The sequence below is a fragment of the uncultured Olsenella sp. genome, assembly GCF_959602185.1.
Taxonomy (GTDB): Bacteria; Actinomycetota; Coriobacteriia; order Coriobacteriales; family Atopobiaceae; genus Olsenella_I; species Olsenella_I phocaeensis.
Map to the genome: position 1 here is coordinate 112,126 of NZ_CAUGRZ010000003.1, position 55,968 is coordinate 168,093.

At 66.5% G+C, this 55,968-nt stretch carries 52 protein-coding genes, 7 tRNA genes and 1 pseudogene (2 of these 60 cut by a window edge); 12 read left to right on the forward strand and 48 right to left on the reverse strand.

Features of this window, described 5'->3' with window-relative positions:
• Window positions 1-495, forward strand: partial view of a DUF559 domain-containing protein gene (locus tag Q5923_RS03385; RefSeq protein WP_303132156.1) — the end only. The gene continues 582 nt to the left of window position 1, outside the view; 495 of the gene's 1,077 nt are visible here — the last part of the coding sequence; its start codon lies off the left edge, out of view; the stop codon is at window positions 493-495.
• A 412-nt stretch (window positions 496-907) separates the two neighbouring features.
• On the opposite strand, the gene rpsJ is transcribed toward Q5923_RS03385, so the two are convergent.
• The 26 genes from rpsJ to disA all read right to left on the reverse strand — a co-directional run bounded on the left by rpsJ (window position 908) and on the right by disA (window position 25,607).
• Entirely contained in the window at window positions 908-1,216 is a 309-nt protein-coding gene (gene rpsJ, locus Q5923_RS03390; RefSeq protein WP_009278409.1) for a 30S ribosomal protein S10, read from the reverse strand.
• 60 nt (window positions 1,217-1,276) lie between these two features.
• Window positions 1,277-3,373, reverse strand: a complete 2,097-nt coding sequence (gene fusA / locus Q5923_RS03395) for an elongation factor G (protein WP_303132159.1) — start codon at window positions 3,371-3,373, stop codon at window positions 1,277-1,279.
• Window positions 3,374-3,397: 24 nt separating this feature from the next.
• A complete protein-coding gene (gene rpsG / locus Q5923_RS03400; protein WP_062531617.1) occupies window positions 3,398-3,868 on the reverse strand; it encodes a 30S ribosomal protein S7 in 471 nt (156 codons plus the stop codon).
• Window positions 3,869-3,913: 45 nt separating this feature from the next.
• Window positions 3,914-4,288 (reverse strand): 30S ribosomal protein S12, encoded by a 375-nt coding sequence (gene rpsL / locus Q5923_RS03405; protein WP_009278406.1) that lies wholly within the window; start codon window positions 4,286-4,288, stop codon window positions 3,914-3,916.
• Between the two features lie 416 nt (window positions 4,289-4,704).
• A complete protein-coding gene (locus Q5923_RS03410) occupies window positions 4,705-5,031 on the reverse strand; it encodes a helix-turn-helix transcriptional regulator (RefSeq protein WP_009278405.1) in 327 nt (108 codons plus the stop codon).
• 118 nt (window positions 5,032-5,149) lie between these two features.
• Window positions 5,150-9,580: a DNA-directed RNA polymerase subunit beta' gene (locus Q5923_RS03415; RefSeq protein ID WP_303132164.1), complete on the reverse strand. Its 4,431-nt coding sequence runs from the start codon at window positions 9,578-9,580 to the stop codon at window positions 5,150-5,152.
• A 5-nt stretch (window positions 9,581-9,585) separates the two neighbouring features.
• Window positions 9,586-13,050 carry a DNA-directed RNA polymerase subunit beta gene (locus tag Q5923_RS03420; RefSeq protein ID WP_232202823.1) on the reverse strand — a complete coding sequence of 1,155 codons (3,465 nt, stop codon included), beginning with the start codon at window positions 13,048-13,050 and terminating at the stop codon, window positions 9,586-9,588.
• A gap of 723 nt (window positions 13,051-13,773) precedes the next feature.
• Window positions 13,774-14,148 carry a 50S ribosomal protein L7/L12 gene (gene rplL / locus Q5923_RS03425; protein ID WP_009278402.1) on the reverse strand — a complete coding sequence of 125 codons (375 nt, stop codon included), beginning with the start codon at window positions 14,146-14,148 and terminating at the stop codon, window positions 13,774-13,776.
• Window positions 14,149-14,211: 63 nt separating this feature from the next.
• On the reverse strand, window positions 14,212-14,733 hold the full coding sequence (rplJ, locus tag Q5923_RS03430) for a 50S ribosomal protein L10 (protein ID WP_009278401.1): 522 nt from the start codon (window positions 14,731-14,733) through the stop codon (window positions 14,212-14,214).
• A gap of 328 nt (window positions 14,734-15,061) precedes the next feature.
• The gene (gene rplA / locus Q5923_RS03435) at window positions 15,062-15,766 is read right to left on the reverse strand and encodes a 50S ribosomal protein L1 (protein ID WP_009278400.1); all 705 of its coding nucleotides are present in this window, start codon (window positions 15,764-15,766) and stop codon (window positions 15,062-15,064) included.
• A gap of 65 nt (window positions 15,767-15,831) precedes the next feature.
• Window positions 15,832-16,260 carry a 50S ribosomal protein L11 gene (gene rplK / locus Q5923_RS03440; RefSeq protein WP_009278399.1) on the reverse strand — a complete coding sequence of 143 codons (429 nt, stop codon included), beginning with the start codon at window positions 16,258-16,260 and terminating at the stop codon, window positions 15,832-15,834.
• A 90-nt stretch (window positions 16,261-16,350) separates the two neighbouring features.
• Complete coding sequence (gene nusG / locus Q5923_RS03445) at window positions 16,351-16,896, reverse strand: transcription termination/antitermination protein NusG (RefSeq protein WP_009278398.1); 546 nt, start codon at window positions 16,894-16,896, stop codon at window positions 16,351-16,353.
• 3 nt (window positions 16,897-16,899) lie between these two features.
• Window positions 16,900-17,271: a preprotein translocase subunit SecE gene (gene secE / locus Q5923_RS03450; protein ID WP_009278397.1), complete on the reverse strand. Its 372-nt coding sequence runs from the start codon at window positions 17,269-17,271 to the stop codon at window positions 16,900-16,902.
• 78 nt (window positions 17,272-17,349) lie between these two features.
• Window positions 17,350-17,425: transfer RNA gene (locus tag Q5923_RS03455), tRNA-Trp, on the reverse strand.
• A gap of 14 nt (window positions 17,426-17,439) precedes the next feature.
• Window positions 17,440-17,589, reverse strand: a complete 150-nt coding sequence (gene rpmG, locus Q5923_RS03460; protein ID WP_009278396.1) for a 50S ribosomal protein L33 — start codon at window positions 17,587-17,589, stop codon at window positions 17,440-17,442.
• A 230-nt stretch (window positions 17,590-17,819) separates the two neighbouring features.
• Window positions 17,820-19,025 carry an elongation factor Tu gene (gene tuf, locus Q5923_RS03465; protein ID WP_009278395.1) on the reverse strand — a complete coding sequence of 402 codons (1,206 nt, stop codon included), beginning with the start codon at window positions 19,023-19,025 and terminating at the stop codon, window positions 17,820-17,822.
• An 80-nt stretch (window positions 19,026-19,105) separates the two neighbouring features.
• Window positions 19,106-19,182: transfer RNA gene (locus Q5923_RS03470), tRNA-Met, on the reverse strand.
• Between the two features lie 16 nt (window positions 19,183-19,198).
• A tRNA-Thr gene (locus tag Q5923_RS03475) sits at window positions 19,199-19,274 on the reverse strand.
• Window positions 19,275-19,280: 6 nt separating this feature from the next.
• Window positions 19,281-19,364, reverse strand: a tRNA-Tyr gene (locus Q5923_RS03480).
• Between the two features lie 279 nt (window positions 19,365-19,643).
• Window positions 19,644-19,719, reverse strand: a tRNA-Thr gene (locus tag Q5923_RS03485).
• Between the two features lie 109 nt (window positions 19,720-19,828).
• Complete coding sequence (locus tag Q5923_RS03490; protein WP_303132170.1) at window positions 19,829-20,365, reverse strand: NYN domain-containing protein; 537 nt, start codon at window positions 20,363-20,365, stop codon at window positions 19,829-19,831.
• A complete protein-coding gene (gene rlmB / locus Q5923_RS03495) occupies window positions 20,358-21,347 on the reverse strand; it encodes a 23S rRNA (guanosine(2251)-2'-O)-methyltransferase RlmB (RefSeq protein ID WP_303132172.1) in 990 nt (329 codons plus the stop codon). The genes Q5923_RS03490 and rlmB overlap by 8 nt, the downstream gene beginning before the upstream one ends.
• A gap of 8 nt (window positions 21,348-21,355) precedes the next feature.
• Window positions 21,356-22,837 (reverse strand): cysteine--tRNA ligase, encoded by a 1,482-nt coding sequence (gene cysS / locus Q5923_RS03500; RefSeq protein WP_303132174.1) that lies wholly within the window; start codon window positions 22,835-22,837, stop codon window positions 21,356-21,358.
• Window positions 22,838-23,153: 316 nt separating this feature from the next.
• Window positions 23,154-23,630 (reverse strand): 2-C-methyl-D-erythritol 2,4-cyclodiphosphate synthase, encoded by a 477-nt coding sequence (gene ispF, locus Q5923_RS03505; RefSeq protein ID WP_009278390.1) that lies wholly within the window; start codon window positions 23,628-23,630, stop codon window positions 23,154-23,156.
• 109 nt (window positions 23,631-23,739) lie between these two features.
• Window positions 23,740-24,534, reverse strand: coding sequence for a 2-C-methyl-D-erythritol 4-phosphate cytidylyltransferase (gene ispD / locus Q5923_RS03510; RefSeq protein WP_303132176.1), 795 nt, complete (start codon window positions 24,532-24,534; stop codon window positions 23,740-23,742).
• Entirely contained in the window at window positions 24,531-25,607 is a 1,077-nt protein-coding gene (gene disA / locus Q5923_RS03515; RefSeq protein WP_062531608.1) for a DNA integrity scanning diadenylate cyclase DisA, read from the reverse strand. The genes ispD and disA overlap by 4 nt, the downstream gene beginning before the upstream one ends.
• A gap of 691 nt (window positions 25,608-26,298) precedes the next feature.
• On the opposite strand from disA, the gene Q5923_RS03520 reads away from it, so the two are divergent.
• From Q5923_RS03520 to Q5923_RS03535, 4 genes are all read left to right on the forward strand, one after another.
• Window positions 26,299-26,574 carry an AbrB/MazE/SpoVT family DNA-binding domain-containing protein gene (locus Q5923_RS03520; protein WP_009278387.1) on the forward strand — a complete coding sequence of 92 codons (276 nt, stop codon included), beginning with the start codon at window positions 26,299-26,301 and terminating at the stop codon, window positions 26,572-26,574.
• Window positions 26,564-26,899: a type II toxin-antitoxin system RelE/ParE family toxin gene (locus Q5923_RS03525; protein WP_009278386.1), complete on the forward strand. Its 336-nt coding sequence runs from the start codon at window positions 26,564-26,566 to the stop codon at window positions 26,897-26,899. The genes Q5923_RS03520 and Q5923_RS03525 overlap by 11 nt, the downstream gene beginning before the upstream one ends.
• A gap of 520 nt (window positions 26,900-27,419) precedes the next feature.
• Complete coding sequence (locus tag Q5923_RS03530; RefSeq protein ID WP_009278387.1) at window positions 27,420-27,695, forward strand: AbrB/MazE/SpoVT family DNA-binding domain-containing protein; 276 nt, start codon at window positions 27,420-27,422, stop codon at window positions 27,693-27,695.
• On the forward strand, window positions 27,685-28,020 hold the full coding sequence (locus Q5923_RS03535) for a type II toxin-antitoxin system RelE/ParE family toxin (RefSeq protein WP_009278386.1): 336 nt from the start codon (window positions 27,685-27,687) through the stop codon (window positions 28,018-28,020). Before Q5923_RS03530 ends, Q5923_RS03535 begins: the two co-directional genes overlap by 11 nt.
• Window positions 28,021-28,380: 360 nt before the next feature.
• Here Q5923_RS03535 and Q5923_RS03540 read toward each other — a convergent pair whose 3' ends face one another.
• The 5 genes and pseudogenes from Q5923_RS03540 to tatA all read right to left on the reverse strand — a co-directional run.
• Entirely contained in the window at window positions 28,381-30,972 is a 2,592-nt protein-coding gene (locus Q5923_RS03540; RefSeq protein WP_303132179.1) for an ATP-dependent Clp protease ATP-binding subunit, read from the reverse strand.
• Window positions 30,973-31,242: 270 nt separating this feature from the next.
• A complete protein-coding gene (gene lysS / locus Q5923_RS03545) occupies window positions 31,243-33,501 on the reverse strand; it encodes a lysine--tRNA ligase (RefSeq protein WP_303132181.1) in 2,259 nt (752 codons plus the stop codon).
• 158 nt (window positions 33,502-33,659) lie between these two features.
• A complete protein-coding gene (gene greA / locus Q5923_RS03550; RefSeq protein ID WP_062531604.1) occupies window positions 33,660-34,136 on the reverse strand; it encodes a transcription elongation factor GreA in 477 nt (158 codons plus the stop codon).
• Window positions 34,137-34,168: 32 nt separating this feature from the next.
• The gene (locus tag Q5923_RS09550; protein WP_368501943.1) at window positions 34,169-34,387 is read right to left on the reverse strand and encodes a zinc-ribbon domain-containing protein; all 219 of its coding nucleotides are present in this window, start codon (window positions 34,385-34,387) and stop codon (window positions 34,169-34,171) included.
• A pseudogene (gene tatA / locus Q5923_RS03555) lies at window positions 34,367-34,516 on the reverse strand (twin-arginine translocase TatA/TatE family subunit); the annotation flags it as partial. The pseudogene tatA and the gene Q5923_RS09550, both read right to left, overlap by 21 nt.
• A 141-nt stretch (window positions 34,517-34,657) precedes the next feature.
• On the opposite strand from tatA, the gene Q5923_RS03560 reads away from it, so the two are divergent.
• A complete protein-coding gene (locus Q5923_RS03560; protein ID WP_009278381.1) occupies window positions 34,658-35,476 on the forward strand; it encodes a spermidine synthase in 819 nt (272 codons plus the stop codon).
• A gap of 235 nt (window positions 35,477-35,711) precedes the next feature.
• Here the strand turns inward: Q5923_RS03560 and yihA are convergent, their stop codons facing one another.
• The 8 genes from yihA to Q5923_RS03600 form a co-directional block, all read right to left on the reverse strand.
• Window positions 35,712-36,344: a ribosome biogenesis GTP-binding protein YihA/YsxC gene (gene yihA, locus Q5923_RS03565; RefSeq protein WP_303132184.1), complete on the reverse strand. Its 633-nt coding sequence runs from the start codon at window positions 36,342-36,344 to the stop codon at window positions 35,712-35,714.
• Between the two features lie 3 nt (window positions 36,345-36,347).
• Window positions 36,348-37,403 (reverse strand): GNAT family N-acetyltransferase, encoded by a 1,056-nt coding sequence (locus Q5923_RS03570; protein ID WP_303132185.1) that lies wholly within the window; start codon window positions 37,401-37,403, stop codon window positions 36,348-36,350.
• Between the two features lie 417 nt (window positions 37,404-37,820).
• A complete protein-coding gene (locus tag Q5923_RS03575; protein WP_303132186.1) occupies window positions 37,821-38,369 on the reverse strand; it encodes an NADPH-dependent FMN reductase in 549 nt (182 codons plus the stop codon).
• Window positions 38,370-38,512: 143 nt separating this feature from the next.
• Complete coding sequence (locus Q5923_RS03580) at window positions 38,513-38,704, reverse strand: hypothetical protein (RefSeq protein WP_303132187.1); 192 nt, start codon at window positions 38,702-38,704, stop codon at window positions 38,513-38,515.
• A 175-nt stretch (window positions 38,705-38,879) separates the two neighbouring features.
• Entirely contained in the window at window positions 38,880-39,875 is a 996-nt protein-coding gene (locus Q5923_RS03585; RefSeq protein WP_303132189.1) for a DMT family transporter, read from the reverse strand.
• Window positions 39,876-39,959: 84 nt separating this feature from the next.
• Window positions 39,960-40,036: transfer RNA gene (locus tag Q5923_RS03590), tRNA-Pro, on the reverse strand.
• Between the two features lie 100 nt (window positions 40,037-40,136).
• Window positions 40,137-41,030: a 4-(cytidine 5'-diphospho)-2-C-methyl-D-erythritol kinase gene (locus Q5923_RS03595; RefSeq protein WP_009278374.1), complete on the reverse strand. Its 894-nt coding sequence runs from the start codon at window positions 41,028-41,030 to the stop codon at window positions 40,137-40,139.
• 72 nt (window positions 41,031-41,102) lie between these two features.
• On the reverse strand, window positions 41,103-41,396 hold the full coding sequence (locus Q5923_RS03600) for a Veg family protein (RefSeq protein WP_009278373.1): 294 nt from the start codon (window positions 41,394-41,396) through the stop codon (window positions 41,103-41,105).
• Window positions 41,397-41,583: 187 nt separating this feature from the next.
• Here Q5923_RS03600 and Q5923_RS03605 point away from each other — a divergent pair, with 187 nt between their 5' ends.
• Window positions 41,584-42,660 (forward strand): Xaa-Pro peptidase family protein, encoded by a 1,077-nt coding sequence (locus tag Q5923_RS03605; protein ID WP_303132193.1) that lies wholly within the window; start codon window positions 41,584-41,586, stop codon window positions 42,658-42,660.
• 144 nt (window positions 42,661-42,804) lie between these two features.
• On the opposite strand, the gene nagB is transcribed toward Q5923_RS03605, so the two are convergent.
• From nagB to Q5923_RS03630, 5 genes are all read right to left on the reverse strand, one after another.
• Entirely contained in the window at window positions 42,805-43,539 is a 735-nt protein-coding gene (gene nagB, locus Q5923_RS03610; protein WP_009278371.1) for a glucosamine-6-phosphate deaminase, read from the reverse strand.
• Window positions 43,540-43,711: 172 nt separating this feature from the next.
• The gene (rdgB, locus tag Q5923_RS03615) at window positions 43,712-44,350 is read right to left on the reverse strand and encodes an RdgB/HAM1 family non-canonical purine NTP pyrophosphatase (RefSeq protein WP_303132195.1); all 639 of its coding nucleotides are present in this window, start codon (window positions 44,348-44,350) and stop codon (window positions 43,712-43,714) included.
• Window positions 44,351-44,422: 72 nt separating this feature from the next.
• Window positions 44,423-45,655 carry an ATP-binding protein gene (locus Q5923_RS03620; RefSeq protein WP_303132197.1) on the reverse strand — a complete coding sequence of 411 codons (1,233 nt, stop codon included), beginning with the start codon at window positions 45,653-45,655 and terminating at the stop codon, window positions 44,423-44,425.
• Between the two features lie 168 nt (window positions 45,656-45,823).
• Window positions 45,824-46,567, reverse strand: coding sequence for a ribonuclease PH (gene rph / locus Q5923_RS03625; protein WP_303132200.1), 744 nt, complete (start codon window positions 46,565-46,567; stop codon window positions 45,824-45,826).
• 50 nt (window positions 46,568-46,617) lie between these two features.
• Window positions 46,618-46,693, reverse strand: a tRNA-Val gene (locus tag Q5923_RS03630).
• A 140-nt stretch (window positions 46,694-46,833) separates the two neighbouring features.
• Here Q5923_RS03630 and Q5923_RS03635 point away from each other — a divergent pair.
• Both Q5923_RS03635 and Q5923_RS03640 read left to right on the forward strand, forming a co-directional pair.
• Complete coding sequence (locus Q5923_RS03635) at window positions 46,834-48,375, forward strand: Mur ligase family protein (protein ID WP_303132202.1); 1,542 nt, start codon at window positions 46,834-46,836, stop codon at window positions 48,373-48,375.
• A 44-nt stretch (window positions 48,376-48,419) separates the two neighbouring features.
• Window positions 48,420-49,361 (forward strand): HAD family hydrolase, encoded by a 942-nt coding sequence (locus Q5923_RS03640; RefSeq protein ID WP_009278366.1) that lies wholly within the window; start codon window positions 48,420-48,422, stop codon window positions 49,359-49,361.
• 164 nt (window positions 49,362-49,525) lie between these two features.
• Here Q5923_RS03640 and Q5923_RS03645 read toward each other — a convergent pair whose 3' ends face one another.
• The 3 genes from Q5923_RS03645 to deoC form a co-directional block, all read right to left on the reverse strand.
• Window positions 49,526-50,347 carry an ElyC/SanA/YdcF family protein gene (locus Q5923_RS03645; RefSeq protein WP_303132205.1) on the reverse strand — a complete coding sequence of 274 codons (822 nt, stop codon included), beginning with the start codon at window positions 50,345-50,347 and terminating at the stop codon, window positions 49,526-49,528.
• Window positions 50,348-50,384: 37 nt separating this feature from the next.
• Window positions 50,385-50,825, reverse strand: coding sequence for a kinase/pyrophosphorylase (locus tag Q5923_RS03650; protein WP_197414982.1), 441 nt, complete (start codon window positions 50,823-50,825; stop codon window positions 50,385-50,387).
• A 96-nt stretch (window positions 50,826-50,921) separates the two neighbouring features.
• Entirely contained in the window at window positions 50,922-51,653 is a 732-nt protein-coding gene (deoC, locus tag Q5923_RS03655; RefSeq protein WP_062531590.1) for a deoxyribose-phosphate aldolase, read from the reverse strand.
• Window positions 51,654-51,799: 146 nt separating this feature from the next.
• Here deoC and Q5923_RS03660 point away from each other — a divergent pair, with 146 nt between their 5' ends.
• Entirely contained in the window at window positions 51,800-52,582 is a 783-nt protein-coding gene (locus Q5923_RS03660; protein WP_062531589.1) for a GntR family transcriptional regulator, read from the forward strand.
• Between the two features lie 141 nt (window positions 52,583-52,723).
• Here Q5923_RS03660 and Q5923_RS03665 read toward each other — a convergent pair whose 3' ends face one another.
• Window positions 52,724-53,938, reverse strand: coding sequence for an iron-containing alcohol dehydrogenase (locus Q5923_RS03665; protein WP_303132210.1), 1,215 nt, complete (start codon window positions 53,936-53,938; stop codon window positions 52,724-52,726).
• A gap of 403 nt (window positions 53,939-54,341) precedes the next feature.
• Here Q5923_RS03665 and Q5923_RS03670 point away from each other — a divergent pair, with 403 nt between their 5' ends.
• Together Q5923_RS03670 and Q5923_RS03675 are read left to right on the forward strand one after the other, a co-directional pair.
• Window positions 54,342-55,406 (forward strand): response regulator receiver protein, encoded by a 1,065-nt coding sequence (locus Q5923_RS03670; RefSeq protein ID WP_303132212.1) that lies wholly within the window; start codon window positions 54,342-54,344, stop codon window positions 55,404-55,406.
• Window positions 55,407-55,968: the 5' portion of a hypothetical protein gene (locus Q5923_RS03675; protein ID WP_303132214.1), read on the forward strand. 404 nt of this gene lie beyond the right edge of the window; the window shows 562 of its 966 coding nt (coding positions 1-562); it begins with the start codon at window positions 55,407-55,409; its stop codon lies beyond the right edge, outside the window. It begins immediately after the preceding gene.

Here is a 55,968-nt window from a genome sequence, read left to right on the forward strand (position 1 = left end):
CACCATGGGAGGCCACGGGCGACGAAGGCGCTGGCCCTCTGCGGAGAAAACGCAGCATCTCCCCGGGAGGTCGAGATGCTCTTTCTGGCAACGCTACCCAAACGTCTAGGTGGCTTCGGCGTGGGTGGGGCGGTAATGAACGCGCGCGTCACGCCAAGCTCACGCGATGCAGCCCTACTCGACCGTAGTGACAGGCAATATGCAGACATCGACCTCTACTGGCCTGCAGCAAAGGTGGGAATCGAGTATCAGGGCCGATATCACGAGGACACTCTATCCGAGGACCGAAGGAGGCTCAACATGCTTACGAGCATGGGGCTGAGGGTCTTGCAGGTGGACAACCAGCAGCTTCTGAATGTGTCGACGTTCATGGGCACGATGGCACAGGTTCGCCGGATGTGCGGGAAGGCTGACCTGAACACCAGCACGAGCTGGCTTGTGCGGCATGACGAGCTGAGAAGGAGGCTGCTGGGCGCAGGCAAGATGCGCCTATAAGCCGAAGTCGGTGGCGATGGTTCGCACCGGGCTTGGTTGAGGGCTGTTCTCAACTGCCATAGCCCTCGCCCTTCATCGCCGTCGTGCGTTGTAAAGAACATCCATGGGCGAGGATGGGAAATCGGCTGTTCTTTACGGCGCTCGTTTTGCCGCAGCGTAAGACTGAACTACGAGAAAAGAACATCCAGGCTGCCAGAGAGTCGAAAAACGTTCCTTACCAGGGGGGCTGCGGCGACGAAGAGGTGTTCCAAGCGAGAAAAGAACGCACCCAGAAGGTGGCGGGCACCTCGCCCCCCGAGTAGCTGCGGCCACGCGATAACGTCACCGCGGCCACGCGACGGGCGAGAGACGCAAGAAGGGACCCGGCCGAAGCCGAGCCCCCTTGCAAGTCATCTTGCGACCGAGCTAAGCCCTAGAGCTTGATCTCGATGTCCACGCCAGCGGGAAGGTCGAGGCGCATGAGCGAGTCGACGGTCGAGGAGCTGGGGTCGAGGATGTCGATGAGGCGCTTGTGGGTGCGCATCTCGAACTCCTCACGGGAGTCCTTGTCCTTGTGGGGCGAGCGGATGACCGTGTAAAGGTTGCGCTCGGTGGGCAGGGGGATGGGGCCGGACACGCGGGCGCCGGTCTTCTGGGCGGTGTCCACGATGAGCTTGGCGGACTGGTCCACTACCTCGTGATCGTAGCCCTTGAGGCGAATCCTGATCTTCTGGCTTGACACTTCAAATACCTCCATCGAATAGCGGCTGCGAGTTGCTCGCGCTGCCATTGGCTACTTTGCTTACGAGGCGCTTCCGCCGTTCTTGCTGACGATCTCCTCGCGGACGTTCTTGGGAACGGGCTCGTAGGAGTCGAACTGCATGGTGTAGGAAGCGCGGCCCTGGGTCTGGGAGCGCAGGTCGGTGGCGTAGCCGAACATCTCGCCCAGGGGCACCTTGGCCCTGATGAGCTTGGTGTTGGCACGGTCCTCCATGCCCTCGATCTTGCCGCGGCGACCGCTCAGGTTGCCCATGACGTCGCCCATGTACTGCTCGGGCGTCTCGACCACGACGGACTCGACGGGCTCGAGGAGCACGGGGTCGGACTTGGCGAGGGCGTTCTTAATCGCCATGGAGCCGGCGATCTTGAAGGCGGCCTCGGAGGAGTCGACCTCGTGGTAGGAGCCGTCGACCAGGGTGACCTTCACGTCCTGGACGGGGTAGCCGGCGATGACGCCGGTCTCCAGAGCCTCCTGGATGCCCTTGTCCACAGAGGGGATGTACTCCTTGGGGATGGAGCCGCCGACGGTGGCGTCGACGAACTCGTAGCCGAAGCCGGCCTCCATGGGCTCCAGGTCGATGATAGCGTCGCCGTACTGGCCGCGGCCGCCGGACTGGCGGACGAACTTGCCCTGCACGTGCTGCACGGCCTTGCCGGCGGTCTCGCGGTAGGCGACCTGGGGCTTGCCCACGTTGCACTCGACGTGGAACTCGCGGCGCAGGCGGTCGACGATGATCTCGAGGTGCAGCTCGCCCATGCCGGCGATGATGGTCTGGCCGGTCTCGTGGTCGGTGTGCACCTGGAAGGTCGGGTCCTCCTCGGCGAGCTTGGCCAGGCCCACGGACATCTTGTCCTGCTCGGCCTTGGACTTGGGCTCGACCGCGACGTCGATGACGGGCGCGGCGAACTCGATGGACTCGAGCACGATGGCGTGCTTCTCGTCGCAGAGGGTGTCGCCGGTGGAGGTGTTCTTCAGGCCGACGCAGGCAACGATGTCTCCGGCGGAGCACTCCTCGCGGTCGACGCGGTCGTTGGCGTTCATCTCGAGGATGCGGCCCAGGCGCTCGCGGTTGTCCTTGACCGAGTTGTAGACGTAGCTACCGGACTCGGCCTGGCCGGAGTACACGCGAATGTAGGTGAGCTTGCCGACGAAGGGGTCGGTCATGATCTTGAAGGCGAGGGCGGAGAAGGGCTCCTTGGGGTCCGCGTGACGGACCTCGTCCTCGCCCTTCAGGTTCTTGCCGTCGATCTCGGTGACGTCGAGGGGGCTGGGCAGGTAGTCCACGACGGCGTCGAGGAGCTCCTGGATGCCCTTGTTCTTGTAGGCGGAGCCCACGAAGACGGGGTTCATCTCGCCGGCGAGGACGCCCTTGCGGATGGCGCCCTTGAGCTGGTCGACGGAGATCTCCTCCTCCATGAGGATGGCCTCCATGAGCGCGTCGTCGAAGTTGGCGGCGGCGTCGAGGAGCTCCTCGCGCTTCTCGGCCGCGAGCTCGGCGAACTCGTCGGGGATGGAGTCCATGACCTCGGGATAGATCATTCCCTTGGCGTCCTCCTTGAAGTCCCAGGCTTCCATGGTGACGAGGTCGATGAGGCCCCAGAAGTTGGACTCGGCCCCCATGGGAATCTGGGCGGCCACGGCGGCGGCGCCCAGGCGGTCCTTCATGGTCTCGATGGCGTGGAAGAAGTCGGCGCCAACGCGGTCGTACTTGTTGATGAAGGCGATGCGGGGCACGCCGTAGTTGGCGGCCTGGCGCCACACGGTCTCGGACTGGGGCTGGACGCCTGCGACGGCGTCGAAGACGGCGACGGCACCGTCGAGGACGCGCAGGCAGCGCTCGACCTCGGCCGTGAAGTCGACGTGGCCCGGGGTGTCGATGATCTGGATGACGTGGTCCTTCCAGAAGCAGGTGGTGGCGGCGGAGGTGATGGTCACGCCGCGCTCCTGCTCCTGAACCATCCAGTCCATGGTGGCCGCACCGTCGTGGACCTCGCCGATCTTGTGGGTCTTGCCGGTGTAGTAGAGGATGCGCTCGGTAGTGGTGGTCTTGCCCGCGTCGATGTGGGCCATGATGCCGATGTTGCGCAGGTCTTCGAGCTTGTACTTAACTTTCGCCATTTCGCTACTTCCTCGAGCCTTCGATTAGAAACGGTAGTGCGAGAAGGCGCGGTTGGCCTCTGCCATCTTGAAGAGGTCCTCGCGACGCTTGACGGAGGCGCCGACGCCGTTGGCGGCGTCCATGATCTCGTTGGCGAGGCGCTCGGCCATGGTCTTCTCCTTGCGGGCGCGGGAGAAGTTCACGATCCAGCGGATGGCCAGGGTGGTGGCACGACGGGAGTTGACCTCCATGGGCACCTGGTAGGTGGCGCCGCCGACGCGCTTGGGCTTGACCTCGAGGGTCGGGCGCACGTTGTCCATGGCCTTCTTGAAGACGGAGAGGGCGTCCTGCTCGGTCTTGGCGGCGACCATGTCGAAGGCACCGTAGACGATGCGCTCGGCGGTGGCCTTCTTGCCATCGAGGAGGACCTTGTTGATGAGCTGGGTCACGAGACGGTTGTTGTAGACGGCGTCGGGGATGACCTCACGACGAACTGCTGCTGCACGACGCGGCATGTGTATCTCCTAAGAACTGGAAAGGCTGATTCAGGATTTGGGGTCTTACTCCTTGGGGCGCTTCGCGCCATAGCGGGAGCGGGCCTTCTTGCGGTCCTGAACGGCAGCGCAGTCATAGGCGCCGCGGACGATCTTGTAGCGCACGCCGGGGAGGTCGCGGACGCGGCCGCCACGGATGAGGACGATGGAGTGCTCCTGCAGGTTGTGGCCCTCGCCGGGGATGTAGGCCGTGACCTCGATGCCGTTGACGAGGCGCACGCGGGCGACCTTGCGCAGCGCCGAGTTGGGCTTCTTGGGCGTGGTGGTGAAGACGCGGGTGCAGACGCCGCGCTTCTGGGGGTTGTGCTGCAGGGCTGCGTTCTTGGACTTGGCCTTGTGGGACACGCGGCCCTGGCGGACGAGCTGGTTGATGGTAGGCAAAGCTTTCTCCTTCGTAGAGCGTGCGAGTAGGCGGTGCGCGAGCACCTATGTATCAAGGACGGCGCAGCACCGTCGTCCCGGATTGTCATGCGCATGACAGTCGCGACGGGAAACATTACGCCCAATAAGGGCAGATGTCAAAATACCACGGGTCCGGGCGTATCCTTGATTCACCCATATTACACAGGCGAGAGACGGGCCGGGACGCCGGCGGAGAAGCCGTGTGCAACGAGGCGGGCGGCGCCCGTCGCAGGCACGCACGCCGCTGATGCCACCCGCCCCCCCACGCGCGACCGTCGTTCTCTATGCCAATCTATGAAACCGAGGATACAAAACCCCAGTTGACGAACCTCTCGATTCAGGAGAAGGCATAGAGAACGCATGTGGGCGGGGGCGGAGGCGGGTTACGCGGAGGCCTACACAGACTCCTCCGCGGCGTGCCTGAGTCCCGTGGCGATGAGGGCGCTCACGTGGTCGTCTGCCAACGAGTAGATGACGCGTTGGCCGTCTCGCCTGGAGCTCACCAGGCCTCGGTCCCTAAGCAGCCTAAGCTGGTGCGATATGGCGGATTGCGTCACATTGCACGCCTCGGTCAGCTCACCCACGCTCCTCTCGCCCATGACCAGGACGCCAAGGATCTGGAAGCGCGTCGAGTCGCTGAGCGCGTCGAAGATCTGCGTGGCACGGTACACGATGTCGTCGCTGGCAAGGCATTCCTCGAGCGTGCACGCCGTCTCTTCCATGGGACTCCCCTCTTCAGGCGCCCGTCCTCCCCCATCGATTCTAGGCAAGAGGGACCTCTCGTACGAGAGGGACCCGCCACTCTCGTGACGGGCCCCGCGCCAAGCATCCGGGCGAGAGCTACTCCTCGTCGCCGTCCTCGCTCTGCTCCACCTGCGAGAGCAGGTCGTGCAGGGAGCCAAGGTCCTCGTTGATGACCTGGTCGCCCTCGTCGTCAGAGGTCTCGCTGCTGCCACCGATGAGCTCGTCGTCGAAGCTGTGCTTCGCGGGAGCCGCAGTGCCCAGCATGATGTCGTTGTCGGCATCAGGCGAGAACACCATGTTGAGCAGTTGCGAGAGGTCCTCGCTGTCCGCCTCGTCCTCGTCGGGCTCGAGGATGTAGAGGAGGTTGCGCGCCTCGAGGCCGTCACGGAGCTCCTCGATCGCCTTGGCGCCGATGCCGTCGATGCGCAGGAGGTCGTCCTCGGTCTTCCCGATGAGGTCACCCACGGTCTCGATGCCGACCTCGCTGAACTTGTTGGTCCAGCGCTGCGACACCCCGAGGTCGTCGAAGAGGTAGAGCTTCGCGTCCTCGCTGGAGAGGGTGCGGCCGTTCTTGGAGTAGACGCCGCTGAAGCCGTAGTCGTCGCCGATCCAGTCGAGCTGCTTGGGCAGCTGGTCCTCGATGCCCTTGAGCTTCTCGGGAGCCCAGTCGGGCAGGCTCTTCGCCATGGGCGAGGTGGGGCCGTCGATGACCTGGCCGTGGTAGGTGAGCTTGACGTCGCCGTACGCCTTGAGGCCGGTGCCTGCGGGAATCTTCTTGCCCACGATGACATTGGACTTGAGGTCCAGCAGGTGGTCGACCTCGCCCTTGATGGCGCTCTCGGTGAGGACGCCGGCGGTGCGGATGAACGACGCGCTCGACAGCCAGGAGTCGATGGAGCTGGCCACCTTGAGGGTGCCCAGGATGACCGGCTCGGCCTCGGGGGGCGTGCCGCCCGCGAGGGCGATGTTGCGCACCGTGTTGGCGAAGACGTAGCGGTCGACGTACTGGCCCAGCAGGTAGGTCGAGTCGCCGGGGTTGGTGACCTGGACGCGACGCAGCATCTGGCGCGCGATGACCTCGATGTGCTTGTCGTTCAGGTCGACGCCCTGGGAGGTGTAGACGTCCTTGACCGACTTGACGAAGGTGTGCATCGTCGACTCGATGTCGGTGAGCTTGCGCAGCTTGCGGAAGTTGACGAAGCCGCGGGTCACCTGGTCGCCGGCGCGGACCTCGGCACCGTCCTCGACGCCCGGCATGAAGCGGACGGACGCGGGGACCCTCCACTCGGCCAGGATGCGGCTGGGGTCCTCGGTGTCGAGGATGCGCAGCTGGTACTCGGTCTGCTCGGGAGTGATCTGGAGCGTGCCGGTGTAGGGCGCCAGGTCGGCCTCGCGGCCCAGAATCTTCTCGTTGACGTTGCCGACGACGTCGAACATGCGAGCGACGGTGGGCAGGCCCTGCGTGATGTCGTCCGCGCCGGCGACGCCGCCGGAGTGGATCGTACGCATGGTCAGCTGCGTGCCGGGCTCACCGATGGACTGCGCGGCGATGATGCCCACGGAGGTGCCGATGTTGACGGGCCTGCGGGTCGAGAGGTCCCAGCCATAGCACTTCTGGCAGACGCCATACTTGGACTTGCAGGTCAGAAGGGCGCGGAGCTGGACCTTCTTCAGACCGGCCTCGACCATGGCCTCCAGGTCGGCCTTGGACTCAACGTAGCCGTCCCTCGCGACGATGACCTCGCCGGTCTGGGGGTTGACGATGTCCTCGAGCGCGCAGCGGCCGATCAGGTCGGTGTCGACGTCCGTCTCGCCCGGCTTGACGAGGTCGTAGGTGACGGCCTCGTCGGTGCCGCAGTCTTCCTCGCGCACGATGACGTCCTGCGCGACGTCGACCAGACGACGGGTCAGGTAGCCGGAGTCGGAGGTGTGGGACGCCGTGTCGACCAGGCCCTTGCGGGCGCCGTAGGTCGAGATGAAGTACTCGAGCGGCTCCAGGCCCTCGCGGAAGTTGGCCTTGATGGGCAGGTCGATGGTGTCACCGGACATGTCGGCCATGAGACCTCGCATGCCCGCGAGCTGCCTGAGCTGCGTCTTGGAGCCTCGGGCGCCGGAGTCGGCCATCATGTAGATGGGGTTGTCCTCGGCGAAGCCCTCGAGCATCTTGGTGCCCAGGGTCTCGGTGCACTCGGTCCAGGCGTTGATGACCTCGGCGTGGCGCTCGCGCTCGGAGAGGAAGCCGTCCTCGTAGTACTCGTTGATCTGGTCGACCTTGGCCTGCGCGTCCTCGAGCAGCTCGGGCTTGTCGTCGGGAATCGCGGCGTCCCAGACCGAGATGGTCAGGCCGGCGCGGGTCGCGTAGTGGAAGCCGCTGTGCTTGATGGCGTCCAGGATGGGCTCGACCTCGGCGGTGCTGTAGCGGTCGCAGCAGTCGTTGACGAGCGCCGAGATGTCACTCTTGGACATCTTGAAGTTGATGAAGGGGTAGTCCGCGGGCAGGCACTGCCGGTTGAAGATCACGCGGCCGACGGAGGTCTCGATGCGCACGGGACGCTCGGTGACGTCGTAGTCCCGGAACTGGCCACGGCCCTCCATGACGCGGAAGACCCTCCTGTCGCCCTCGACCACGTTGGCGTCCTCCGAGGAGACGCGCACCGTGACCTTGGCCTGGATGTCCACCCTGTCGCGGCAGTCGTAGGCGTTCATGGCGTCGTCGAAGTCGGCGAAGACGCGCCCCTCTCCCTCGACGCCATCCTTCTGGGTGGTGAGGAAGTACACGCCGAAGACCATGTCCTGCGAGGGGACGGTGAGGACCTTGCCCGACGCGGGCGAGCGCAGGTTGTTGCTCGAGAGCATGAGCACGCGGGCCTCGGTCTGCGCCTCGGTGGAGAGGGGCACGTGGACCGACATCTGGTCGCCGTCGAAGTCCGCGTTGAAGGGAGCGCAGACGAGCGGGTGCAGGTGGATGGCCTTACCCTCGACCAGCACGGGCTCGAAGGCCTGGATGGAGAGGCGGTGCAGGGTCGGCGCGCGGTTGAGCAGCACCAGGCGACCCTTGATGACCTCGTCCAGGACGTCCCAGACGGCCGGGGCGCTGCGGTCGATGGCGCGCTTGGCGCCCTTGATGTTCTCGACCTTGCCCAGCTCGACCAAACGACGCATCACGAAGGGCTTGAAGAGCTCGAGAGCCATGGTGGAGGGCAGGCCGCACTGATGCAGCTTGAGGTGCGGGTCGACGACGATGACCGAGCGGCCGGAGTAGTCGACGCGCTTGCCCAGCAGGTTCTGGCGGAAGCGGCCCTGCTTGCCCTTGAGCGCCTCGGCGAGCGACTTCAGCGGACGCCCGCCACGGCCGGTGACGGGACGGCCGCGGCGGCCGTTGTCGAAGAGCGCGTCCACGGACTCCTGGAGCATGCGCTTCTCGTTGTTTACGATGATCGCCGGGGCGTCGAGGTCGAGCAGGCGCTTGAGGCGGTTGTTGCGGTTGATGACGCGACGGTAGAGGTCGTTGAGGTCGGACGCGGCAAAGCGGCCACCGTCGAGCTGCACCATGGGGCGCAGGTCGGGCGGAATCACGGGCACGACGTCCAGGATCATGTTGGCGGGGTCGTTGTTGCCCTTGAGGAAGGCGTCGACCACCTCCAGGCGCTTGACGGCCTTCTCCTTCTTCTGCTTCTGGGAGTCGGAAGAGGCGACGATGGCGCGCAGCTCCTCGGCCTCCTTGGGCAGGTCGATGGAGCGCAGGAGCTCACGCACGGCCTCGGCGCCCATGCCGCCCTTGAAGTAGATGGAGTAGTAGCGCTTCATCTCGGTGAAGAGACCCTCGTCGGAGATGAGCTCGCGCTCCTGGAGCTGCATGAAGCGCTCGTAGGCGTCGCGACGGAGCTGCTTCTCCTCCTCGTACTCCTCCTCGAGGTCGGCGATGCCCGCGCGGACCTCGTCGGCCGAGAGCGGCTCGATGTCGCTGAACTCGTCCTCAGAGGGCTCGCCCTGGGCCTTCAGGCGCTCTATCTCGTCGTCGCGCTCGGCGTCGAGCTCCTCGAGGTCCGCTGCCAGCTCCTCCTTCAGCTCGTCGGCGTCGGCCTCGCGGGCCTCGGCGTCAATGGAGGTGATGACGTAGCTCGCGAAGTACAGGATCTTCTCCAGGTCCTTGCTCTTGATGTCGAGCAGGCGGGCCAGGGGGAAGCTCGTGGGACTCTTGAAGTACCAGATGTGGCTCACGGGAGCGGCGAGCTCGATGTGGCCCATGCGCTCGCGTCGCACCTTGGCGCTGGTGACCTCGACGCCGCAGCGCTCGCAGACGATGCCCTTGAAGCGGATGCCCTTGTACTTGCCGCAGGCGCACTCCCAGTCCTTGGTGGGACCGAAGATCTTCTCGCAGAAGAGGCCGTCCTTCTCGGGCTTGAGGGTGCGGTAGTTGATGGTCTCGGGCTTCTTGACCTCGCCGTGCGACCAGCTGCGAATCTCGTCGGCGGAGGCGAGCGAGATCTTTATAGCGTCGAAATCGGTGGTATCGAAATCTGCCACGTTCGCTACTCCTTATCGTTGGTGATATCGCCGACAAGCGCGTCCTCGCCCTTGTCGAGGTCGGCGGAGAGGCCGCCGATCAGGTCGTCGGCGCTCTCGGCGCCCGCGAAGACGTCCACGGGGCTGACGGTCGCTTCGTCCTGCGCGCCGGCCTCGTCCTCGCCGACCTTCTTGTAGGTGATCGGCTCGATGTCCAGGGCCAAGGAGCGGATCTCCTTGACGAGGACCTTGAAGGACTCGGGGATGTCCGGATTGGGGACGTTCTCGCCCTTGACGATGGACTCGTAGGTCTTGACGCGGCCGTTGGTGTCGTCGGACTTCACGGTCATGAGCTCGTGCAGCACGTTGGAGGCGCCGTAGGCATAGAGCGCCCACACCTCCATCTCGCCGAAGCGCTGGCCGCCGAACTGGGCCTTGCCGCCCAGCGGCTGCTGGGTGACCAGGGAGTACGGGCCGGTCGAGCGCGCGTGGATCTTGTCGTCGACCATGTGGCCCAGCTTGAGGATGTAGGAGGTGCCCACGGTGATGGGGCTCTTGAAGGCCTCGCCGGTACGACCGTCGTAGAGCGTCGTCTTGCCCTTCTCGTTGAGCTGGGGGACGAAGTCTATGTCCATGTGCTTGCCGTACTCGCGCATGGCCTTGTTGACCAGGTTGATGTTGGTGCGGCGCAGGGCCTCGGCGACCTCGACGTCGGTCGCGCCGTCGAATACGGGCGTGGCGACGCGCATGTTGCCCTCGACGACCCTCTTCGAGTCGGGGTCCTCGGTGTCCCAGCCGTGGGCGGCGGCCCAGCCGAGGTGGCACTCGAGCAGCTGGCCGACGTTCATACGAGAGGGGACGCCCAGGGGGTCGAGGAGCACGTCGACGGGGGTGCCGTCAGTCATGTAGGGCATGTCCTCCACGGGCAGGACGTTGCAGACGACGCCCTTGTTGCCGTGGCGGCCGGCGATCTTGTCACCCTGCTGGATCTTGCGGCGCTGGGCGACGAAGACGCGGACGAGCTCGTTGACTCCTGGCGGGAGGTCGTCGCCCGCCTCGCGGCTGAAGCGCACCACGTCGACGACGCGGCCATAGGCGCCGTGGGGCATCTTGAGGGAGGTGTCGCGGACGTCGTGTGCCTTGGCGCCGAAGATGGCGCGGAGCAGCCTCTCCTCGGCGGTGAGGGCCGTCTCGCCCTTGGGGGTGACCTTGCCCACCAGGATGTCGCCGGGGCCGACCTCGGCGCCAATGCGGATGATGCCGTCATCGTCTAGGTTGGCGAGCATCTCCTCGGACTGGTTGGGGACCTCGCGGGTGATCTCCTCGGGGCCGAGCTTGGTGTCGCGAGCGTCGATCTCGTGGCGCGAGATGTTGACGGAGGTCAGCAGGTCGTCGCGGACGACGCGCTCGGAGACGATGATGCCATCTTCGTAGTTGTAGCCCTCCCACGGCATGTAGGCCACGGTGAGGTTGGCACCGAGGGCAAGCTCGCCGTGGTCGACGGAGGGACCGTCGGTCAGGGGCTCGCCCTGGGCGACGTGCTGGCCCACCTTGACCACCGGGCGGTGGTTGCTGCAGGTGCTCTGGTTGGAGCGCTGGTACTTGGGGAGGTCGTAGCGCTCGGGGCCCCTCTCGGTGTTGACCACCACGTGGGCGGCGTCGACCTCGGTGACGACGCCCTCGTGGGAGGCACTGATGAGCTCGCCGGAGTCGAGCGCGGCGCGGGCCTCGAGGCCGGTGCCGACGAGGGGGGCGTTGCAGGTGATCAGGGGCACGGCCTGGCGCTGCATGTTGGCACCCATCAGGGTTCGCTTGGCGTCGTCATGCTCGAGGAAGGGGATGAGGTTGGCAGCGACGGAGAGCATCTGGCGAGGCGACACGTCCATGTAGTCGACGGCCGAGACCTCGATCTGGGCGGGCGCGCCGAAGGAGCCGTCGAAGTTGCGGGTGCGCGCGACGACGGTCTCGGGCGCGTAGATGTTGCCCTTGGAGTCGACGGCCACGAACTTGCCTGTCTTGGGGTCCACGGGCACGTCGGCGGGGGCGATGTTGTGGAGCTCCTCCTCGTCGGCGGTCATCCAGTCGACCTCGTCGGTCACCTTTCCGTCAACGACGCGGCGGTAGGGCGACTCGATGAAGCCGTACTCATTGACGTGGGCGAAGAGGGCCAGCGAGCCGATGAGGCCGATGTTGGGGCCCTCGGGGGTCTCGATGGGGCACATGCGCGCGTAGTGAGAGTTGTGGACGTCGCGGACGGCCGTGGGCACGTTGGTGCGGCGGCTGGAGCCGGACTTGTGGCCGGCGAGGCCGCCGGGGCCGAGGGCCGAGAGGCGCCTCTTGTGGGTGAGCCCGGCCAGGGGGTTAGACTGGTCCATGAACTGCGACAGCTGGGAGGAGCCGTAGAACTCCTTGATGGCCGCGACGATGGGGCGGATGTTGATCAGCGACTGGGGCGTGATGTCGTCAGCGTCCTGGGAGGCCATGCGCTCGCGGATGACGCGCTCCATGCGGCTCATGCCGATGCGGAACTGGTTCTGTACCAGCTCGCCCACGGTGCGGACGCGACGGTTGCCGAAGTGGTCGATGTCGTCCAGCTTCTTGGTGGGGTCACCCTCGTGCAGCGCGAGGAGGTAGCGCAGGGCGCTGACGATGTCCTCGCTGGTGATGACCTTCTGCTGGGCGTCAATCTCGAGGCCGAGCTTCTTGTTGATCTTGTAGCGGCCCACGCGCGCGAGGTCGTAGCGCTGGTTGTTGAAGTACAGACTGTCGAGCAGCGAGCGGGCGGAGTCCACGGTGGGAGGCTCGCCGGGGCGCTGGCGGCGGTAGATCTCGATCAGCGCGTCGTCGCGGGTGGTCGCGACGTCACGCTCGAGGGTGGAGCGGACGACCTCGGAGTCGCCCAGGAGGTTCATGATCTCGTCGTCGGACTCGGCGATGCCCAGGGCGCGCAGGAGGACCGTGGCGCTCTGCCGGCGCTTGCGGTCGATGGAGACCACGAGGTGGCCGTGCTTGTCAATCTCGAACTCGAGCCAGGCGCCGCGCGCGGGAATGAACTGCACGTGATGCACCTGGACGCCGTTGTCCAGCTCGGACGAGAAGTAGACGCCGGGCGAGCGCACGAGCTGCGAGACGACGACACGCTCGGTGCCGTTGATGATGAAGGTGCCGCGGTCGGTCATGAGCGGGAAGTCGCCCATGAAGACGAGCTGCTCCTTGATCTCGCCGGTCTCCTTGTTGACGAAGCGCACGTCGACGAAGAGGGGCGCCTGGTACGAGATGTCCTTGGCGCGGCACTCGGCCATGCTGTTGGGGGCATCGCCGAACTGGTGGTCACCAAAGGAGACCTCCATGGTCTTCGCGGAGTTCTCGATGGGAGAGAACTCGGCAAAGGACTCGGCGAGACCCTCGCCCATAAAGCGCTCGAACGACTCCTTCTGCACGGAGATGAGGTTTGGCAGCTCCATAGCGCTGGGGATCTTGCTAAAGCTCATGCGCTCGCGCTGATCCGCCTGTGCGGCTTGGGAAGACTTTGCGGTAGGCACCAGGCACTTCCTCCTTCAACGGTTAAATAGCGGCAGTTGTCGCAATCTAATAAAGTACCTAAGGGCTGCCATTTGGTCAATGAAAAGCCTTGACATATTCGTCATTATTTTGTATGGGAGAACCACGCTCCGACTACCTGCGGTTTTGCCACGGCAATTGTGGAGCGGCTGTGATGGGACGTGAGAGGCTCCTGGAGTTGGCCTGCCCGATCTTGTGAGTGTGGACGGTCTTCTCGCCTAGAGGGAGCGATTCTGTCCACAGGCACAAGAACGAGTGCAAGAGCGGGGCTCCGTCTGCGCCTCGAGAGAATGGCGACGTTCTTTTCTCGTCCGCTCCAGAGGCTTCGCTCGCGGGAGCCTCGTACGGAACGGCCCTCGGCGGATTTCCCCAGGAAACCGCTCGCCGCACGTTCCTTGCCGGTGGCTCGTTGGGACTTTCGCGCCATCGGCGTTACGAAAGAGCATGTCAGGCGAGAAAACGGGCGATTCCGACACGGAGACGTTCTCCATTCCGTCGCTTTTCGTCAGTTGATGCCCCAGCCAGCCGGCAAAGATTGTCCACGCGCGCTGTTGTGGCGGACGGGCGACGCCCGCTTCGGACGAAAAAGGGTCCGGGCATATGCCCGGACCCCGAGCGACCTGAGTCGCTGAGCTAGCGTGTCAAGACCCCAGTTACTTCAGGGTGACGGTGGCACCGGCCTCCTCGAGCTGCTTCTTGGCGGCCTCGGCGTCCTCCTTCTTGGCACCCTCGAGGAGCACCTTGGGGGCACCCTCGACGGCCTCCTTGGCCTCCTTCAGGCCAAGGGAGGTGAGGGCGCGGACGACCTTGATGACGGCAATCTTGTTGGAGCCGAAGGAGGTCAGCTCGACGTCGAAGTTGGTCTTCTCCTCCTCCTCGGCAGCAGCCGCGGGAGCGGCAGCGGCGACGGCGACGGGAGCGGCGGCAGAGACGCCGAAGACGTCCTCCAGCTCGTGAACCAGCTCGGAAAGCTCGAGGGCGGGCATCTCCTTGAGGGCCTCGATGATCTCATCCTTGGTGACAGCCATATCAATTCTCCTTTGTGTGAGGGCACGGGCGTGCCCTGCGACCTTTGCTTGGTGCAATGGGACTTACGCGGCGTTCTTCTGATCGACGACGGCCTGGAGCGCAGTGGCGAGGCCACGGGCGGGACCGGCGCAAACCTGGGCGATGCCCGAAAGCGGGCTGGCGACCACGTAGACGAGCTTGGCCATGAGCTCCTCGCGGGAGGCGAGCTCGGAGTAGGCCTTGGCCTCGTCGGCGTCGAGCGCCTTGCCATCTGCGATGGCGCCGATCCACTCAATCTTCTTGAGTGCCTCGGCCTCCTTCTTGATGACCTTTGCGGCATCGACGGGGTCGTTCTCGTAGAAGACGTAGGCGCAGGTGCCGACGAGCTTCTCGCTCACGTCGGGCAGACCGGCCTCCTTGAGGGCGATGTTCACGATGCTGTTCTTGTAGACCTTCATCGTGGCACCGGCCTCGCGCAGGGCGCGACGCAGCTCCTGGGTCTCCTTGACTGAGAGGCCGCGATAGTCGATGAAGAAGACGCCCTTCGACGCCTCGATAGACTTGTTGACCTTCTCGAGCATGTTGATCTTGGACTGTGCTGGCATTGAATACACCTCCTTGGAACGCGCTAGGGCACGAGCCGCCGACACGGGCGGGCCTTCACGCGAAAGACCCCGCTAGGCGCGCGGCCAAAGCGGGGTCCAAGAAGACGTTTCTTTAGACCACCTCGGCAGGCGGGTCTCCCCTTTGAGCCTTACGGCACCGACTGTCTTTGGCAGCGGACGTGCGATGTATGGTTTGCTCTTTCGAGCATTGTAGATTCTTGCACCCAAGAATCGGGCTGTCAAGCTCACCTGTGCCGCACGGCCCTCTTCACAAGAAAGCCCCATGGCCGCTGCCATGGGGCTTCGTCAAATCAGGCTTTGCCTCGGCCTACGCGGTGAAGTCGCGCGTGACGGAGGAGTCGACCCTCACGCCGGGGCCCATCGTGGAGGACACGACGACGCTCTTGACGTAGCGACCCTTGGCGGTGGAGGGCTTGACGCGGAGAAGCTCGGAGTACAGGGCCCCGTAGTTCTCGGCCAACGCCTCGGCGGTGAAGGACACCTTGCCCATGGGGACGTGGCAGATGCCGTAGCGGTCGGCGCGGTACTCGACACGGCCTGCCTTGAGCTCCTTGACCATCTTCTCGACGTCCATGGTCACGGTGCCCAGCTTGGGGTTGGGCATCAGGCCGCGGGGGCCGAGGATGCGGCCCAGGCGACCGACCTTGCCCATGAGGTTGGGCGTGGCGATGACTGCGTCGAAGTTGATGTTGCCGGCCTGGATGTCGGCGACGAGCTCGTCGGAGCCAACGATGTCGGCGCCGGCGGCCTCGGCCTCGCGGGCCTTCTCGCCCTCGGCGAAGACGGCGACGCGCACGTCCTTGCCCGTGCCGTTGGGCAGCGAGATGGAACCACGGACGTTCTGGTCGGCCTTGCGGGTGTCGACGCCCAGGCGAACGGCGACCTCGACGGTCTCGTCGAACTTGGCGGTCGAGAGCTCCTTGACGAGGGCCATGGCCTCCTTGGGGCCGTAGGCCTTGCCGGCCTCGACCTTGGCGGCGGCTCCCGTGTAGTTCTTTCCGTGCTTAGGCATGCTTTCCTCCTATGTGGTCAAGCGGGCGCGAGCCCTCCCACGTGGTAGTTGCCAGGTAGCCCGTGCTACTCGGCGATGGTGACGCCCATGGAGCGGGCGGTACCGGCGACGATGGCCTTGGCGGCCTCGATGTCGTTGGCGTTGAGGTCGGGCATCTTGATCTCGGCGATCTTGGTGAGCTGCTCCTGCGTGAGCTGACCGACCTTGTCGCGCTGGGGGACGCCGGAGCCGCTCTTGAGCTTGAGCTCCTTCTTGATGAGCTGGGCCGCGGGAGGGGTCTTGGTCACGAAGTCGAAGGAGCGGTCCTCGTAGACGGTAATCTCGACGGGGATGATGTCTCCGGCCTTGTCCTGCGTGGCCGCGTTGAAGGCCTGGCAGAACTGCATGATGTTGACCTGGGCGGCACCGAGGGCGGGGCCTACCGGAGGCGCGGGGTTGGCCTGGCCGGCGGGAATCTGAAGCTTGATGAAGCGAGTAACCTTCTTCTTGGGCATCTCTGTCTCCTGCGTTCGACGTGTGCGTGCGGCATATCTAGTTCCGGCCCCGAGAAGCAATCCTCACCGATACCGGGGTCGAAGGGAAATCTAGGCGATGGTGACGACCTGGTCCAGGGTGAGCTCGACGGAGGTCTCGCGGCCAAAGATCGCGAGCATGACCTTGACCTTGCCGGCCTCGGGCATGACCTCGGCCACCTGTCCGTCGAAGTCCGCGAGCGGGCCGTTGACGACCTTGACGGCCATGCCGGGCTCGAGGTTCGTGGTGGTGTGCTTCGGGACCTCCTGCGCACCGCGCGGGTTGGTGCGGCGCATGATCTTGTTGAACTCGCTGCGACGCAGGGGCGTGGGCTTGCCGTCGATGCCGACGAAGCCCGTGACGCCGGGGGTGTTGCGGACGACGGCCCAGGAGTTGTCGTCCACCTCCATGCGGACGAGGACGTAGCCGGGGAAGACCTTGTTCTCCTTGGTCTCCCTCTTGCCGCCGTCCTTGATCTCGGTCACCTGCTCGGTGGGAATCTGGATGTCGACGATCTGGTCCTCGAGGCCGTAGGTCTCGATACGGTGCTCGAGGTCGGTCTTGACCTTGTTCTCGTAGCCCGAATAGGTGTGAACGACGTACCAGCGCTTAGCCATGCCCTACCCCCTCAGTCCGGTGAAGCCGACGAGAAGGGCGACGAAGCCGGTGTCCACGAGCCAGACCAGGATGCCGAAGACGACCAGCATCACGATGACTGCGACGGAGTAGCTCTTGAGCTCGGGCTTGCTCGGCCACACGACGCGGCGCATCTCGGTCTTGACGTCAGAGAGGTAGCTCCGGAGCCTGGACCTCTTCTTGGCCTTGGCCGGCTTCGACGCCTTGGACGAAGACAGGTTGGAGGACTGGCCGGACTTCTTGGAAGTCGACTTGGCATCCTCGGCGGAGGCCGAGGCCCTTGCGGCCTCGCGCTCGGCACGCTCCTGCTGGCGTGCCTGGCGTGCGCTCCTCTTCTGACGCTCTTTCTTTGCCATCCTCAAACCCCTCTGGGGCAAATGCCCCTTCTCATAGAAACCGGCTAACCTCCGAGGAGGAAAGCCGGTGGTGTTAGCTGGCAGGCCAGGAAGGACTCGAACCCTCAACAAACGGTTTTGGAGACCGCCGCTCTACCATTGGAGCTACTGGCCTATGTCGACTCTATTTTAGCGAGTCTCCCTGTGAAGGGTATGCTTGTGGCACCACGGGCAATACTTCTTCAACTCCATGCGATCGGGAGTGTTGGACTTGTTCTTGTCGGTGGTGTAGTTGCGACGCTTGCACTCGGTGCATGCGAGGGTAACCATTGTGCGCATAGATCCTCCTGTAGGACAGCCGCCTTCGAGACTATCTCGATGGCGACGCGATGGAACACGTTACTATCCGTCAGCCGATTCTGTCAACTATTTTGCTCTTCGCGCCTGTCCTCAACAAAACCACCAAAAATGGAACTGCTCTCGCCTGGCGCTCGGCCCAGGGGCAGAGAAGGGCCCGGCACCCTCCGAGGAGGGCACCGGGCCCAAAGGTCGTTCTAGAGACTAGGAAGCTACTCGACGATCGTGGAGACACGGCCGTCGCCGACGGTGTGGCCACCCTCGCGGATTGCGAACTTGAGGCCCTGCTCCATGGCGATGGGGTGAATGAGCTCGCAGGTGACGGTCACGTGGTCGCCAGGCATAGCCATCTCGACCTTGGCGCCGTTGGCGTCGGTGAGCTCCTGGATGTCACCCGTCACGTCAGTGGTGCGGAAGTAGAACTGGGGACGATAGCCGGAGAAGAACGGGGTGTGACGGCCACCCTCCTCCTTGGTGAGGACGTAGATCTCGCCGGTGAACTTCTTGTGGGGGGTCACCGAGCCAGGCTTGCAGAGGACCTGGCCGCGCTGGATGTCCTCGCGCTTGACGCCGCGGAGCAGGATGCCCACGTTGTCGCCAGCCTCGCAGAAGTCCATGGTCTTGCGGAACATCTCGATGCCGGTGGCGACGGAGGTCTGGGTCTCCTTGATGCCGACGATCTCGACCTGGTCGTTGAGCTTGAGCTCGCCGCGCTCGACACGACCGGTGGCGACGGTGCCGCGGCCGGAGATGGTCATGACGTCCTCGATGGCCATCAGGAAGGGCTTCTCGTTGTCACGGGCGGGCGTGGGGATGTAGGAGTCGACCTGGTGCATGAGCTCCACCACGGAGTCGACCCACTTCTGCTCGCCGTTGAGGGCGCCCAGCGCGGAGCCGCGGATGATGGGGAGGTCGTCTCCGGGGAAGTCGTACTCGGAGAGGAGGTCGCGGGTCTCCATCTCGACGAGGTCGATGAGCTCGTCGTCGTCGACCATGTCGCACTTGTTCAGGAAGACGATGATGTAGGGCACGCCGACCTGACGGGCGAGGAGGATGTGCTCGCGGGTCTGGGCCATGGGGCCGTCGGTGGCGGCGATGACGAGAATCGCGCCGTCCATCTGGGCGGCACCAGAGATCATGTTCTTGACGTAGTCGGCGTGGCCGGGGCAGTCGACGTGGGCGTAGTGGCGCTCCCAGGTCTCGTACTCGACGTGGGCGACGGAGATGGTGATGCCGCGCTGGCGCTCCTCGGGTGCCTTGTCGATGTTCTCGAAGGCGGTGTAGTCGGCCTTGCAGCCCTCGGTCTCGGAGAGGACCTTGGTGATGGCCGCGGTCAGCGTGGTCTTGCCGTGGTCGACGTGACCAATGGTACCGATGTTTACGTGCGGCTTGCTACGATCGAACTTCTGCTTGGCCATTGCCGTCCTCCTTTAGAAACAACCCTTACGGCCTTTGCTGCTTTTATACTTCAAACGGGGCCGAAGCCCCGTAAGAATTCTGGTACCGGTGACTGGATTCGAACCAGTGACATCGCGGGTATGAGCCGCGTGCTCTAACCAGCTGAGCTACACCGGCAGGTGCCTGCCTGAAATGGAGCCCGCGACCGGATTCGAACCGGTGACCTCTTCGTTACCAACGAAGTGCTCTACCGACTGAGCTACACGGGCCTGGAATGGTGGGGATGCCTGGACTCGAACCAGGGAACCCAGAGGGAGCGGATTTACAGTCCGCCGCAGTTGCCGCTGTGCCACATCCCCATTCCAATTTTCAAGCCGCTCGCTTGGGTTACCCCTTGCAAGCGGAAGTGATATTACGACGCCAAAAAAGCGTTGTCAACGGAATCTATCCTAATCCACGCACCCGGGCGTATCTCACGCACGATTCCTGCACAAACGTTTTGGACAGGACCCTTTTTGCGACCCCTCTCGCCTGATTCCTCCGAGTGACGGGAAGAGGTCGTACGACGCGGCGCGACGCGGCGAGCCTTGCCCTCGCATGGAAGGGGCCCACCCATACTGGGCGGGCCCGGACATGCGTGGAGCTGGTGGCCGGGCTCGAACCGGCGACAACTAGTTTACAAGACTAGGGCTCTGCCAACTGAGCTACACCAGCGTGCGCATTGATGATAGCGAAAGCCCGCCCGGCGGTGGGCCACGACGCGCTCGACGGCCACCGAGCAGGTGGGGCAACCGGACACAAGCGCCTCGGCCCGCCCGGGGCGCTAGGACCTTCCCAGCAGCTCGTCTAGACGCGCGCGCGTCCGCGCGTCGAGCCGGTCGGCGAACGTGAGCTTGGCGTGGGTGCGGTCGGCAAGCTCCACCTCGATGTCGGCGTTCATGTGTTCGACGTCTGAGACGAGCACGTCGCTCGAGATCCTGGTGACGGGGACCCCGCCCACCGTGGCCCGGATGGTGTTGTCCGACGTGATGACCGTCACCTCGCGGGGCTGCAGGCGGGCTCCCGTGACCAGTCGCTCGATGACGGAGTCGGCGGACTCCCCCGTCCGCGAGAACATCACGCGGATCCCGGCCTTGCCCAGGTTGGGGCGGTCGGGAGAGACGTTGCCCGCCGCGTCGAAGACCACGACGGCGTCGTAGCTCCCCTGGGCGTAGGCGGCCACGTCAGCTATGAGAAGCTCGCGGGCGCGGTCGAAGGGATCGCCCTCCCCAGAGGCCTCGTCCACGACGGCCATGTAGCGGCTGGACTTGAAGATGACGTTGTAGCCGTCGACCACCAGGAGTTCGGAGGGCCTACTCATCCGCCCCTCCCGCCATGGTCCGTCGCAGCCACTCGTAGCAGAGGGCGGTCGCGGCCTGGGCCACGTTGAGCGACTCGACCCGTCCGCGCTGCGGCAGGCGGCACTCGAAGTCGCACTTCTCGCGCACCAGGCGGGAGATGCCCTCCCCCTCCGAGCCCACGACCAGGGCGAGCCTCCCCTCGAGGGGCGCGTGCCAGAGGTCCTGCTCGGCATGCTCGGTGCCGCCGGCCACCCAGAAGCCCGCCTCCTTGAGGCGGTCGAGGGCGGTGGCGAGGTTGGGCACCTGGGCGATGGGCAGGTGCAGGGCAGCCCCGGCAGAGGTCTTGTAGGCGCCCACGCCCACGCCAGCCGAGCGCACCTTGGGGATGACGACGCCCGCGGCGCCGACGACCTCTGCGGAGCGGACTATGGCACCGAAGTTGCCCTCGTCGGTCACGTGGTCGAGCACCAGCACCAGGGCGGGACCCTGGCCGGAGGCCTCGACCACGTCCTCGAGGCTGGCATACGTATAGGGTCTCACCTGCACGGCTATGCCCTGGTGGGCGCCATGCGAGCTGATGGCGTCGAGTTTGGCGCGCGGAACCGTCTGGACCGGGACGCCGGCGTCGGCGAGCCTGCCCACGAGCGAGGCGAGAGTCGGGTCCGCGCCGTCGCTCCCCGCGCTGACCAGCGCCCGCCTGAGGGGAATCCCCGCCTCGAGCGCCTCGGCGCAGGCGCGCCTGCCCTCGATGTAGTCTCCGGAGGGGCGGACGGTCTGGCCGTCGGGGCGAGAGGGACGCTCGGCCCCTGGCCGGGGACCGTCCCCGCGCCCGGGACGCTGGCCGGGACGGCCCTGGCGTCCGGCAGCCGACGCTCCCCGTCCGCCGGCATGCGCCGAGCCGCCGCGGGCGCGCGCAGCCTGCGCCTCGCCGCGCTGGCGGCCACCCTTGCCCTTGCCGCCGCGCACGTCGCGGCCGGGGGTACGTGCCTGGTTCTTCGCCACGGCTCCCCCTAGTCCCTCTTGGCACGAAGGCGGGCGCCGGCGGGAGTGTCCTCCACCACGAGCCCCAGGACGGCGATGCCGTCGCGGATGGCGTCAGCGGTGGCCCAGTTCTTGCTTGCGCGCGCCTCCTGGCGTGCGGCGAGAAGGGCGTCCGCCGCAGAGGCGGGGTCGTCTCCCCCGTAGCTTGCGTGCTCGCGGGCGAGGCCGACGAGCTCGGCGGGGAGCTCGCCCTCTCCCGATTCCCTGGACAGGTCGATGCCCAGCACCCCGCAGAGCTCGCTCAGCGCGTCGGCGGTGCGCAGGGTCACGGCCGTGGATGCGTTGCCCGCCGCCTCGGCCAGGTAGCGGTTGGCGGACCCCACCAGGCCGAAGATGGCGGCCATGGCGCCGGCGGTGTTGAAGTCGTCGTCCATCTGGGCCACGAACTCCGCCTCGGCCTCCTTGGTCGCGGCCGAGAGGCTACGGTCGAGCTCGTTGAGCTCTCCGTCGAGGGGCGCGTTGCCCGCCGCCCAGCGGAGGTTCTTGACGCAGCTGGCCAGGCGGCCCAGGGTGCCCACCGAGCCCTCGAGGCGCTCGAACGAGAAGTCGAGGGGCGCGCGGTAGTGGGTCTGGAGCATGAGCAGGCGCACGGCGTCCGCGGGGTACTTGTCCAGGACCTCCTTGAGCGTGTAGAAGTTGCCCAGGCTCTTGGACATCTTCTCTCCGTCGACGCGAAGCATGCCGGTGTGCATCCAGGTCTTGGCGAGGGGCTCGCCCCAGGCGCACATGGCCTGGGCGGTCTCGTTCTCGTGGTGCGGGAAGACGAGGTCTGCGCCGCCGCCGTGGATGTCGATGGGGGTGCCCAGGTAGCGATGGATCATGGCGCAGCACTCGGTGTGCCAGCCGGGGCGCCCCTCTCCCCAGGGGCTCGGCCAGCTGGGCTCTCCGGGCTTGGCCGCCTTCCAGAGCGCGAAGTCGAAGGGGTCGCGCTTCATGTCGTTGACCTCGACGCGCTCGCCCGCGCGCATCTGATCGAGCTCGCGGCCGCTCAGCACGCCGTAGTCGTGGTCGGAGCGGACCGAGAAGTAGACGTCGCCGTTGGGGGCGACGTAGGCGTTGCCCTTCTCGATCAGCACGCCGATCATCTCCTGCATGGCCTCGATCTCGCGCGTGGCACGGGGGCGGATGTCGGGGTCCAGGATGCCGAAGCGATGCATCTGCTCGATGAAGGCGGTGCCGAACTCCTCCGCCACCTCGGCGGCGCTGCGTCCCTGCTCGTTGGCGCGGTTGATGATCTTGTCGTCCACGTCCGTGAGGTTCTGGGCGAAGGTGACCTCGTAGCCCTTGTACTGCAGGTAGCGACGAATCACGTCAAACGAGAGGAACGTGCGCGCGTTGCCGATGTGGATCTGGTCGTAGACCGTGGGGCCGCACACGTACATGCGGACCTTGCCGGGCTCGAGTGGCTCGAACTCCTGCTTGCGGTGGTTCTGGCTGTTATATATGAGCATCGCTGGCTTCTCCTTGCGCGGGGGTCAGTGCGTGATGACGAGACGTCGTTGCGCAAGATGCTATACCCATCGCGGCGCACGGGACGCCGAGAACGCGAGAAGGCCCCCTGGCACATGGCCCGGCGCGCCTGCCGCGAGGGGCCCGAAGTGGGTGGTCGGGTCGCCGCCACAGCCCCGATGTGGGTGGTTCTCTCACCTGGAGCCGACCCGAAACCACCCACATCAAGGCTCCCGCGACCGCGGGTCCCTTCTCGCGGCCGCGGACCCCGGCGGCCGCGGACCCCGCCCCGCGACCGCGCATTTTGCCGCGGGGCGCCTACGGCCGCTCCAGGAGGACGACTGCCCAGGCGGCGATGCCCTCCTCGCGACCCACGAAGCCCAGCCCCTCCGTCGTCGTCGCCTTGACGCCCACCCGTTCGACGTCGAGGCCCAGGGCCGCGGCGAGGTTCTCCCTCATCCGCTGCCTGTAAGGCATGAGCTTGGGGGCCTGTGCCGCCACGGTGCAGTCGCAGTCCACGATGGAGAAGCCCCTCTCCCCTGCCAGCGCACCCACGCGCGAGAGGAGGGCGAGCGAGTCCGCGTCCTTGTAGGCCGGGTCGGTGTCCGGGAAGAGCTGGCCGATGTCCCCGGCACGGAGGGCCCCGAGCAGGGCGTCGGAGAGCGCATGCGCCAGGACGTCCGCGTCCGAGTGCCCGAGCAGGCCGAGCCTCGAGGGAATGTCCACGCCGCCCAGGATGCAGCGCCTCCCCTCGACCAGGCGATGGACGTCGTAGCCGTGTCCTATGCGAAGCATGCCTTCTCCGTTCTGCGTCGTCGTGGGCTGGACGATAGGACGGGTCGCCGTCGCGCGGACCGCAGCAGGCGCCGGTGGCCGCACCGGCGCTGGCGACCGACGGCGCCCGTCACTCCCCCAGGCCGCAGCCCTCCAGTATGAGCCTGCGCTCCAGCAGGACTTCGGCCATGGCCAGGTCCTCCGGAAGCGTCACCTTGAGGTTGTCGCGGGACGCCTGGACGCACAGCACCCTGCCGCCGCGCCGCTCCATGAGCGAGGCGTCGTCCGTGCCCTCGTAGCCGTCCCGGACGGCGGCCTTGTGCGCCATGAGGATGTCGCGGCGGCGGAAGGCCTGGGGCGTCTGGGCCATCCAATAGAAGCTGCGGTCGGGCGTCGCGATGATGACGCCGTCCTCGGCAAGTTTCAGGGTGTCGGTGGCACGGGTGGCACAGATGGCCCCGCCGAGACCGGAGTCCCGGCGCACCGCCGCCAGGACCTCCTCGATGGAGGCGGTGGAGACGAGCGGCCGCGCGGCGTCGTGGATCGCCACGAGGTCGAAGCGGTCGGGCGCGTCGTTGAGCCCCGAGAGGACGGACTGCTGGCGCGTCTGGCCGGCCACGGCCAAGCTGACGTCACACCTCAGAGGGACGCGGGCCAGCACCTCATCTCGCACCTGGGCTATGCGCTCCGGCGCGCAGACCACCACGACATGGCCCACCGAGGGCGCGCGGTCGAAGGCGAGAAGCGACCAGCAGACCAGGGGCAGGCCCCTCAGCTCCACGAACTGCTTGCCGCGTGGGTCGCCGAAGCGCTCGCCACGACCCCCCGCGACGATGACGGCGCAGGCATCGGGCTTGGGGGAGGGCTCGTCCACGCGCTGGGGGCAGGCGCACGCGGCGGGACGGGGCGCCTCTCGCTCGCTCATGCGCGCTTGCCCCACATGCGATACAGGCTGTCCGCCAGGATGCCGGGGTTCTCGACCCCCACGCGGTCGAGGCGGGCGGGGTTCTGCTCGATGTCGTCGAGGAGCTGCTGCAGCGAGCCGAACTCGTCGACGATCTTGTCCGCCATGCCCTCGCGCACGACCGAGATGCCCGAGAGGGTGCGCAGGCCCAGGGGCGTCATGACCGAATCCTCGCCCTTGTCCTCGTAACCCAGGATGCTGGCGATCCGCTTCGAGGAGCGCAGCTGGGCGTTGACCGTCTCGTGCAGGCGACGGCGTACGCCGGCGGCGTTCTCCTCGCTGGAGTCGGCGGCGTAGTCGCGGACGAGCAGGGTGTACTCCTCGTCCATGCCGCCGATGAACTCCTCGCGCTGCATGGCGATGGTCTTGCCCTCGCTGCCCAGCTGGAGGAGGAGGTTGCCCAGCTCCTCCGAGGCCGTCATGAGCACCTCGAAGAGGTAGATGGTCTGCGAGATATCAGAGAGCGTCACGTAGTTGTCGAGCTCGAGGGTGGTGAGGCGCAGCAGCTTGCGGTCGAGCTGCGTGCGCGTGGACTGGAGCGAGACCAGGAGCTGGTTCACGGTGCCCATGATGTCCGCAACGGAGCGCAGCTGGTGGCCCTTGCCGTCGATGAAGACGGTAACGACCTGGCGCCGCTCCGAGACCGAGATGACCATGGCGTCGGTGAGCAGGCTCATGCGAGCCGCGGTGCGGTGGCGCATGCCGGTCTCGCTCGTGGGCAGCGACGGGTCGGGGTTGAGGTGGTAGTTGGCGCGCAGGATGCGCGTGAGGCCCTTGTCCACCACGATGGCGCCGTCCATCTTGGAGAGCTCGAAGAGGCGGTTGGCCGTGAACGAGATGTCGAGCCTGAAGCCGTCATCGCCGGCTGCGAGAACGTTGTCGGTGTCTCCGATGCAGATGAGCGCGCCGAGGTGGCCGGCGATGATCATGTCCAGGGCGAGGCGCAGCGCCGTTCCCGGAGCCGTCTGGGAGATGGCGTCCCTGAATCGCCTGCTGGTGTCGTTGGCATCGGCCTCGGCGATCGCTGCTTCCATGGGTCCCCTTTCCTCTGCTGCCGGCCCACGACGGGGCCGCCCGGACAGTACCTCACAGTATAGGGCGCTGCGGCGGCGCAGGCCCAGGCGGTCTGGGGTTGGGCGAGAGGGGTGCAGGGGTGGGGGCGCGACGGCGGGCCACGGGGCGGACGGCGCGGCGGCGACGGATGTTCTTTTCTCTCGCCACGCCCGCCCACATCAGGGCGCGACGGCCCGCACCACGACGGCGGACGTTCTTTTCTCTCGCACGGGCGGGCCATTGCGGCGAATGGGGGGAGTAAGGAACGCCGTCCCGGACCGCAACTGGGAAGACGTCGGCAGGCGCGTTCTTTACTCTGCCTCGCGGGCGAGAATCCCACGCGGCGGCGCAGTAGAGAACAACCCCGGGCGCCGCGTGTTCCCTACCCGCCCCCAGGGGGAGAGGATCCCCCGGAACGCCGCAGTAAAGAACAAACCTCAGCGCGCGAGCGTCCCCCGCCGGAGCAAGGGCGTGCCGCGACGGCAATACGCCGCAGTACGCAGTAGAGAACAACTCCAGGCGAGACGCGCCACACCAGCGTCGCATCCCCGCCTCCGCGAGCACCGGGTACCGAGTCGGCAGCCTGCATTGGTGCTTCTGGCATCGACACCTCTCGATATTAATATTAATATCGAGAGGTGAATAAAGGATGGCCAAAGGAAGGAGCGCTGCATGCCTGTTGCGGCGGGAACCATCACACAAACGGGGCAGGTGACTCTCCCCAAGTCCATTAGAGAGATCCTGGGGGTTCACCCGAGCGACCAGGTGGCATTCCTGAGCGATGGAGAACGCGTCGAACTCGTAGCCGTCCCTCGCAACCCCCTCGGCCTGGGAACTCGCGAGGAGTTTCTCGCTCGCGTTGCGGCCGCCGACGAGGCGTACGGCGCCGGAGCCACCCGCAGCGCTTCCGACTTCACCGACAGCCTGAGAGCAAGCCGTGACCTATAGGGTGCTCACGACCCCCGCCTACGAGGAACGTTTCTCCACCGTCCTGGACTATCGACTCAAATACTATGGCCGAAGGTCTGCGGAAAGGCTTGTCTCGGCACAAGAAAAAGCGCAGTCATTGCTCGGCGGCACGCCGTTCATGGGCACATCACTGGTCAAGGCGGATACCGCTCCCGAGCCAGGGGCTCTCAGGTGGGTGAAGGTCGAGAGGTACATAGCCGTGTATCGCGCTATCGAAAAGGACGAGGCGGTAGTGCTCCTGGACCTTTTTCACGCCTCCGAGAACTGGCGCTCCCGCGTCGCAGGTTACCTGCGGAAGGAGTAGCGGCAGCGATCCACACACCGAGGGCCCCCACGGCGCAATGGCCCGCACCGCGACGGCGGACGTTCTTTTCTCTCGCACGGGCGGGCCATTGCGGCGGATGGGGGGAGTAAGGAACGCCGTCCCGGACCGCAACTGGGAAGACGTCGGCAGGCGCGTTCTTTACTCTGCCTCGCGGGCGAGAATCCCACGCGGCGGCGCAGTAGAGAACAACCCCGGGCGCCGCGTGTTCCCTACCCGCCCCCAGGGGGAGAGGATCCCCCGGAACGCCGCAGTAAAGAACAAACCTCAGCGCGCGAGCGTCCCCCGCCGGAGCAAGGGCGTGCCGCGACGGCAATACGCCGCAGTACGCAGTAGAGAACAACTCCAGGCGAGACGCGCCACACCAGCGTCGCATCCCCGCCTCCGCGAGCACCGGGTACCGAGTCGGCAGCCTGCATTGGTGCTTCTGGCATCGACACCTCTCGATATTAATATTAATATCGAGAGGTGAATAAAGGATGGCCAAAGGAAGGAGCGCTGCATGCCTGTTGCGGCGGGAACCATCACACAAACGGGGCAGGTGACTCTCCCCAAGTCCATTAGAGAGATCCTGGGGGTTCACCCGAGCGACCAGGTGGCATTCCTGAGCGATGGAGAACGCGTCGAACTCGTAGCCGTCCCTCGCAACCCCCTCGGCCTGGGAACTCGCGAGGAGTTTCTCGCTCGCGTTGCGGCCGCCGACGAGGCGTACGGCGCCGGAGCCACCCGCAGCGCTTCCGACTTCACCGACAGCCTGAGAGCAAGCCGTGACCTATAGGGTGCTCACGACCCCCGCCTACGAGGAACGTTTCTCCACCGTCCTGGACTATCGACTCAAATACTATGGCCGAAGGTCTGCGGAAAGGCTTGTCTCGGCACAAGAAAAAGCGCAGTCATTGCTCGGCGGCACGCCGTTCATGGGCACATCACTGGTCAAGGCGGATACCGCTCCCGAGCCAGGGGCTCTCAGGTGGGTGAAGGTCGAGAGGTACATAGCCGTGTATCGCGCTATCGAAAAGGACGAGGCGGTAGTGCTCCTGGACCTTTTTCACGCCTCCGAGAACTGGCGCTCCCGCGTCGCAGGTTACCTGCGGAAGGAGTAGCGGCAGCGATCCACACACCGAGGGCCCCCACGGCGCAATGGCCCGCACCGCGACGGCGGACGTTCTTTTCTCTCGCACGGGCGGGCCATTGCGGCGGATGGGGGGAGTAAGGAACGCCGTCCCGGACCGCAACTGGGAAGACGTCGACAGACGCGTTCTTTACTCTGCCTCGCGGGCGAGAATCCCGCAGGACGCCCCAGTAAAGAACAACCCGATGGCAGGTGACGGGGTTCGCGGGAGACAGGCGATGGAGAGGCCACGACAGAAATCGGCCCCGGGGCGCCGTTCGCGGCACGCCCCGGGGCCGGTCGCAATCAACGGCTGTCCGCGCGCAAGCTCAGGCAGCGCGCCGCCCTCGCCCTAGCCCACCGAGGAGACCGCACCCTCGGGTGCGTGGGGCGTGGGAGACCAGTGGCTCCTGGCGCGCGGGAGCTCCATGTGCACCCGCTCGGTGATGGAGGGAATCTCCCCCTCGCCGCGCGAGAAGCTCAGCTCCTTGCCGTCGGAGTCGACCAGCACGATGTCGCCGGCCTTCCACTTGCCCTGGAGCAGCTCCTCGGCAAGGCGGTCCTCGATGAGGGTCTGGATGGCACGACGCAGCGGGCGTGCGCCATAGACCGGGTCGGTGCCCTCCTTTGCCACGTAGTCGCGGGCGGCGTCGGTGAGCTCGATCGACATGCCCTGGCCGATGAGCCGGTTGCGCAGCTCGCCCACCATGAGCTCCACGATGCCGCGCAGCTGCTGGGCGTCCAGCGACTTGAAGACGACGATCTCGTCCACGCGGTTGAGGAACTCGGGGCGGAAGAGCCGCTTGAGCTCGCCCTCCACGCGGCTGCGGATCTCCTTGTCGGAGAGGCCACCGTTGCCCTGGGCGCTGAAGCCCATGGGCGCGGTCTGTGCGATCTCGCGCGCGCCGATGTTGGAGGTCATGATGATGACGGTGTTGGAGAAGTCCACCGTGCGTCCCTGGCCATCGGTCAGCCTGCCCTCGTCCAGAATCTGGAGGAGGATGTTGAAGACGTCGGGGTGGGCCTTCTCGATCTCGTCGAAGAGCACCACGGAGTAGGGCCTGCGGCGCACGGCCTTGGTGAGCTCGCCGCCCTCGTCGTAGCCCACATATCCCGGAGGGGCGCCGACGAGCTTCGAGACGCTGTGCTTCTCCATGAACTCGGACATGTCGAAGCTGATCAGGGCGTCCTCGCTGCCAAAGAGGAACTCCGCGAGCGACTTGGCGAGCTCGGTCTTGCCCACGCCCGAGGGGCCCAGGAAGATGAAGGAGCCGCCGGGCCTGCGGGGGTCCTTGAGGGGCGAGCGGCTGCGGCGGATGGCCTTGGACACCTTGGTCACGGCCTCGTCCTGGCCCACGACGCGCTGGTGCAGGGCCTCCTCGGCGCGCAGCAGCTTGCTGGCCTCGGCCTCGGTGAGGTTGGAGACGGGCACGCCCGTGATCTCTGACACCACGTCCGCGATGTCGGCCTCGTCCACCACGACGACGTTGGCGTCCAGGCGCTCGCGCCAGGCCGCCTCGAGCTCGTCGCGCTTCGCGCTGAGCTCCTTCTCGCGGTCGCGCAGGCGCGCGGCCTCCTCGAACTCCTGGGCGCTGGCCGCCTGGGCCTTCTCGTCCTTCACGCGGGCGAGCTCCTCGTCCACCTGGGCGAGCTCGGGAGGGAGGCTCGTCTTGTGCACGCGGGTGCGTGCGCCCGCCTCGTCGATGATGTCGATCGCCTTGTCGGGCAGGAAGCGGTCCTGCACGTAGCGGTTCGAGAGCGTCACCGCCGCCGCGAGGGCCTCCTCGGTGTAGCGAACGTGGTGGTGCTTCTCGTAGCGGTCCTGGAGGCCGCGCAGGATGGCGAGGGTGTCCTCCACGCTGGGCTCGCCCACGCTGACCGGCTGGAAGCGGCGCTCGAGAGCGGAGTCCTTCTCGATGTGCTTGCGGTACTCCTCGGCCGTGGTGGCGCCGATGACCTGGATCTCGCCGCGCGACAGGGGCGGCTTGAGGATGGAGGCGGCGTCGATGGAGCCCTCAGCCGCACCCGCGCCGATGATGGTGTGCATCTCGTCGATGAAGAGGATGTCCTCCTTGGACTCCATCACCTCGCCGATGACCTTCTTCAGGCGCTCCTCGAACTCGCCGCGGTACTTTGAGCCGGCGACCAGGGAGGCGACGTCCAGGGTCCAGACCTGCTTGCCGCGCAGGATGTCGGGCACGTCGCCCGAGGCGATGAGCTGGGCGAGCCCCTCGACCACAGCGGTCTTGCCCACGCCGGGGTCGCCCAGGATGAGCGGGTTGTTCTTCTGGCGGCGGGCGAGCACCTGCATCACGCGCTCGACCTCGCGGTCGCGGCCGATGACGGGGTCGAGCTTGCCGTTGCTGGCCAGCTTGGTGAGGTTGCGGCCGTACTGCTCGAGCATGGAGGCGTCCCCGGAGGCCTGCGAGGGCTGGCTGCCGCCAAACTGCTGCTGGCCGAAGGGCGCGCCCACGCCCTGGGGCAGGCGGCGGGAGTTCTCCTCGCTCGTCTGCTCCATGAGCTCGCCCACGGCGTTGCGGATGGCGTCTCCCGAGATGCCCATGCGCGAGAGCGCCGTCATGGCGCGCCCGTCGCCCTCGGCGACGATGCCGAGGAGCAGGTGCTCGGTGGCGATGTAGGTCTGGCCGCGGGTCATGGTCTCGCGGTAGGCGTCCTCGAGCACGCGCTTGGCGCGCGGCGTGAAGGGGATGTGGCCGCCGGGGACCGGCTCGGACTCCTCGGAGGAGATCTCCTTGATGGTGAGGAGGGTCTCGTCGTAGGTGACCTCGAGCTTCGCCAGCGACTGGGCCGCGATGCCCTCCCCCTCCTTGATCAGCGCGAGCAGCAGGTGCTCGGTGCCGACATACATCTTGCCGAGGTTGCGGGCCTCGTCCTGCGCGAGGCTCATGACCTTGCGCGCCTTGTCGGTGAACTTCTCGAACATGCGGTCTTGCCCCCCTGTCGAAGGGCCGCCCCGGGGGCGGCGTCGTTTGCTTGTTGGTGTGTACCCCATCGACACGGGAGTGTTTCCCTCGCCCCACGCGGGCGAGAAACGCCACATTCCGGGCCGGAGCCGTGACCAGGCATCCAGCCATTGCCAGCCCGGGCGCCCCGCGCTTGCGCGGAGGGCACCACGGACGCCGACGCCCGGCGGCCTCAGGGCCGCCGGGCGTCAACCGCAAGCCGGAAGGAAGCCCCTCTCGCCCGCCCCCAGCTAGGCCTCGGGGTGCTCGGCCAGCCAGGCGTCGCGGTCGGGGTCGGTGAGCTTGGTGGCCTCGATCACGTTGGCGAAGAGCTCGTCGAGCTCCATGCCCATGAGCTCGGCGCCGTGGGCGATCACGTCGCGGTCGCAGCCGGCGGCGAACTTCTTGTTCTTGAACTTCTTCTTGAGGCTCTTGAGCTCGAAGTCCTGGACCGAGCCCGAGGGGCGCATGCGCACGCAGGCGTTGATCAGGCCGCTGAGCTCGTCGATGGCAAAGAGGACCTTCTCCATCTGGTGCTCGGGCGCCGGGAGCTCGGGGTTCATGTCGTAGTTGTGGGTCTGGATGGAGTGTGCCAGCGCCGGATTGGCACCCGCCTCCGCGAGGAGCTCCGCCGCCTTCACGGTGTGCAGCTGGTCGTCCTGCCACTTCTCCCAGTCGAGGTCGTGGAGCAGGCCCACCTGGCCCCAGAACTCGACGTTCTGGGGGTCGTACTGCCCGGCGTAGTGGCGCATGAGGCGCTCCAGAGTCTCGCCGTGCTCGATGTGGTAGGGGTCCTCGTTGTACTTCTTGAGCAGCTCGAAGGCCTGCTCGCGGGTGAGGCCACTCTCGATCTTCTCTGCCATCTGGTCGCTTCTCCCTTCCTGCGCGACGTCCGAGGCTCCCGCCTCGGCATCCGCCGCGATGTCCGCCACCGAGGCCGTGGCGTTGTCGGTGGCGGCACCGCTCACCTGGGCCTCGATGTCAGCCCTGGTGATGACCTCGGGCTTCATCTGCGGGAAGAGTAGCACGTCGCGTATCGCGGGCTGGTCGCAGAACAGCATCACCATGCGGTCGATCCCGTAGCCGATGCCGCCTGCGGGAGGCATGCCGTACTCGAGGGCGCGGACGTAGTCGTAGTCGTAGCCCATGGCCTCGTCGTCGCCCATGCCCTTGGCCGCGACCTGCTCGGCGAAGCGCCCGGCCTGGTCGACGGGGTCGTTGAGCTCAGAGAAGGCGTTGGCGTACTCGTGGCCACAGATGACCAGCTCGAAGCGGTCGGTGAGGCGCGGGTCGTCGTCCTTGCGCTTGGAGAGGGGGCTGACCTCCTCGGGATAGCCGCAGACGAAGGTGGGATCGACCAGCGTGGACTCCCCCAGCTCGTCGTAGAGTTCGAAGAGGAGCTTGCCGGCACCCCAGCCCTCCTGCCACTCGATCTTGTGGGCGTCGCAGAGCTCGCGCAGGCGCTCGACGGGCGTGTCCATGTCCACGTGCTCCCCCACGACCTCCGAGGCGACCTCCGAGAGGGGCACGGAGCGCCAGGTGCCGCTCATGTCCACCCTCTGGCCCTGGAAGCTGATGACCTCGTTGCCCTCCGCGCAACCGCAGGCCTCGCGGGCGATGGTCTTGAAGAGGCCCTCGGTGAGCCGCTTCATGCCGTCGAGGTCCGAGTAGGCGCAGTAGGCCTCCATCGAGGTGAACTCGGGGTTGTGGGTGAGGTCCATGCCCTCGTTGCGGAACTGGCGACCGATCTCGTACACGCGCTCGAGGCCGCCCACGATGAGGCGCTTGAGCGGGAGCTCGGTGGCGATGCGCAGGTAGAAGTCGCGGTCGAGGGCGTTGAAGTGGGTCACGAAGGGCTTGGCGTTGGCACCGCCCAGGATGGCGTGCATCATGGGGGTCTCGACCTCCATGTAGCCGTCGTCCTCCATGTAGCGGCGGATGAGCGAGACGATCTGCGAGCGCTTGCGGAAGACCTCGCGGACCTCGGGGTTCATGATGAGGTCGACGTAGCGCTGGCGGTAGCGGACCTCGCGGTCGGTGAGGCCGTGGAACTTCTCGGGCAGGGGGCGCACGGACTTCGAGAGCAGCGTGACCGTGCTGGGCGAGACGGAGAGCTCGCCGCGGCGTGTGCGCATGACGGTGCCGGTCGCCTGCAGGATGTCTCCCAGGTCGAGCTGGCCCAGGAGGGACCAGTCGGCCTCACTGAGGTTGTTGACGCGGCAGAAGAGCTGGATCTGGCCAGACACGTCCTCGAGCACCACGAAGCAGGCCTTGCCCTGCTTGCGGTAGGCGCGGATGCGGCCCGCGACGGTGTAGGAGTCCTCGGTCGAGGCTCCGGCCTCGAGCTCCTCGTAGCGCCCTGCCAGCTCGGCGGCATGGGCGTCGATGGCGCTCCTCACGGGGTACGGGTTCACCCCCGCGTCGATGAGCGCCTGGCGCTTGGCGCGGCGTACCGCGCGCTCGTCGTTGATCGAGGTCTGGGGCGCTGCGCCCTGGCTCTGGTCGGCCATCTGTCTGATCCTTCTCCTTGGTCCCGGGGCGCGTCGGGCGCCTCCGTCACGTGCGAGAGGGGACAAGCTTCCCCGCCTCGCACTTCCCTCATAGATGGAAGCGCCCCACGCCTGCGAACTTCGCCGGCACGGGGCGCGCTTGCTGCGATCTGCCTTGCCTATCGGGTGATGTTCGTGATGGTGTACTCACGGACCCTGCCGTTGGGCGTGGCGTAGGAGACCTGGTCGCCCACCACGTGGCCGATGAGCACGGCGCCCACCGGCGACTCGTTCGAGATGCGGTGCTCGAGGGAGTTGGTCTCGGTGGTGCCCACGATGGTGAAGCTGGTGCGCTTGCCGCCCTTGTCCTCGAGCTCGACCGTGGTTCCGATCGAGACGGAGAGGTGCATGTCGCTCGAGGACTCGACCACCTTCGCGATGGAGAGGATCTGGCGAATCTCGTTGATGCGGGACTCGTTCTGGGACTGCTCCTCCTTGGCGGCGTCGTACTCGGCGTTCTCGGAGAGGTCGCCGAAGCCACGGGCCTCCTTGATGCGCTCGACGATCTCGTCGTGCTTCTCCCCCTCGCGGAACGCGAGCTCGTCCACCAGACGCTGGCGGCCTTCGGGGGTGAGGATGATTTCCTTGTTGTCCATGCGTGTCCTTCTGTGGGGTGGTGGAGCGGTCGCTACTTGGAGAGCTTGGTGCCGCAGTGGCTGCAGAAGTCCGCGTCGGCGGAGTTCTTGGTGCCGCAGTGGCCGCAGAAGACGGAGTCGCCCGCGGGCTCTGCGGGGGCGGCGTCCTCGACCGCGCCGGCGGCCTCGCCCTTGGCGGCGGAGGTGACGTCCTCCACGACCTCGGAGACGACGTTGCTCACCGCGTTGCCATCCTCGTCGACCTCCTCCATGCCCTCGCGGATGTTCTTCACGGTCTTGCCCAGGGACTTCCCCAGCTTGGGAAGGTTTTTGGGCCCGAAGATGAGCAGAACGACGACGAGGATCAACAGGATCTCGGGAATGCCAAGTCCAAGGATCATGGGGGCCTCCATAGGTTTCGAGCGATGGCTCAGGCTGTTTTCGCGATAAAGCATCCGTTAGTATAGCCGAGGCGGGCACGTACTCACAATCTCTACTCCGCATCAAAAGCCCGTCCGCGCGCACCGTCCAGGGAGGTCTCCATGCCCAAGCCGCTGATCGCGCTCTTCGTCTTCGTCTGCATCCTTGACCTGGTGATTCTTGCCCTGCCTTGGCTGCTCGCGCGACGCGGCGTCCTGCTCAGGCGCACCAAGTTCGGGCCCGCCCTGGTCTTCGACTCGGAGGCGAACGGGCACAGCCTGCGCCTGCTCAACGTGCGGGGCACCTTCCAGAGCCTGAGCTACACCTCGGACGACGACTGGCACGAGCTCGTGACCCTCTACCACCAGTACTTCGCCGAGGTCGTGGACATCGCCGGCGGCGTGGGGAGCGCCTGCGTCATAGGGGGCGGCGGCTTCTCGTTTCCCAAGTGGCTCGTGGCCCACTGCCCCCGAACGGAGGTCGACGTGGTCGAGGTGGACCCCGCCATCATCCGAATCGCGCGCGAGAGCTTCTTCCTCGACCGCCTGGAGGATGAGTTCCACGCCGAGAGGGACGGGCGCCTGCGCATAGCCTGCGCCGACGGCTGGGAGTTCCTGCGGACGAGCGAGCGGCGCTGGGACCTCATCGTGAACGACGCCTTCAGCGGCAGGCGGCCGTTGGGTCCCATGGGCACCGAGGAGGGCGCGCGCATCATCCACGAACACCTCGAGAGAGGCGGCGTCTACCTGGCGAACCTCATCTGCCCGCTCGAGGGCAGGAGGTCACGGCCCCTGGACGAGGTAAGACGCGCCTTCGGCCGCGAGTTCGCCTACCTGTACTTGATTCCCGAGCGACCCGAGGAGCCGCGCAGGCTCGGGGACAACGTGCTCGTCGCCTCCGATCGCCCGCTGGGCATAGCGAAACGCTATCGCGCGGCGTGACGGCGGCATAGCGCGGCGCGGCTGAGGACAATCCGGTCGTACCTTGTCATCGGCCCCATCCCGCGCCCAGGCGTCGCGGCAAAGAATTTGCTTGCGTTTCTCGCCCGACGAAATGCAAGCAATCTTGCATGCAGGGGGCAATCCGGCCCACGAAGCCCATTTGCTTGCGCTTCTCCGCCGGAAAGCACAAGCAAACCGCTGACTACCAGCGACGGGACGCAGGCCCCGACAGGCGTTACTCGGCGTCGCCCGCAGCGGGGTCGGTCCCGGCCCCTGCCTCCGGCTCGTCCACGGCCTCCTCAATCCTGCGCTGAAGCTCGTCGATGCCCTGGCCGGTCTGGGACGAGGTGACGATGAGCCGGCCCGCGTCGACATCGAAGGCACGGGCGAGTGCCGCCCTCTGCTGGCCCTGCTTGCCGCGGCTGACCTTGTCCGCCTTGGTGAGCGCCACGACGAAGGGATAGCCCCCCTCCTGCAGGAAGCCGATCATCTGGCGATCGAGCTCCTGGGCGTCGTGACGGATGTCCACGAGCACGACCACCAGGTTGAAGCTTCGCTCCTGCTCGAAGTAGCCCGAGATGAGGGCCGCCCAGCGGGCACGTTCGGCCTTGCTGACCTTGGCGAAGCCATAACCAGGCAGGTCGACGAAGTCGATGCCGTCGGCCTCGAAGAAGTTGACGTTGGCGGTTCTCCCCGGCTGGCTCGAGACCTTCGCCAGGGCCTTGCGGCCGAGCAGCTTGTTGAGGAGGGACGACTTGCCCACGTTGGAGCGGCCTGCGAACGAGACCTCCGGCATGCTGGGCTCGGGAATCTGCTCTGCCTTGCCATAGGACGCGACGAAGCGCGCGTCGTTGTACCTGACCGCCATCCGTTAGCCCTCGCCCTTCTCGCCTCGCGTGTCCTTCTGGGACTTCTCGCCACCGCGCTGGCGGCGGGCCACCACGAGCTTGCGCGCCTGCACGAGCGCGGCGTACGCGACGGGCTTCAGGGGCAGGTCGCGGTCGGGCGCGACCTCGGCGGCGACCTCCTTGCAGAACTTTGTCTTGAACTCGTTAAGGCCCATCAGGCTGGGCGAGAACTCGGATCCTATGGCCATGAGGTCATACTCCTCGCAGCCGAGGCGGCCCATCTCGCAGCACTCGAAGTAGACCAGCTTGTCCGAGACGTGCTTGCGCATGGTCTCGTTTCGGGACGCGGCGTAGTAGCGCGTGGCGCGCGTGCCCGAGATGGTGCAGATGGACCAGGTCACCACGCGGCCGTCCTCGTCGCGTCCGGCAAGCAGGCGGCAATGTTCGGGGCCAAGGACCTCGAGCATCGTGACATAGTCGGACGCCGGCGCTGGCACGAAGCCGTCGCGCGCGCCTGTCTCGACCATGACCTCGTAGTACTCGTCGAACGACTCGACGGCGCGCTGGGTCTCGTCCGCGCAGGTGATGGGCGCCTCCCGCAAGGCCTTGCGCACGTCCCGCCTGCCGCGGGGCTTCATGCGCGAGAGAATCGCCTCGTCGCCACCTGTGACATCAATGACCACCGTGCGGTCGTAGGGAATCGTCGAGAGCGTGGGCCGGGTGGAGTCGAGCTCGTGCGCCACTGCCATGCGGATGAACACGGCACGGGACCCGAGCCCACGCAGGCAGGAGCGGATGGCCTCGGCCGCCTGGCGCTCCTGGGCCTCGTCGGGCTCGTCAATCCAGACCGGACCATGCTCGGATCGCAGGTAGTGATAGCCGTGGGTCTGGAAGTCCATGATTGACATGACGGCCGCGATGCTCGTGCCGTCGACCAGCTTGAAGTAACCGTAGGGGGTGCGACCCTCGACGGTCTTCTGGTACTCGGCCCAGGACTCGGTCTGCTCAATGGGGAGGGGACGCCCGATGCCCTCGGCAATCTGGCGATATTCGTCGTAGTCGATCTTCTGCAGCTCCATGATGCCTCCGGAAGCGGCTCGCGTGTGTTGGGTGCCGCGCGACGGACGCGCGTCGGTCTGGCTCCATGGTACAGGGGCCGGGGACGGGCTTGAGCGATGCCGGCCACGCTGCTCCATAAAGACAGAGGCAACGCGCGGTACGGAGCCGTCGGTGGTGCGGCTGACGACGGCAGGACGGAGCCACGAGCCACGCGTGGCCCCAAAAGACTGCGCACGATTTCCAGGCGGAGAAAAAATACCTGGGCAAACGCCATCTGTCTCCACAATTCAACGGAATCATGCGCAGTTTTTAGCCCATGCCCCGCCTAGGGCCCTCGGCGTCGCACAAAAAACGGGCGGCACGAGAGGTGCCGCCCATCCAATGGGAGTTGGTCGCGAGTGAGGGGCAAGGGGATGCCCGGAAGACTGCTGGAGGCGCTACGCCTCGATGAAGGCCTTGAAGTCGGAGACCTGCTTCTGCAGCGCCTCGATCTGCTTGTCGTCGAGCTCGACCACGTTGCTCATCCAAGCGCTGCCGTTCACGGCGTAGCCGGTGCCGTCCTCGTCCATGGTCTCCATGCCGATGAAGCGAAGGAGCGAGCTCAGCGCGGCACGCATCTGGGCGGTGGCAGTCCTGCCGCCGATGCCGGTGACGGTGACCTTCTTGCCCCTGATGGCGGTGTCGGGCTTGCCCTGCTCGACGGGACGGGACATCCAGTCGAAGAGGTTCTTGACGTGACCGGGGAAGCTGGCGTTGTACTGGGGAGTCACGACCCAGACGGCACCGGCAGCCATGAACTGCTCACGCACCTTGGCGACGGCGTCGGGGGTGGGCCACTCGATGTCCTGGTTGATGAGGGGAAGCTCGGAGTAGTCGAGCTCGCTGACCTCGACGGAATCGCCAAGCTCCTCGAGGATGGCAGCCTGGACCTGGCGGTTGAAGGACTGCTTGCGGAGCGAGCCCTGGACGAAGAGAACCTTCTTCATGGTAGTTTCCTCTCACTTTTGCCGGACCCGCGTCCGGTGCGGTTGCGTTCCCGCGACGCGCGACCCGATGTCGCCCGCCTTCGTTGAGCATCTTCTACCCCCGGCAAAACAAGATATAAAGTGCGCCATTTAATTTTTCGCGATTATTTCTTGGGGAGAGGGGCACCGTCCGAGGAGCTGGGATCAAGGCTCCTGGCAATGGAGTCCAGGTCCTCGCGGACTGCCTTCCCCCAGCGATACACGCCGCGCCCCACGAGGGCAATCACAGCGATCGGCAGCACGACATAGACCGCGAGGACGACAAGCTCCGGTAGGCCGAGTCCAAGAACGTGCATCGCAGCCTCCTTCCAGACGCAGACGAGACGGACCTAAGGTCAGATGCCTCTCTGTCTCTATACCCAACGCCACGAAGCCCGTGACATGCGTTTCTTTCGGACGGGACACGCGGCTCGGCCAGCGGCTCGCAGCCCCTGTTGCGAAGGCGGCGTGCCGGTTCCGCAAAAGAAGGCCCTACGCCTTCTCCCTCACCCTTGGCGCGACGTTGACCACCACGATGCCGGCGGAGACCAAAGCGAGCGCCAAGACCGAACGCAGCGGATCGATGGAGGAGGCCTCCCCTAGCAAGAGGGCAGACAGCAGGAAGCCGAAGACCGGCGTCATGAAGCGGAAGACCGCAATGCGCGACACGGCGTTGACCGAGAGCAGCTGGCTCATGACGGAATACGCCGCGGCAGAGATGAAACCCATGTACAGGACGAGCAGCACGCCGGCGACGCCGGGGGCGGAAAGGTGGCCGCCCAGCGCCAAGCCGAGCCCCGCGAGCACCAGGCCCCCTAGCATGAACTGCCAACCGCTCAGCATCACGGGGTCGTGCTCCTGGGTGTGGCGGCGCAGGAGGCAGGTCACGAGCCCACCGGAAAGCGCAGAGAGGAGGATGAGACCCTCGCCCCCCAAGGCGAAGCCGCCCCTCCCCAGACTCCCCAGGTTGACCACCACGACGCCGGCGAAGCCCAGGGCGCAGCCCAGGAGCTTGCGGCCGGTGAGTCTCTCCTGCCTGAACGCGAGCGCCGAGAGCAGGATGGCGAAGAAGTTCGAGCTCGCCGTGATGATGGAGCTCGTGGTGCCCATCGCAAAGGCGAGCCCCACATAGAAGCAGAGGTACTGGACGATGGTCTGGAAGGTGGAGAGGAGCATCACCACCGGAAGCTCGTCCACGCGGGGACGCAGGAAGTGACCGCGCCTGACGCTCATGAACGCAGTGACCATGACACCTGCCAGGAAGAAGCGCACGCCCGCAAAGAGGAGCTGGGAGCCATAGTCCCCTGCGGGGATGGAGAAGAGGCAATACCCGAGCTTGATGCAGGGGAAGGCGCTGCCCCAGAGCAGGCAGCAGAACGTGCAGAGGAGGAAGACTCCCCAGCCGGAGGTGAAGAAGGGCGAGAGCCGCGCGCCCTCGTCGCCGTTGCCCGTTGCCGCCGCAATCGCTGAAGCTTCCTTGACGCCCATGCGACTCCTCACGCCGGGATGGTCGCAGAGCGGCGCCCGGCATCAAAAAGGCCGTCGGCACGGATGCCGACGGCCGAACTCTCGTGGTCGGGACGACTGGATTCGAACCAGCGACCTCACGGTCCCGAACCGTGCGCGCTACCAAACTGCGCTACGTCCCGAAAAGCTTGTCTACTCTAGCAGATTTGCCCGGACGAGAGTGACGTGAAGACAATCGCCGCAAACGCGCCTCGTACTGCCTCGTGCCGTCAGCCTGCCGCCCTAGGCGAGAAGCCCCCCTCGCCTGGAAACCGTACGCGTGGCGCGGGACCAGAGGCCGAGCTCCGAGCTCGCGCGACCGGCGACGCGAGACGCCGCGACCTCGTCCTCGCAAATCGCGAACACACAGCTCCCCGAGCCCGTGACCTGCGCGGCAAGCACGCCCTCCTGTTCGCGCAGCCACCCCTCGACGAGCGCGACCCCTCCCTCGACCCGGGCGGCGGCGTCGGCGAGGTTGTTGTGGAGTGCATCCACGACCGTGCGCACGTCTCCCGCACGAAGGGCCCGGCACATGCCCTCCGGCGAGGGCGGCTCGCTGGGCGCCAGGTCGAAGGCCCGGTAGGCCTCGGCCGTGGAGACGCCTCCCCTGGGTCTGACCAGCGCCACGGGAACACCGTCGAGCGGGGGGAAGGACTCGCGCAGCACGTCTCCCGCGCCGCCCAGGAAGGAGGGAGCCAGGTTGAGGAAGAAGGGCACGTCGGCACCCACGCCGCGGGCCACCGTGACCACGTGCTCGTCGGCGGGGTCCTCTCCCCAGAGCTCGCAGAGGGCGAGCAGCATGGCCGCCGCGTCCGACGACGACCCGCCGAGCCCGCTCTGTGCCGGGATGCGCTTGGTGACCTCGACCTGGAAGCAAGGCTCATGGCCGTACTCCTCGCAGAGGCGCTGCGCCGCGACCCACACCGTGTTCTTGCGTGGGTCGACCCCCACGTCCTCGCTCATGCGCAGGCCGGGCTCGCGGCCCGACTCCTCCCAGACGAGCAGCTCGTCGGCAAGGGAGACGGCCACCATAACGGAGTCGGCCCGGTGGTAGCCACGCTCGTCCCTGCCCGGATGGATTCCCAGGTGCAGGTTCAGCTTGGCCGGCGCGGCGATCCTGACTCGTTCCGTGCCCATGCGCCTCTCCCCCGATCCCTCATGCCGACAAGAGCGCCCCGCCGGGATCCGACGGGGCGCGTGGCTCGCTTCCTACATCTCCACCTGCGAGTAGTCGAGCAGGCGCTCCCCGGTGTCGGGGTCATAGAGCTCGACGGTGGAGGTCAGCACGTCCACGTACTGGTAGGACTGGCGGGCGGTGCGACCGCGCCTCTCCTCCACCTCGATGACGAAGAGGGAGGGGTGGGCGCCCACCAGGGTGCCCGAGCGCTCGATGACGCGGGAGCGACCCATGTTCGCGCGGACCCTGACACGCTTCCCCTGCAGCCTGACCAGCTCGTCACGGATCTCGTCCACCCGGTTGACGGGGGAAGTCTCGTTATCCATCGCTTACCTCCAAGAAGTGGCCGCGGCGTGCACGCGATTCCGCAGCCTTGTACCATGCAGTCTTTGAGTGTATATCAGCAGGTGAGTATTCACCAAAGGTAGACAGCCGCAACGCGCCGAGACGGCACCTCGGGCAGCGCGACCCCAGGCCAGCACGCCAGAACGCGGCCCATCACGAGGAGGACCCATGAACCAGGAACGCAAGGAACGCGTGCTCGAGGGACTCGAGTCGCTGGAACTCGAGCAGATGCTGGTGTGCGACCCGCTCTCGATCTGGTACCTGACCGGCTACTACACCGAGCCCTACGAGCGCTTCCTGGCGCTCTACCTGGGCAAGGGCCAGACCGTCCTCTTTGCCAACCGCCTCTTCCCCGACGCCACGGGGGCGGCAGACCGCGTCGTGGGCTTCGACGACACCCAGGACCCCATACCCCTGGTGGCCGAGGTCACGCGCCACGACGCGCCGCTGGGCGTGGACAAGGAGCTCGCGGCGCGCTGGCTCCTGCCCCTCATGGACACCGGCGCGGCGAGCGGCTTCAGGCTCGCCTCCTCCGCCGTCGACGAGGCGCGCTCCGTCAAGGACGAGCGCGAGCGCCAGCTCATGCGCGACGCCAGCCTCACCAATGACCAGGCCATGGACTGGCTCGTGGCACAGCTACGCGAGGGCGTCACCGAGCAGCAGATAGCCGAGGGGCTGCTGGCGGAGTACCGGCGCCTTGGCGCGCAGGACCATTCCTTCACCCCCATCGTGAGCTTTGGCACCAACGCCGCCGACCCCCACCACGAGCCCGACCAGACCGCTCTGGCCAAGGGCGACATGGTCCTCTTCGACGTGGGCTGCAAGCGCGACTGGTACTGCTCGGACATGACCCGTACCTTTTTCACCGCCCGTCCCAGCGAGCGCCAGCTCCTGGTGTACGACACCGTGCGCCGCGCCAACGAGGCTGCCGAGGCCATCGTGCGCCCCGGCGTGACCTTTGCCCAGATCGACCTCACGGCCCGCAAGGTCATCGAGGACGCCGGGTTCGGCCCCCGCTTCACGCATCGCCTGGGGCACCAGATCGGCCTGCAGGACCACGAGCCCGGCGACGTCAGCGCGACCCACGACGAGCCGGTCCAGGTCGGCCAGTGCTTCTCCATCGAGCCCGGCATCTACATCCCGGGAGAGATTGGCGTGCGCATCGAGGACCTGCTCATCGTCACCGAGGACGGCTGCGAGGTGCTCAACCACTACAGCCACGAGCCGCGCGTCGTAAAGCTGTAGTCAACGCGGGCGCGAACGGCGCAGGCGCGGGACAACGGGCCCGAGACATGCGAGAGGGACGCCCGACCTTGGTCGCGACGTCCCTCTCGCCTTGCGCGTTGACTCCGCCACCCGTCGAGCGGACGGCGTCCCCCCTGCCGGCGGCTACTCCTCAGGACACCTGGCCAGTGCCGCCTCGTCCGCTATGACGATGCAGTCGGGATGCAGCTGCAGCGCAGACGCGGGGCAGCTCGGAACCACGGGGCCGTAGCACATGGCCCTGACCGCATCGGCCTTGGCGGCGCCACTCGCCAGGACGAGCACGCGACGGGACTTCATGATGGTCCCCACGCCCATGGTGTAGGCCTGGCGGGGAACGTCGTCGGGGTCGTCGAAGAGGCGACTGTTGGCCTGGATGGTGCTGGGCGTCAGGTCGACGCAGTGGGTGCCCACGGGAAAGCCCTCGGCAGGCTCGTTGAAGCCGATGTGACCGTTGTTGCCGATGCCCAGGAGCTGGAGGTCCGGGTAGCCCGCCTCCTCGACCATGGCGTCGTAGGCTCGGCAGGCGGACTCGGCGTCGGGGTCGGAGCCGTCTGGCACGTGGGTGTTTGCCATGTCGATGTTCACGTGCTTGAACAGGTTGTCGGCCATGAAGTAGTGGTAGCTCTGGGAATCGTCGTGCGAGAGCCCGCGATACTCGTCCAGGTTATAGGTGCGGACCTGCGAGAAGTCTATCTCGCCGCGACGGTTTTTCTCGACGAGGAGGCGGTAGGCGCCGACGGGCGTGGTGCCCGTGGCGAGGCCCAGGACGCTCCTGGGGTCAAGGATGAGCTGGGCGGCGATGACGTCAGCCGCACGGCTGCTCATCTCATCGTAGTCTGCGACGCGAATGATTCTCATGCTTCCTCCGTAGACGCTCACGTTGTGCGGCGGCGCGCGGGCCCGCGCCCTTGGACAAGGACATTATAGAAAGGGCGGTTGCGGACCCCAGGAAGCGCTCGGCATGCGGAGGGTGGGGCGCGCCGGCGGCGTGGACGGAGGCGACTGGCGCGCCGCCCGACGCGACAACGGACTAGAGCTTCGCCGCGAGGTCCATGAGGGCGTGGAAGCGGTGCGAGATGGCGTTCTTCTCCTCGGGCAGGAGCTCGGCCATGGTCTTGCCGGGGAGCTCCGCCACGTTGAAGAGCGGGTCGTAGCCGAAGCCGTTGGCTCCGCAGCGCTCGAAGCCGATGGTCCCGGGCACGTCGCCGTCGCCGCGGAGAACCCCCTCGCCGTCCTCGTCGCGCTCGACCAGCACCACGGTGGAGTGGAAGTGCGCGCCGCGCTCGCGCTCGGGGACGTCCGTAAGCTCGGCGAGGAGCTTGTCGTTGTTGGCGTCATCGTTCCCGTGCTCCCCCGCCCAGCGCGCGGAGAAGATTCCGGGGGCACCGCCGAGCGCATCGACGCAGAGCCCAGAGTCGTCGGCAACGGCCATGGAGAGGCCCGTCTCGTCCAAGGCGGCACGTGCTTTGATGAGGGCGTTCTGGAAGAAGTCCTCGCCGTCCTCGACGGGGTCAGGGAAGTCGCCGAGCTCGCCCAGGGCCACGAAGCGATATCCCTCGAGCCTCTGGGAGAGGATTGCCTCTATCTCCGTGAGCTTGTGCGCGTTGCCCGTGGCCACCACGATGGTGGTGGCCGGGTCCAGGCTTCCTGCGTCTGCTACATCCGACATGTGGTCCTCCTTTGGGAGTTGGTCCGTCGCGTGCGGCACCTCCAACGTCACGTGGGGCGCGCCGCTCGAAGGCTAGCCGAAGATGCTCTCGTCCACGACGCCTGGAATCTGGTCGGGCGTGATGAGCAGGCCGCGGGTGCCTCCCACCATGACCTGGTCGCCGTTGTAGATGACGCCACGTCGCTCGGGGGGTATGTCAAGGGCCTCTCCCACGGAACTCACGTTCTTGAAGAACTTCGAGTTGTAGGTCGCGCTCGACTTGACCTCGAACGCCGCGAAGGGCGTGAGGCCCCTCTCTATGACCAGGTCGATCTCCTCGTCCCTGCCGCTGGTCCTGTAGAAGGACGCGTGTAGCCGTCCCCTCGACGACTGCACGCATTTGGCGTATTCGGCAATGACGGCGTTCTCGAAGACGTTGCCACGCTTCGCGTATGCAGCCAGCGCTTCCGTGTCGTCGATTCCCAGCAGGTGGCACAGGAGGCCTGTGTCCATGAAATAGAGTTTGGGCGACTTTACGAGACGTGCATTGGCATTCGAGCTGTAAGGCCGAAGCTCGAACAGGATGTTGCTGGCGCTCAGGGCCGAGATCCACGACTTCGCAGTCTTCACGTCGACCCCAGCGTCACTTGCCAGGGCCGAGTAGTTGATCAGCTCCCCCGCACGTGCGGCGCACAACCCCATGAAGCGCTCGAACTCGGCCAGCTTGAGGACGCGCAGCTCCTCGCGTACGTCACGGTCCACATAAGTCCGTACGTAGTCAGCGAAGTACCGCGCGGGATGCACTCCGTAGTCATACAGTCGCGGATAGCCACCGTACAGCACCCAAGCCCACCTGTCATTGCGAACGGCGTCGAGGAGGCGCGCGCCCTTCTCTGGCGCCGACAGGTCTCCCGGCCTGGCCGCCAGCAGCTCGGCGCGCGTCAACGGTGCCATGGTCACGAGCGCCACCCTACCCGCCAGGCTCTGGGACACCTGCTCGAGCAGGAGGTAGTTCTGGGAGCCAGAGACCACAAACTGGCCGGCGTCACCGGTCTGGTCGACGACTGTCTGGAGGTAGGAGAAGAGCTCGGGGACGCGCTGCGCCTCATCCAGAATCACGTGGCGGGCATGGCGGGCGAGGAAGTCTCGCGGGTCGTCCCGAGCCAGCGCACGCAGGTCAGGGTCCTCGAACGAGAGATAGGTCCAGTCGGGAAGCATGCTCCTCAGAAGAGTGCTCTTGCCCGTCTGCCGGGCGCCCGTCAACGACACCACTGGATACTCTTCCAGCGCCTCTCTGATGGCCCGCGAGATGTCTCGGGGAATCAAGCCGTTGACCTCCTACTATCAGGATGGATATACGCTTCGTTTAACTGCAACTATACCTGATTTTTCGAGTTGAGATTCCCTGATTTTCAACATTGAGATTCCCTGATTTTCAACGTTAAGATTCCCTGATTTGCAGAGCCGGCGCAGCATCCGCCCCGGGCCCCTCCCCTATGCGCCGAAGTTCGTCACCTTGCGCTGCAGCTCGACCAAGCGGGCGATTCCCGCCTGCCCGAGGTCGAGGAGGCCGTTCAGCTGGTCGCGGTCCATGGTGGAGCGCTCGCCGGTGCCCTGCAGCTCCACGATCCCGCCGTCACCCGTGGCGACCAGGTTCATGTCCACCTGTGCGTGCGAGTCCTCGGGGTAGTCGAGGTCGAGCAGCAGCCTGCCCCCGACGAGCCCCATGCTTATTGCCGCCACCTGGCCGGTAAGGGGCAGGCGAGAGATGCGTCCCGCCTCCATGTAGGACCTCAGCGCGTCGTGCAGAGCCACCCAGGCCCCGGTCACGGATGCCGTGCGCGTGCCGCCATCCGCCTGGATGACGTCGCAGTCGCAGGTCACGGTGTACTCGCCCAACCTCCCCAGGTCGCACGCCGCCCTGAGGCTGCGCCCCACCAGGCGCTCGATCTCCATCGACCGCCCCTTGCGCCCGCGATACTCGCGGCGTCCGCGCGTGTTGGTCGCCGCGGGGAGCATGGCATACTCGGCGGTCACCCAGCCCGCATGCTGGCCCTTGCGCCAGGCCGGCACGCCCTCCTCCACCGTCGCGGCGCAGAGCACGCGCGTGTCGCCAAACTCCACCAGGCAGGAGCCGTCCGCGTTCTTCATGACGTCGCGCGTGAGCGTGACGGGCCTCAGCTGGTCGTCGGCACGGCCGTTCGCACGGACGAGCTCGCGCGCATCGGATGCTCCCATGGTTCCTCCCCATATGACGACGGGCCCCGCGGGGCCCGTCCTGGATGCGATGGTGGGCGATGACGGATTCGAACCGCCGACCTTGTGCGTGTAAGGCACCTGCGCTAGCCGCTGCGCCAATCGCCCGTAGGGGCAAAGTGTAGCACGGAGGGGCCATGCGGCACCTGCTCGGGAGGCGCACGCCAGGCGCCATGGCCTGCGTCGCACCTCGCCCGCGGGTTCCTCCCGACCATTCGCGTCGTATACTGTCAGGCATGAACGCCACAGTGAAATCCATCGCGTCCCTGCTGCGCGACCACGGACTGCTGGCACGTGGCCCGCAGTCCGTTGACGCTGCGTCCGTCTCGCTCACCGGGGCAGACTGCGACTCCCGCTTCGCCGGGCCAGACCACCTCTTCGTCTGCAAGGGCGCCGCCTTCAAGCCGGCGTACCTTGAGCGGGCGCTCGAGGCCGGGTGTGTGGCCTACCTCTGCGATGACTCCCGCGCAGACGAGCTCGCGGCAGTCGCGCCGCACGTCTCCGCGCTTGTCGTGCGCGACGACGGCCTCCGCACGGCGATGGCCCTCTCGTCCGCTGCCTGCTGGGGCCACCCCGACAACAAGCTTGAGGTCGTGGGCATCACTGGCACCAAGGGCAAGAGCACGACGGCCTACATGCTCCGGGCGATCCTGGACGCGTGCCACGACACGCCCCAGAGCGCCATCATGGGCTCGATCGACACCTTCGACGGCGTCGAGAGCGCCGAGAGCGTCAACACCACCCCCGAGCCGCCCGACCTCTGGCGGCACGTCTCCAACGCCGCGCGAAGCGGGCTTCCCTACCTGACCATGGAGGTCTCGAGCCAGGCGCTCAAGTACGAGCGCGTCGTGGGGCTAGGTCTGGACGTGGCCTGCTTCCTCAACATCGGCCGTGACCACATATCGCCGCGCGAGCACCCCGACTTCGAGGACTACTTCGCGAGCAAGCTGCGCATCTTCGAGCAGGCCCGGGTGGCCGTCGTGAACCTGGGGAGCGACCACGCCGACGAGGTCCTGGCGGCGGCGGGCCGCTGCAAGCGTGTCGTGACCTTCCTCGCAGACGGGGATGCCGCCGGCTCCGACGCCGACGTATGGTGTAGGGACCCGCGCCCCTCCGACTCCGGAATTCGCCTCTTCGTCCACACCCCCAGCTGGGAGGGCGAGGTCGAGGTGGGCATTGCGGGCCTCTTCAACGCCGAGAACGCCCTCTGCGCCATCGCCGCCTGCGAGGTGCTGGGCATCGGGCAAGAGCAGGTCAAGGCTGGCCTTGCGCACGTGCGCGTCCCCGGTCGCATGGAGCTCCTGCGCACGTCGGACCCCCGCATCACCGGCATCGTGGACTACGCCCACAACAAGCTGTCGTACCAGCGCTTCTTCGCCTCGGTGGCCAAGGAGTACCCCGGCCGCGAGGTCATCGCCGTCTTCGGCGCACCGGGAGGCAAGGCCTACGAGCGGCGCCGGGAGCTCCCCGAGGAGGCGTCGCGCTGGGCGGACTTCGTCGTCTACACGGAGGAGGATCCAGCGCACGACCCCGTGGAGGAGATCTGTGCCCAGATGGCCGCGGCCACACCCGAGGGCCAGGACTTCGAGGTCATCGTCAACCGCCCGCACGCCATTGGGCGTGCGGTCGAACGGGCGTTCCAGAGCCCACGCGGGGCCGTGGTATGCCTCCTCGCGAAGGGAGACGAGACCCGCCAGCACGAGGGGGACTCCTTCGTTCCCTGCGAGACCGACGCGACCCTCTTCGAGCGGGCCGTCGCCGCACGCACGGCGCGGACGGACCGCGGCTAGCTCAACCCTCCCACAAGACGAACGCAGGCCGAGAAAGGACCGCCATGCCCACTGCCCTCTCGCTCCCCACCTTCCCCGTCGACGCCAACAAGGTCCCAGACCCCATGGCCGAGCGCCTCTCTCGCATAAAATACGTGATCAGCGACACCGACAACACCATGGTGAGCCACGGACAGGCGCTCTCGACCACGGACGGGACCCCCTCCGCCGAGCTCGCGCAGACCCTGGTCGACCTGCGACGCGCCGGCGTCCAGGTGATTCCCTGCACCGGACGCAACCGAGCCATGATCCGCGAGGACGCGCGCATCTTGGGCCTGCCAGGCTGGATTGGCGAGATGGGCGGCGTGCTCTGCCTGCACGAGGGCTCCGACGCCGAGTGGCACTACTTCACGGCGCAGATGCCCTACGATGAGGACTGCGGCAAGACCCCGCACGACCTGATCATGGAGACGGGCGTGGTGGATCGCATGCTTGCCCGCTGGTACGACTGCCTCGAGACCTACAACGACAACAACATCGGCTACCAGTACCGCGAGGTCACGGTGGCGCTTCGCGGGGCCGTGATCGAGGACGAGGCGCAGGCGATGCTGGACGAGACAGGCCTACCCCTCTACCTGGCAGACAACGGCTTCGTGACGCGCATCACGGGCAAGACCATCCTGCCTAGCTTCGAGGGCGGGCGCGTCGAGGACGTGCACACCTACCACATCACGCCACGCGGCCTGGACAAGGGCTCGGCCACGAGGCGCTACGTCGAGCTCATGGGCTGGGACCCGGCCGAGGTCCTGGCCTGCGGGGACTCCCCGGCAGACTGCGCGATGGCAGGCGAGGTGGGCACCTTCCTGCTCATGCGCAACGGCATCAACAACCCCAAGGCACAGGCGGCGCTGGCCTGTGCGGGCAACGCCTTCGTGTCGGCGCAGGACTCGACCGACGGCTTCTGCCAGGCCATGCGCACGCTCCTGGAACTCAAGCGTCAGGCATAAGTAGACGAGGGCCCCTCGCACGAATTCGATTTCGTGCGAGGGGCTTTGTAATACGCGCAGGTTCGCAATGGCCGCGCTCGCATCATTCTCGTCTCGTGCGAGAGTCACATGACGCCATGGGGTGCTTGAGCCACTCCTACGCGGTCTGCTGCCACGCGACGGCGCTACGCGAACTTGGGATTGGCGACGCGCACGCAGTCGGGAAACTCCTCGCGCAGGCGCCTGAACGCCTCCTGGACTTCGGTCGGCACGTCCACATGGACCAGGAAGTCTCTGCCACGCGGGCCGTAACCGCCCTCGTCGTCAGTCAGGCGGGGCAGCTCCCCCATAAGCAGGGTCAGGTAGCGCCGCAGCCCCCACATTCCCAGAGGCTCTTCCTCGAAGTCCAGGCAGGCGAGAGGATCGGCCGCCTCGCTCATGCGGTCCGTGCCTCGCGCCACAACACGCGTCGCATAGGTCGCATAGCTCACGGGAAGTACGTCCGGCCAGTCGTGCCGTGCGATGGCCTCCATGCGCAACTGCATGGTGGCGTCCTGCGAGAGTATCAGCGAGCGACAGGGAACGCCCCTCTCGTCCAGGAGCTCGCGCAGGTAGCCGATGTTGTTTCCGCAGTTGGTTGACCGCCGCTCGAGGAGGTCCGCCTCCAGCCCGTGCCTGGTGCGGAGGTACGCGGCGAAGACGTCCGCCTCGCAGGCGTCGTCCTCGAAGTCGAGGTCGGGGCAGAGGCCGCGCACGCGTTCACGGAAGGTCTGGGTCGTGTGACCGGTCCCACCCACGATCACGTAGGCCTTCGCGACGTCCGCGCGCATCGCCGCCGCCAGCACGTTCCCGCCTGCGAGGATGCTCCCGCCAAAGAGCGCCATCACGTCGGCCTGGGCGAAGCCATAGCGCCCCTGGAGGGCGTCCCGGGTCAGCGTGGGGACGTCACACCTTCCCAGGAACCTCGCTAGAACGTTCATGTCGTGAGCCAGCTGAACTGCGGCCATCTCTGCCACCTCGTCACTCCCCCGGCATGTCCCGGCGTTAGAGCCGTCGTGCGTCGATGCTACGGACGAGCCTACTCTCGCGCTCCACGACGAGGCCGGGCACGTCCATCGGAGCCTCGCCCAGAAGCCGTTCCAGCATGCTCAGGGAAGGGCCCAGGAGGTCGACCGTCGCCATGCCGCGCTCCTCCGCCTCCTGGCGGAGCTCCTCGCGCAGTCCCTCGTCGAGTATGGTGTGGCAGAGCACCGTCGCACTGCCGTCTGGAACGTAGCGATCCAGGTAACGGCGGACCTCCTCCATGCCCTCGACATGCGTTAGGCGAGAGACGACGACGCTCTCGCGCCTGAACTGGATCGCGGCGGCCCTCACGAGCGCAAGCCCCGTCTCGCCCAGCGCGTCAGAGAGCACGTGCACGACCAATGGTCCCCCTGTCCTTGCGCTGCCATCCCCAAGCTCATCGAACTCGACTTCGCGGCACATGGCCTCTCCCCTCATGGAGCCGGACGACCTACGGGCTACATACGCCTTTCCACCTCGGTGGCGCCAAGACCCGCCCGACGCCACCGCAGCTGGATCCTACCCCAGCTTCCTCGCCTCATCGGCGCTCATGCCCAGCACCACCGGCGTCGAGCGGTAGCCCACGCCCATGCGGTCGATCCCCATGTCGATGAGCTCGAGGAAGTGCTCGCGGGTGCGGATGGCGCCGGAGCCCTTGACCTTGATCCTGCCCTCGCCCGCCTCGATCATCGCCGCGACGACCTCGTTGGTCGCGCCGCGCTGCTCGCCCCCCGTGTAGAAGCCGGTCGAGCTCTTGATGAAGTCGGCGCCCGCGGCCACGGCGCAGCGCGTGCCAGCCTTTACCTGGTCGATGGTGAGGGAGTCGGTCTCGACGATGACCTTCACGTTGGTGCCGTAGCTGTGGCAGACGTCGACGACTGCCTTTATGTCCGCGGTCACGTAGTCGAGGTCCCCGGAGCGCAGGCGACCGTAGTTCGCCACGATGTCCAGGTCCTCGATCTCGTAGTTCTTGCAGTACTCCTCGGCCTGGAGCGCCTTGGACGCCGTGGTGGAGAGACCGAACGGGAAGTCGCACACGACGCAGATGCCCGTCTTGGTGCCCCTGACCATGGGGGCGACGATGTCCAGAGAGGCGGGGTTGACGCAGATGGTCTTGCAGCCGAAGTCGATGCCCTCCTGGCTGTACTTCTTGATGTCCTCCACGGTGAACTCGGGCTTGAGCACGGACTGGTCGATGTAGCTCGCGAGCTCGCGCTCGCTCATCTCCGCCGCCTTCTTGCTGGGGTTCATGGCATGTCCTCTCTCTTGTCTCTTTGTACGGCACCTACCGTACTTTTGCTGACGGGAATGTACCACCCCGGCCTGGGGATGTAGGATATGTCTCGTTATTTGTTCGTATGTACCGTACATATATTCAAATCATGGGAGAGGAGCTCGTGGACAACCTCGCCGCCATCGCATCCAGCCCCCTGGACGACAGCTCGCAGCTGCCCCTCTACCAGCAGCTCAAGCAACGCATGCTGCAGCTCATGGCCAGCGGCTCCCTCGACGAGACGACACCGCTGCCCACCGAGATGCAGCTCTGCCAGGCTTTCGGCCTCTCTCGCGCGACGGTGCGTCGCTGCTTCAAGGACCTTGTGGACGAGGGCCGTGTCGTGCGCAGGAGGGGCCACGGAACCTTTGTGAGGCCAGAGACGACACGCGGTGAGAGCAGCGTCCCCCTCAACTTCTCGTCCGAGATGGAGTCTGCGGGGCTCCTGCCCGCGTCGCGGCTCCTGGGCCTGAGACGACGCGAGGCCTCGGGCGGCATATCCCGCAGGCTCGGCGTTGCCGAGGGCACGCCCGTGTGGGAGATCAGACGCCTGCGCCTGGGCAACGACCTCCCCCTGCAGCTCGCCATCGCCTACGTCCCCTGCGAGCTCTGCCCGAACCTCAGCGAGGAGGACCTCTCGACCTCCCTCTATGCGCTCATCTCTCAGGGCTCGGGGGCCCTGCCCGCCCGAGCGGAGGAGAGCTACGAGGCGGTCTGCCTCGACGCACGCGAGGCGAAGGCCCTGGGTGTCAGGGCGGGCAGCGCGGCGCTCAGGGTGCTCAGGACCTCCTTCGACACCACGGGACGCGCGTTCGAGGCCTCAGTGCTCATCGAGCCCGGCGACCGCAGCCGCCTCGTCGTGAGCCTCAGCACCGAGGGCACCGAGCTCCGTCGCGTCTGGGGCTGACGCCCGGCCAAGGTGGCACGCCACTCTCGCCCGCATGATTGCGCGCGTCATGACGGCACGCACTGCGGTGCCCCCCGCCAGAAAGAAGGGTCCCGCCGGAAGACCGACGGGACCCAAATGCTCGACTCTGTGGAACGGGAACTAGAACTCCACGGGCAGGTCGTAGTAGACGCACTTGAGGAGCTGCTCCATGTCCTCCTGGGACGGCTGGCGGGGGTTGGCGCCGGTGCAGGCGTCAGCGATCGCGTTGGCGGCGACGGTCGGGAGCTTCTCGAGGAACTCCTTCTCGTCGATGATGGAGGTCTCGGACTTCACGCCGCCCTCGCCGTAGTTCTTGATGGCCTGGGGGATGTCCAGCTTGTCGTTGAGGTCACGGATGTACTGGACCAGGGCAGCGACGAGCTCCTCGTTGGTCTCGCCCTCGAGGTGCAGGATCTCCTTGGCGACGAAGGCATAGCGCTCGGCGGCACGGGCGTCCTTGGCGTTGAACTGGATGACCTTGCCCAGGTACATGGCGTTGGCGCAGCCGTGGATGATGTGGCCGCCGCTGAAGGCCGCTCCGGTCTTGTGGGCCATGGAGTGCACGATGCCCAGCAGGCCCGACGAGAAGGCGATGCCGGCGATGCACTGCGCGTCGTGCATGTGCTGGCGCGCCACCTTGTCGCCCGTGTAGGAGACGGGCAGCCACGTGGTGATCTCGCGGATGCCGTGGAGGGCGGGGCCGTCGGTGAAGGTGGAGGCGACGGTCGAGACGTAGGCCTCCATGCAGTGGGTCAGGGCGTCCATGCCGGTGTGCGAGCAGAGCTTCGCGGGCATGGTGTAGGTGAGCTCGGGGTCGACGATGGCAACGTCAGGCGTGATCTCGAAGTCGGCGATGGGGTACTTGATGCCCTTCTGGTAGTCCGTGATGATCGAGAACGCGGTGACCTCGGTCGCGGTGCCGGAGGTGGAGCTGATGGCGCAGAAGTGGGCCTTCTTGCGCAGCTCGGGCAGGCCGAAGACCTTGCACATGTCCTCGAAGGTGCACTCGGGGTACTCGTACTTGATCCACATGGCCTTGGCTGCGTCGATGGGGCTGCCGCCGCCGATGGCGACGATCCAGTCGGGGCCGAACTCGCTCATGGCCGCCGCGCCCTTCATGACGGTCTCGACGGAGGGGTCGGACTCGACGCCCTCGAAGAAGGCCACCTCGAAGCCAGCCTCCTTGAGGTCCGCCTCGACGTCCTGCAGGAAGCCGCCGCGACGCATGGAGCCGCCGCCCGAGACGATCATGGCCTTGGAACCCTTGAGGTTCTTCACCTCGTGACGGGCGCCCTCGCCGAAGTACAGGTCACGCGGGTTGGTGAAACGTCCCATAAACTCTCCTCCTTCAACTGGCCCCGCCCCCGCGGGGCCGCGATGGTTAGAGAGGCCCTGTGCCCCAGGACGCGCAGACTGTCGCACGCGACCTGGCTCAGCCCCATATCCTCCTGAGGATACCTGCATGAAATAAAATTGGATATACGAAACCACTTGTCGACTTTTAAGGCCCGCTTGCTGAATATTTTACCTACATGTATTGACAAAATTGAATGACCAGTATTTACTGTACATTTATATTCATGCCTGGGCGAGAGAGAGGCCCGGCCACCTTCCCCCATAACAGCCCAAACAGGCCACGCTCGCCACAGCCGTCACGCGCGCCGCGGGACGCGCTCCGCTACGATTGTCGCACCAGCTCCCGGGCTCGGACCCGGGAGAAGAGGCAAGGGAGGCACGCTTGGCATACGAGCCAAACAGGGAGGACTACCAGCGTCTGAGCCTGCAGTTCATGCGCAGCGCCGACCGCATGGGCCCGCTTGCCGCGGCAAGGGCCTTCGCCGGATTCGGCCGCCGCTTCTCGCAGGACCGCGACTCGCTCCCGCAGGACGATGCGGACCGCGCCTTCGGCCTCGTCGCGCGCGCCACCACGGTCATAGACTACGAGCTTCCCTTCTCGGACGACGACAAGGCCCTCGAGCTCATCAAGAAAGGCCACGAGCTCCTGGACGAGGCACTTCTCCTCGACGAGCACTGCTTCGACGCCCTGCGCATGCAGCAGGCGTCACAGATCGCCTCCTTCGACGGCTACTATGACTTCCTCAGGACCGAGGGCGACGACGTGCGCGCATGGTGCCTGCGCCAGCACGAGCACGCGCTCAAGCGCGAGGGCGGGGAGCGCGGCAGGATCGCCGCCAACCTGGCCCTGCGGCCCTTCATCCGCTGGCGCGCCATGCATGCGAGCAAGGCAGTCATCTGCGGCCGCAACAAGGACGCCATCGACATCGCCCGCGAGCTCATGCGAATCGACCCCGACGACGAGGCGGACGTGAGGTACACCGCGCTCATCGCCCTTGCGAAGGTCGAGGACGAGCAGGGGCTCGAGGAGCTCTGTCGAAAGGGCGCCCAGATCGAGGCGCGGCGCGGCATGCCCGCGACGCAGGACGCCTGGACGCAGCTCGCGCGCATCGCCCTTGCCTACAAGAGCCACGACCTGGTCGGCGCGCGCGACGCCATCACGAGGCTCGCCGAGACCCATCCCAACGCCCTCTCGGCCCTGGCCATACAGCGCGAGCTCCCAGATGGGGTCTTCTCTCGCCTGGTCACGCAGCCCAGGAGCGAGGACGAACTCATCCTGGCCATATCCGAGGGCACCGTCCTCTTGCAGGAGGGTCGCGACAAGGAGGGGCGCGGTGCCCTGGGCGCGTGGCTGCGCGAGGAATGCCTGGGGCGCCTGGGCCACGACGAGCGCGCCCACGTGTTTGCCGACGAGGTCGAGTGGGGCGTCGGCAGGGAGGCGGAGTAGGTGGACGCGCACGAGGAGCTTGTGCTCAGGCTCGCCCAGAAGCGCAGCATCGCGTTGGGGCTCTCGTCCAGCGGGTACGCGGAGCTCCTCCTGGCCGTGCGCGAGGACCCGAGCTCCTTCGTCGACGGGAAGGACGACGAGGCGCTGCTGCTGGTGCAGGAGGCGCTCGAGCGCTACGACACCTCCCGCCAGGACGACGACCTGCTGGACGATGACGCCTACCTGCAAACGCGGCAGCGGCGCATGGCGCGCATGCGCCAGGACTGCGCGGCAGCGCTTGCGGTCGACCCACAGTGCACGGATGCCCGGCTCCTGGACGCCATCGCGCAGGACCTGGACGTCGACCCCTACCTCGAGCTGCTGCTGGACATACTCGACGACTCGCCCGAGCCGTCCTGGTCCGACGGAGGCGCTGCGGACGCCTGGGACGACGTGTTTGCCCGCCCCCGCCTGCGCATGCGCGCGGCGATCGTAAGGGCGCTCTTCGACTCCGCCCGCTACCGCAAGGCGGACGAGTGGGCGCAGGGGCTATTGCGCGACGCGCCATCGGACTTCCTCGGCG

Excerpts from the sequence above, each read along its gene's own strand:
- fusA (WP_303132159.1), bottom strand. The coding sequence starts at position 3,373 with ATGGCGAAAGTTAAGTACAAGCTCGAAGACCTGCGCAACATCGGCATC.
- rpsG (WP_062531617.1), bottom strand. The coding sequence starts at position 3,868 with ATGCCGCGTCGTGCAGCAGCAGTTCGTCGTGAGGTCATCCCCGACGCC.
- Q5923_RS03410 (WP_009278405.1), bottom strand. The coding sequence starts at position 5,031 with ATGGAAGAGACGGCGTGCACGCTCGAGGAATGCCTTGCCAGCGACGAC.
- Q5923_RS03420 (WP_232202823.1), bottom strand. The coding sequence starts at position 13,050 with ATGAGCTTTAGCAAGATCCCCAGCGCTATGGAGCTGCCAAACCTCATC.
- rplL (WP_009278402.1), bottom strand. The coding sequence starts at position 14,148 with ATGGCTGTCACCAAGGATGAGATCATCGAGGCCCTCAAGGAGATGCCC.
- rplJ (WP_009278401.1), bottom strand. The coding sequence starts at position 14,733 with ATGCCAGCACAGTCCAAGATCAACATGCTCGAGAAGGTCAACAAGTCT.
- rplA (WP_009278400.1), bottom strand. The coding sequence starts at position 15,766 with ATGCCTAAGCACGGAAAGAACTACACGGGAGCCGCCGCCAAGGTCGAG.
- rplK (WP_009278399.1), bottom strand. The coding sequence starts at position 16,260 with ATGCCCAAGAAGAAGGTTACTCGCTTCATCAAGCTTCAGATTCCCGCC.
- nusG (WP_009278398.1), bottom strand. The coding sequence starts at position 16,896 with ATGGCTAAGCGCTGGTACGTCGTTCACACCTATTCGGGCTACGAGAAC.
- secE (WP_009278397.1), bottom strand. The coding sequence starts at position 17,271 with ATGGCAAAGAAAGAGCGTCAGAAGAGGAGCGCACGCCAGGCACGCCAG.
- rpmG (WP_009278396.1), bottom strand. The coding sequence starts at position 17,589 with ATGCGCACAATGGTTACCCTCGCATGCACCGAGTGCAAGCGTCGCAAC.
- tuf (WP_009278395.1), bottom strand. The coding sequence starts at position 19,025 with ATGGCCAAGCAGAAGTTCGATCGTAGCAAGCCGCACGTAAACATCGGT.
- Q5923_RS03490 (WP_303132170.1), bottom strand. The coding sequence starts at position 20,365 with ATGAGTAGGCCCTCCGAACTCCTGGTGGTCGACGGCTACAACGTCATC.
- cysS (WP_303132174.1), bottom strand. The coding sequence starts at position 22,837 with ATGCTCATATATAACAGCCAGAACCACCGCAAGCAGGAGTTCGAGCCA.
- ispF (WP_009278390.1), bottom strand. The coding sequence starts at position 23,630 with ATGCTTCGCATAGGACACGGCTACGACGTCCATCGCCTGGTCGAGGGG.
- ispD (WP_303132176.1), bottom strand. The coding sequence starts at position 24,534 with ATGAGCGAGCGAGAGGCGCCCCGTCCCGCCGCGTGCGCCTGCCCCCAG.
- disA (WP_062531608.1), bottom strand. The coding sequence starts at position 25,607 with ATGGAAGCAGCGATCGCCGAGGCCGATGCCAACGACACCAGCAGGCGA.
- Q5923_RS03520 (WP_009278387.1), top strand. The coding sequence starts at position 26,299 with ATGCCTGTTGCGGCGGGAACCATCACACAAACGGGGCAGGTGACTCTC.
- Q5923_RS03530 (WP_009278387.1), top strand. The coding sequence starts at position 27,420 with ATGCCTGTTGCGGCGGGAACCATCACACAAACGGGGCAGGTGACTCTC.
- Q5923_RS03540 (WP_303132179.1), bottom strand. The coding sequence starts at position 30,972 with ATGTTCGAGAAGTTCACCGACAAGGCGCGCAAGGTCATGAGCCTCGCG.
- lysS (WP_303132181.1), bottom strand. The coding sequence starts at position 33,501 with ATGGCCGACCAGAGCCAGGGCGCAGCGCCCCAGACCTCGATCAACGAC.
- greA (WP_062531604.1), bottom strand. The coding sequence starts at position 34,136 with ATGGACAACAAGGAAATCATCCTCACCCCCGAAGGCCGCCAGCGTCTG.
- Q5923_RS09550 (WP_368501943.1), bottom strand. The coding sequence starts at position 34,387 with ATGGAGGAGGTCGACGAGGATGGCAACGCGGTGAGCAACGTCGTCTCC.
- Q5923_RS03560 (WP_009278381.1), top strand. The coding sequence starts at position 34,658 with ATGCCCAAGCCGCTGATCGCGCTCTTCGTCTTCGTCTGCATCCTTGAC.
- yihA (WP_303132184.1), bottom strand. The coding sequence starts at position 36,344 with ATGGCGGTCAGGTACAACGACGCGCGCTTCGTCGCGTCCTATGGCAAG.
- Q5923_RS03570 (WP_303132185.1), bottom strand. The coding sequence starts at position 37,403 with ATGGAGCTGCAGAAGATCGACTACGACGAATATCGCCAGATTGCCGAG.
- Q5923_RS03575 (WP_303132186.1), bottom strand. The coding sequence starts at position 38,369 with ATGAAGAAGGTTCTCTTCGTCCAGGGCTCGCTCCGCAAGCAGTCCTTC.
- Q5923_RS03580 (WP_303132187.1), bottom strand. The coding sequence starts at position 38,704 with ATGCACGTTCTTGGACTCGGCCTACCGGAGCTTGTCGTCCTCGCGGTC.
- Q5923_RS03585 (WP_303132189.1), bottom strand. The coding sequence starts at position 39,875 with ATGGGCGTCAAGGAAGCTTCAGCGATTGCGGCGGCAACGGGCAACGGC.
- Q5923_RS03595 (WP_009278374.1), bottom strand. The coding sequence starts at position 41,030 with ATGGGCACGGAACGAGTCAGGATCGCCGCGCCGGCCAAGCTGAACCTG.
- Q5923_RS03600 (WP_009278373.1), bottom strand. The coding sequence starts at position 41,396 with ATGGATAACGAGACTTCCCCCGTCAACCGGGTGGACGAGATCCGTGAC.
- Q5923_RS03605 (WP_303132193.1), top strand. The coding sequence starts at position 41,584 with ATGAACCAGGAACGCAAGGAACGCGTGCTCGAGGGACTCGAGTCGCTG.
- nagB (WP_009278371.1), bottom strand. The coding sequence starts at position 43,539 with ATGAGAATCATTCGCGTCGCAGACTACGATGAGATGAGCAGCCGTGCG.
- rdgB (WP_303132195.1), bottom strand. The coding sequence starts at position 44,350 with ATGTCGGATGTAGCAGACGCAGGAAGCCTGGACCCGGCCACCACCATC.
- rph (WP_303132200.1), bottom strand. The coding sequence starts at position 46,567 with ATGGGAGCATCCGATGCGCGCGAGCTCGTCCGTGCGAACGGCCGTGCC.
- Q5923_RS03640 (WP_009278366.1), top strand. The coding sequence starts at position 48,420 with ATGCCCACTGCCCTCTCGCTCCCCACCTTCCCCGTCGACGCCAACAAG.
- Q5923_RS03645 (WP_303132205.1), bottom strand. The coding sequence starts at position 50,347 with ATGGCCGCAGTTCAGCTGGCTCACGACATGAACGTTCTAGCGAGGTTC.
- Q5923_RS03650 (WP_197414982.1), bottom strand. The coding sequence starts at position 50,825 with ATGTGCCGCGAAGTCGAGTTCGATGAGCTTGGGGATGGCAGCGCAAGG.
- deoC (WP_062531590.1), bottom strand. The coding sequence starts at position 51,653 with ATGAACCCCAGCAAGAAGGCGGCGGAGATGAGCGAGCGCGAGCTCGCG.
- Q5923_RS03665 (WP_303132210.1), bottom strand. The coding sequence starts at position 53,938 with ATGGGACGTTTCACCAACCCGCGTGACCTGTACTTCGGCGAGGGCGCC.